The organism is Acinetobacter sp. YH12098, assembly GCF_013419235.1.
Lineage (GTDB): Bacteria > Pseudomonadota > Gammaproteobacteria > Pseudomonadales > Moraxellaceae > Acinetobacter > Acinetobacter amyesii.
Map to the genome: position 1 here is coordinate 1 of NZ_VPAO01000037.1, position 43,264 is coordinate 43,264.

Annotated in this window: 39 protein-coding genes and 4 pseudogenes; 19 read left to right on the plus strand and 24 right to left on the minus strand. The window is 41.0% G+C overall.

The genetic code is table 11. From position 1 onward, the window contains the following. Nucleotides 1-124: 124 nt before the first annotated feature. A pseudogene (locus FTU38_RS17040) lies at nt 125-298 on the plus strand (IS3 family transposase); the annotation flags it as partial. Between the two features lie 141 nt (nt 299-439). On the opposite strand, the gene FTU38_RS12435 reads toward FTU38_RS17040, so the two are convergent. Genes FTU38_RS12435 through FTU38_RS12445 form a run of 3 tightly spaced genes read right to left on the minus strand, consistent with a single transcriptional unit; the run spans nt 440 to nt 2,209 of the window. Beyond that, a complete protein-coding gene (locus FTU38_RS12435; protein WP_180111369.1) occupies nt 440-1,081 on the minus strand; it encodes a hypothetical protein in 642 nt (213 codons plus the stop codon). 18 nt (nt 1,082-1,099) lie between these two features. Continuing rightward, nucleotides 1,100-1,528 carry a ClpXP protease specificity-enhancing factor gene (locus tag FTU38_RS12440; protein ID WP_078194278.1) on the minus strand — a complete coding sequence of 143 codons (429 nt, stop codon included), beginning with the start codon at nt 1,526-1,528 and terminating at the stop codon, nt 1,100-1,102. Nucleotides 1,529-1,555: 27 nt separating this feature from the next. After that, complete coding sequence (locus FTU38_RS12445; RefSeq protein WP_180111371.1) at nt 1,556-2,209, minus strand: glutathione S-transferase N-terminal domain-containing protein; 654 nt, start codon at nt 2,207-2,209, stop codon at nt 1,556-1,558. Between the two features lie 159 nt (nt 2,210-2,368). Here FTU38_RS12445 and FTU38_RS12450 point away from each other — a divergent pair, with 159 nt between their 5' ends. After that, entirely contained in the window at nt 2,369-2,614 is a 246-nt protein-coding gene (locus FTU38_RS12450; protein ID WP_180108978.1) for a hypothetical protein, read from the plus strand. 62 nt (nt 2,615-2,676) lie between these two features. Here FTU38_RS12450 and rpsI read toward each other — a convergent pair whose 3' ends face one another. Beyond that, entirely contained in the window at nt 2,677-3,063 is a 387-nt protein-coding gene (gene rpsI / locus FTU38_RS12455) for a 30S ribosomal protein S9 (RefSeq protein ID WP_078190115.1), read from the minus strand. 12 nt (nt 3,064-3,075) lie between these two features. Then, entirely contained in the window at nt 3,076-3,504 is a 429-nt protein-coding gene (gene rplM, locus FTU38_RS12460; protein ID WP_004722943.1) for a 50S ribosomal protein L13, read from the minus strand. A 662-nt stretch (nt 3,505-4,166) separates the two neighbouring features. Here rplM and pdxA point away from each other — a divergent pair. The 4 genes from pdxA (at nt 4,167) to FTU38_RS12480 (ending at nt 7,724) form a co-directional block, all read left to right on the plus strand. Further along, a complete protein-coding gene (gene pdxA / locus FTU38_RS12465) occupies nt 4,167-5,150 on the plus strand; it encodes a 4-hydroxythreonine-4-phosphate dehydrogenase PdxA (RefSeq protein ID WP_180111373.1) in 984 nt (327 codons plus the stop codon). A gap of 69 nt (nt 5,151-5,219) precedes the next feature. Next, a complete protein-coding gene (locus tag FTU38_RS12470; RefSeq protein WP_180111375.1) occupies nt 5,220-6,029 on the plus strand; it encodes a pilus assembly protein PilJ in 810 nt (269 codons plus the stop codon). A gap of 30 nt (nt 6,030-6,059) precedes the next feature. Beyond that, a complete protein-coding gene (gene rsmA / locus FTU38_RS12475; RefSeq protein ID WP_180055218.1) occupies nt 6,060-6,872 on the plus strand; it encodes a 16S rRNA (adenine(1518)-N(6)/adenine(1519)-N(6))-dimethyltransferase RsmA in 813 nt (270 codons plus the stop codon). 6 nt (nt 6,873-6,878) lie between these two features. Next, the gene (locus FTU38_RS12480; protein ID WP_180111377.1) at nt 6,879-7,724 is read left to right on the plus strand and encodes a symmetrical bis(5'-nucleosyl)-tetraphosphatase; all 846 of its coding nucleotides are present in this window, start codon (nt 6,879-6,881) and stop codon (nt 7,722-7,724) included. A 52-nt stretch (nt 7,725-7,776) separates the two neighbouring features. Here FTU38_RS12480 and FTU38_RS12485 read toward each other — a convergent pair whose 3' ends face one another. The 6 genes from FTU38_RS12485 to hflX all read right to left on the minus strand — a co-directional run bounded on the left by FTU38_RS12485 (nt 7,777) and on the right by hflX (nt 12,012). Beyond that, on the minus strand, nt 7,777-8,223 hold the full coding sequence (locus FTU38_RS12485; RefSeq protein WP_078194271.1) for a DUF2147 domain-containing protein: 447 nt from the start codon (nt 8,221-8,223) through the stop codon (nt 7,777-7,779). Between the two features lie 143 nt (nt 8,224-8,366). After that, nucleotides 8,367-8,816: a DUF2147 domain-containing protein gene (locus FTU38_RS12490; RefSeq protein WP_168379558.1), complete on the minus strand. Its 450-nt coding sequence runs from the start codon at nt 8,814-8,816 to the stop codon at nt 8,367-8,369. 60 nt (nt 8,817-8,876) lie between these two features. Beyond that, nucleotides 8,877-9,329, minus strand: coding sequence for a DUF2147 domain-containing protein (locus FTU38_RS12495; RefSeq protein WP_168379557.1), 453 nt, complete (start codon nt 9,327-9,329; stop codon nt 8,877-8,879). 248 nt (nt 9,330-9,577) lie between these two features. Beyond that, nucleotides 9,578-10,252: an LrgB family protein gene (locus FTU38_RS12500; RefSeq protein ID WP_180111379.1), complete on the minus strand. Its 675-nt coding sequence runs from the start codon at nt 10,250-10,252 to the stop codon at nt 9,578-9,580. 10 nt (nt 10,253-10,262) lie between these two features. Continuing rightward, nucleotides 10,263-10,634, minus strand: a complete 372-nt coding sequence (locus tag FTU38_RS12505) for a hypothetical protein (RefSeq protein ID WP_180111381.1) — start codon at nt 10,632-10,634, stop codon at nt 10,263-10,265. Nucleotides 10,635-10,677: 43 nt separating this feature from the next. After that, nucleotides 10,678-12,012, minus strand: a complete 1,335-nt coding sequence (hflX, locus tag FTU38_RS12510) for a ribosome rescue GTPase HflX (RefSeq protein ID WP_168379555.1) — start codon at nt 12,010-12,012, stop codon at nt 10,678-10,680. A 412-nt stretch (nt 12,013-12,424) separates the two neighbouring features. Between hflX and FTU38_RS12515 the strand changes: the two genes are divergently transcribed. Continuing rightward, nucleotides 12,425-13,249: a 1-acyl-sn-glycerol-3-phosphate acyltransferase gene (locus FTU38_RS12515; protein WP_180111396.1), complete on the plus strand. Its 825-nt coding sequence runs from the start codon at nt 12,425-12,427 to the stop codon at nt 13,247-13,249. Between the two features lie 43 nt (nt 13,250-13,292). Here FTU38_RS12515 and FTU38_RS12520 read toward each other — a convergent pair whose 3' ends face one another. Next, nucleotides 13,293-14,912 (minus strand): phospholipase D family protein, encoded by a 1,620-nt coding sequence (locus tag FTU38_RS12520; RefSeq protein ID WP_257224302.1) that lies wholly within the window; start codon nt 14,910-14,912, stop codon nt 13,293-13,295. A gap of 104 nt (nt 14,913-15,016) precedes the next feature. Between FTU38_RS12520 and FTU38_RS12525 the strand changes: the two genes are divergently transcribed. Continuing rightward, the gene (locus FTU38_RS12525; RefSeq protein ID WP_180005126.1) at nt 15,017-16,027 is read left to right on the plus strand and encodes a metallophosphoesterase; all 1,011 of its coding nucleotides are present in this window, start codon (nt 15,017-15,019) and stop codon (nt 16,025-16,027) included. Between the two features lie 299 nt (nt 16,028-16,326). Here the strand turns inward: FTU38_RS12525 and FTU38_RS12530 are convergent, their stop codons facing one another. Both FTU38_RS12530 and FTU38_RS12535 read right to left on the minus strand, forming a co-directional pair. Next, nucleotides 16,327-17,640 carry an MFS transporter gene (locus tag FTU38_RS12530; protein WP_078194265.1) on the minus strand — a complete coding sequence of 438 codons (1,314 nt, stop codon included), beginning with the start codon at nt 17,638-17,640 and terminating at the stop codon, nt 16,327-16,329. A gap of 145 nt (nt 17,641-17,785) precedes the next feature. Continuing rightward, nucleotides 17,786-18,427: a hemolysin III family protein gene (locus FTU38_RS12535; RefSeq protein WP_180009191.1), complete on the minus strand. Its 642-nt coding sequence runs from the start codon at nt 18,425-18,427 to the stop codon at nt 17,786-17,788. 107 nt (nt 18,428-18,534) lie between these two features. On the opposite strand from FTU38_RS12535, the pseudogene FTU38_RS12540 reads away from it, so the two are divergent. Beyond that, nucleotides 18,535-18,849: pseudogene (locus FTU38_RS12540) on the plus strand (methyltransferase); the annotation flags it as partial. 9 nt (nt 18,850-18,858) lie between these two features. Here the strand turns inward: FTU38_RS12540 and FTU38_RS12545 are convergent. Further along, nucleotides 18,859-19,821 carry an IS30 family transposase gene (locus tag FTU38_RS12545; protein WP_180111383.1) on the minus strand — a complete coding sequence of 321 codons (963 nt, stop codon included), beginning with the start codon at nt 19,819-19,821 and terminating at the stop codon, nt 18,859-18,861. A 102-nt stretch (nt 19,822-19,923) separates the two neighbouring features. On the opposite strand from FTU38_RS12545, the pseudogene FTU38_RS12550 reads away from it, so the two are divergent. Beyond that, nucleotides 19,924-20,835: pseudogene (locus FTU38_RS12550) on the plus strand (SAM-dependent methyltransferase); the annotation flags it as partial. Nucleotides 20,836-20,846: 11 nt separating this feature from the next. Then, nucleotides 20,847-21,272 (plus strand): GNAT family N-acetyltransferase, encoded by a 426-nt coding sequence (locus FTU38_RS12555; RefSeq protein WP_257225716.1) that lies wholly within the window; start codon nt 20,847-20,849, stop codon nt 21,270-21,272. 79 nt (nt 21,273-21,351) lie between these two features. Here the strand turns inward: FTU38_RS12555 and FTU38_RS12560 are convergent, their stop codons facing one another. From FTU38_RS12560 to FTU38_RS12570, 3 genes are all read right to left on the minus strand, one after another. Continuing rightward, nucleotides 21,352-21,690: a hypothetical protein gene (locus FTU38_RS12560; RefSeq protein WP_078190097.1), complete on the minus strand. Its 339-nt coding sequence runs from the start codon at nt 21,688-21,690 to the stop codon at nt 21,352-21,354. 184 nt (nt 21,691-21,874) lie between these two features. After that, entirely contained in the window at nt 21,875-24,007 is a 2,133-nt protein-coding gene (locus tag FTU38_RS12565; RefSeq protein WP_180111387.1) for a 3-hydroxyacyl-CoA dehydrogenase NAD-binding domain-containing protein, read from the minus strand. Between the two features lie 10 nt (nt 24,008-24,017). Next, the gene (locus FTU38_RS12570) at nt 24,018-25,223 is read right to left on the minus strand and encodes an acetyl-CoA C-acetyltransferase (protein WP_180111389.1); all 1,206 of its coding nucleotides are present in this window, start codon (nt 25,221-25,223) and stop codon (nt 24,018-24,020) included. Nucleotides 25,224-25,261: 38 nt separating this feature from the next. Between FTU38_RS12570 and FTU38_RS16870 the strand changes: the two genes are divergently transcribed. Then, nucleotides 25,262-25,699 (plus strand): hypothetical protein, encoded by a 438-nt coding sequence (locus tag FTU38_RS16870; RefSeq protein ID WP_257225717.1) that lies wholly within the window; start codon nt 25,262-25,264, stop codon nt 25,697-25,699. 50 nt (nt 25,700-25,749) lie between these two features. Here FTU38_RS16870 and FTU38_RS12580 read toward each other — a convergent pair whose 3' ends face one another. Beyond that, nucleotides 25,750-26,760, minus strand: coding sequence for an AraC family transcriptional regulator (locus FTU38_RS12580; RefSeq protein WP_078190094.1), 1,011 nt, complete (start codon nt 26,758-26,760; stop codon nt 25,750-25,752). 210 nt (nt 26,761-26,970) lie between these two features. Here FTU38_RS12580 and FTU38_RS12585 point away from each other — a divergent pair, with 210 nt between their 5' ends. The 5 genes from FTU38_RS12585 to FTU38_RS12605 all read left to right on the plus strand — a co-directional run bounded on the left by FTU38_RS12585 (nt 26,971) and on the right by FTU38_RS12605 (nt 34,510). Continuing rightward, nucleotides 26,971-28,092: a CaiB/BaiF CoA-transferase family protein gene (locus tag FTU38_RS12585; protein ID WP_180111390.1), complete on the plus strand. Its 1,122-nt coding sequence runs from the start codon at nt 26,971-26,973 to the stop codon at nt 28,090-28,092. Between the two features lie 216 nt (nt 28,093-28,308). Next, nucleotides 28,309-29,547, plus strand: coding sequence for a carbohydrate porin (locus FTU38_RS12590; protein ID WP_257225718.1), 1,239 nt, complete (start codon nt 28,309-28,311; stop codon nt 29,545-29,547). Nucleotides 29,548-29,717: 170 nt separating this feature from the next. Next, entirely contained in the window at nt 29,718-32,123 is a 2,406-nt protein-coding gene (locus FTU38_RS12595; RefSeq protein ID WP_180111392.1) for a glucose/quinate/shikimate family membrane-bound PQQ-dependent dehydrogenase, read from the plus strand. 265 nt (nt 32,124-32,388) lie between these two features. Next, the gene (locus FTU38_RS12600; protein ID WP_111885012.1) at nt 32,389-34,032 is read left to right on the plus strand and encodes a nitrite/sulfite reductase; all 1,644 of its coding nucleotides are present in this window, start codon (nt 32,389-32,391) and stop codon (nt 34,030-34,032) included. Next, nucleotides 34,025-34,510: a DUF934 domain-containing protein gene (locus FTU38_RS12605; RefSeq protein WP_168379542.1), complete on the plus strand. Its 486-nt coding sequence runs from the start codon at nt 34,025-34,027 to the stop codon at nt 34,508-34,510. Before FTU38_RS12600 ends, FTU38_RS12605 begins: the two co-directional genes overlap by 8 nt. Before the next feature lie 79 nt (nt 34,511-34,589). On the opposite strand, the gene FTU38_RS12610 is transcribed toward FTU38_RS12605, so the two are convergent. From FTU38_RS12610 to FTU38_RS12620, 3 genes are all read right to left on the minus strand, one after another. Further along, a complete protein-coding gene (locus FTU38_RS12610; protein ID WP_180111393.1) occupies nt 34,590-35,027 on the minus strand; it encodes a VOC family protein in 438 nt (145 codons plus the stop codon). A 199-nt stretch (nt 35,028-35,226) separates the two neighbouring features. Further along, nucleotides 35,227-36,402, minus strand: coding sequence for a thiolase family protein (locus tag FTU38_RS12615; RefSeq protein WP_180111394.1), 1,176 nt, complete (start codon nt 36,400-36,402; stop codon nt 35,227-35,229). 113 nt (nt 36,403-36,515) lie between these two features. Further along, a complete protein-coding gene (locus tag FTU38_RS12620) occupies nt 36,516-37,037 on the minus strand; it encodes a GspH/FimT family pseudopilin (protein ID WP_180111395.1) in 522 nt (173 codons plus the stop codon). A 377-nt stretch (nt 37,038-37,414) separates the two neighbouring features. Here FTU38_RS12620 and omp38 point away from each other — a divergent pair, with 377 nt between their 5' ends. Then, nucleotides 37,415-38,473: an outer membrane protein Omp38 gene (omp38, locus tag FTU38_RS12625; protein WP_180041632.1), complete on the plus strand. Its 1,059-nt coding sequence runs from the start codon at nt 37,415-37,417 to the stop codon at nt 38,471-38,473. A 434-nt stretch (nt 38,474-38,907) separates the two neighbouring features. After that, the gene (locus tag FTU38_RS12630) at nt 38,908-41,085 is read left to right on the plus strand and encodes a TonB-dependent siderophore receptor (protein WP_180111397.1); all 2,178 of its coding nucleotides are present in this window, start codon (nt 38,908-38,910) and stop codon (nt 41,083-41,085) included. Nucleotides 41,086-41,178: 93 nt separating this feature from the next. On the opposite strand, the gene FTU38_RS12635 is transcribed toward FTU38_RS12630, so the two are convergent. Together FTU38_RS12635 and FTU38_RS12640 are read right to left on the minus strand one after the other, a co-directional pair. Next, complete coding sequence (locus tag FTU38_RS12635) at nt 41,179-42,240, minus strand: SDR family oxidoreductase (protein ID WP_373686435.1); 1,062 nt, start codon at nt 42,238-42,240, stop codon at nt 41,179-41,181. Nucleotides 42,241-42,599: 359 nt separating this feature from the next. Further along, a pseudogene (locus tag FTU38_RS12640) lies at nt 42,600-43,136 on the minus strand (ISNCY family transposase); the annotation flags it as partial. Nucleotides 43,137-43,264 lie beyond the last annotated feature (128 nt).

The window sequence follows — 43,264 nt, forward strand, 5'->3', positions numbered from 1 at the left end:
AAGTATTTGGATTGTCACTGCTTGCTCCAAAGTTAACATGTTGAGCAGTCCAAAATGACCGCTATATTAACCAAGGGGGTCAGTTTTTAAATGCCATTAGGGGGTCATTTTTACACTGCCGCTAACATTTAAAGGTCATGTGGTACATGGCAGTGTATTTTTGACCCGAAAAGAAGCCAATGTTGTCTTGTTTGACTATATTGAGATTTACTACAATCGAGTGAGAAGGCACTCTGCAAATGGTTGGTTAAGCCCAGAAGCCTTTGAGCAGAAATATTTTAAGAATTTAGAGGGATAGGTTGTCCACGATACTGCCTGGGATCATTATTTGGCTACCTTTATCGGGTAAATTTTATATTTAAAATATCAATATCCTAAATATTCGATTAAAAAAAACCTGCTTAAAAAGCAGGTCATAGATTTAGAGAAATGAAGTCAATTAAGCAAAAATATTACATGCTGCAGATGCCAAAATCCATAGAATCACCACTGCAACTACTGGCTCTACAATTTTTGACCAAGTCGGTACTTGTACTTCAGTTGTTACGTCTTCTTGTGTATGTTGTTGATTAACCATTTGATTGAACTCCTTCATTGATGCCTCTAATGATATCTCTTCTTGAAGATTTGGTTTAGAACCAAGGAGCTCTGTTAGGTTGTTTGTTGACCAAACCCAATCATCCGCTTGACCAGAAAGATGTTCAATTTGTCCGTTGAGTAATTCTCGAATACTTTGCGGTGAATGTGAGCCTGTATCATGAAGTTGTTTTAATTCATTTAATTGTAAATGAAAAACTTCTGTAGTTAGGTTTTCAAGTTCAGAGCGCTCTAATATTGATGCATTCGATGGATTGGTGGTCAGATGGCGTGAAACTTCTTGAATATAGAGTTCATCAGGATGAGTAATTTCTTGATAAACCTTTTGAGCATTATTGCGGAGCTGATGAATCAATTCACCAAAAGTTAATGCATTAATTTCACGTATATGTTGACGTTGTTCTTCACGATTTAAATGACTTAAAAGCGTAGGCTTTTGAGATTCTATTTGTTCGACAAAATATTGTACTAAATCAAAAGCCATTATTCGCTTCCTTATTCTTTAATCGAGCAACCTTAAACCTGGTTTTTTCTTCGGCTGCTCTTGTTGTTCTTGGTCGTTTGATTTTAAAGCATTTTGATCATTCTGAATACCTTCATATTCTTGAGGATCGAAGAACATGCCTTGACCATTTTCACGTGCATAGATACCTAGAACAGCAGAAAAGGGGATATAGAGGTTTTGCGAAACGCCACCAAAGCGTGCAGAGAAAGTAATCGTCTCATTGCTCATATGCAGCGCATGAGTTGCATGGGGTGCAATATTCAGGACAATTTGGCCATCTTGGATATATTGAACTGGTACCATCGTACCATTCTGTGTCGCATCGACAAGTAGGTACGGTGTAAGTTGATTGTCACAAATCCATTCATAAAGTGCCCGTGTTAAGTATGGACGCGTTGGAGTGAGTTGTAGTTCCTGTTCAGACATAATGCTTACTCGAATATTTATGGGAAATTAATTTTTTGCTAAAAGCTCGCTATAGCGATTTTTTTCCTGCAATGTCATCGATTTGATAAATGCAGGACGGCTAAAGATGCGTTGGCAATAGAGAAATATAGGGCGGCATTGCTGTTTGGGAAGCTCAATACCCATGGCTTTTAGGCGCAGAAATACAGGTGCGAGCATACAGTCTAACATGCTAAATTGTTCAGACATAAAATAAGGATAATGCTGAAACAAGGGGGTTAGTGAAATGAGTGTATCACGTAATTGTTTTTGTGCGTTTTGCTTGGCTTTTTCATCGAGGGTATCGGGATGGCGAAGCATAATATCGGCAAGTCTTAACCAATCTTGTTCGAAGCGCCATACATATTGACGTTGCTCTGCACGAGGCATAGGTGCATCTGCATACAGTTTATTTTGACGATAACGGTCATCCAGATATTCGGCAATAATACTGCTGTTATAGAGTTTTAGGCCATTTTCAATCATCATCGGAAGTTGATTGTAGGGATTTAAACTTGCAAGATCTTCGTCTTCATCATCAGCAATAATTAAATTATGTTTGATTTGCTTCTCTGCAAGTACATAGCGTATCCAGTGTGAGCGAAAGTCATCCGCATGACTGTAAAGCGTAATCCCTTGGAGAGGTGCATTTTCGACTGACATAATCCGAGACGATGAGAAATGAATAAGATAGGATACTAAAATTAGACAGTAAAATCACGGAGACTTTAGCAATATCAATGCAGCTACAACGAAAATTCCAGTTTTGGTTTATTTTATCTGATAGATTGTCATGTCATTCATTTACCTGATCGTCACCGCATGATGACCATTGCACTTGTACAAAAATTATTATTTTTCGCTGCGGTTATTTTTATGGGCATTGGCTTTTATACGGCACTCGCTGGAGGTTATGCCTCTGATTATGGAGCAGAGGATGATAGCCCTGAACAAAAAAATAAAATCACCATCTGTACAATTACACTAACACTGTCGGTTATATGCTTAATTGCGAGTTTGAGTCTCTTGGTTTATCGGTTCGTTGTTATATTTGCATCATCTTCATAAAAATCAAGATATAAAAAAACCTTGGCATAAGCCAAGGTTTTTTGTCCGATTCGGTAAACGAATTAACGTTTAGAGAATTGAGGACGTTTACGAGCTTTACGTAAACCAAGTTTCTTACGTTCAACTTCACGAGCATCACGAGTAACGAAACCAGCTTGACGAAGAGCAGGTTTAAGAGTTTCGTCAGAAGCAATCAATGCACGAGTAATACCGTGACGGATAGCGCCTGCTTGACCGCCGATACCACCACCAGCAACAGTGATGTAAAGGTCATATTTCTCAGTAGCTTCTAAAAGCTCAAGTGGTTGATTAACAACCATACGAGCAGTTTCACGACCGAAATATTGTTCTAAAGAACGGTTGTTGATTACGAGTTTACCAGTACCAGCTGATAGGAAAACACGTGCAGTTGCGGTCTTACGGCGACCTGTACCATAGTTAGTAGCCATGTGCTGTATCCCTTAGATGTCCAAAACTTGTGGCTGTTGAGCAGTATGTGGATGCTCAGTACCAGCGTACACTTTCATTTTCTTGATCATTGCATAACCAAGAGGACCTTTTGGCAACATGCCTTTTACAGCACGTTCGAAGATTTCTTCTGGTTTGTGAGCAACTAATTTTTCGAAATTAGTTTCACGAATACCACCAGGGAAACCAGTGTGGCGATAATATTTCTTATCAAGTGATTTTTTACCAGTCACTTGAACTTGCTCAGCATTGATAACAACGATGTAGTCACCAGTGTCAACGTGAGGAGTATAAGAAGTTTTGTGCTTACCGCGTAAACGACGAGCGATTTCAGTCGCAAGGCGACCTAAAGTTTTGCCAGAAGCATCAACAACGTACCAGTCGTGTTGAACTTCAGCTGGCTTAGCGCTGAGAGTTTTCATTAAACCACTACCTATTATAGTTGGTTTGGACTATGGAAGCTGTCCAAACAAAAGGAGACGCGATTCTATACGAATACGTGAAGAATCACAAATGAAAATATAAAATTTCAAGCGCTCTATTGTAGTATATTTCTTCAGCAATAAACAGCAGATAATCCAGAAATTATAAAAAAAGCGGATGAAAGTAAATCATGTCGAATTCTAATCTGTTAAAAAACACATCTGAACCCTCATTTTGGCGACATTGGTGGTATTTAATGGGCTTATGTAGCGCCTTGGTTTTAAGCCCAACTTTTTTGTATTTGGTGTATTTGCATGGGGCGGATGGCGCAATCATCGTTTTGTTGATGATGCTCACGTTATTTTTCCTTAGTTATTTATTTGTTTATCTGCTGATTGGATTATTGCTTCTGGGTGGTATGTCTTTTTGGCTGATAACGAAGAATCCACAACATGTGTCAGCAGTTCAGCGCGGCATTATGATTCTTATTTGCATTGATTTGGATCATTGGCATTTCAGGTTTTGCTTTCGGTTTCATTCCATACAATGTCGCACAACGCGCTTATTTTTGAGTTTTGTCAGGTATTTTTAGTCAATAAAATTAGGTCTGTCATGTGCATCACACAGTATAATAATGTTATTGCACACACAGGATAAACCCATGCTGCCTTTATATATCACGAGCGGTGAACCCGCAGGTATCGGACCTGATATTTGTTTGAGCTTAGCCAATCGAATAGATGAAAGGCCAATTGTGGTTCTTATTGATAAAGATTTGCTGCTCAAGCGCGCTCAACAATTAAAGCTCGAAGTTGAACTGATCGACTATGTTGGGCAGGATGAGTCGGCAGCTCTAGGTCAGCTTTATGTGGAACATGTACCTGTGACTAAACCAGTTATTGCAGGTCAGTTAGATGTGAATAATGCAGCTTATGTGTTGGAGCAATTACGACGTTCTGCAGATTATGCGATGTCAGGCAAAAGTGTTGGTGTTGCCACAGCACCTGTGCAAAAGTCGATTATCAATGATGCTGGTATCCATTTCAGCGGACATACGGAGTTTTATCAAGAATTTGCAGGCGTTGAGCGTGTCGTGATGATGCTTGCTACAAAAACGCTCCGTGTCGCATTAGCAACAACACATTTACCGCTTCGTGATGTTGCAGATGCCATTACTCAAGAACGTTTGCATCAAGTCATTGATATTTTAATTCATGATTTAAAAACCAAATTTAAAAAAGATCATCCGCATATTTTGGTGTGCGGTCTAAACCCACATGCGGGTGAAGATGGCTATTTGGGCATGGAGGAGATTGAAGTGATTAATCCGGTGCTTGAGCGTTATCGCGCTCAAGGGGTGAATATGAGCCTGAGCTTACCTGCCGATACCTTATTTACCCCTGAAAATTTAAAAGATGCCGATGCGGTTTTGGCGATGTATCACGATCAGGGCTTGCCTGTGTTAAAGTCGCAGGGCTTTGGCGAAGCCATCAATATCACTTTGGGCTTGCCGTTTATTCGGACTTCAGTGGATCACGGCACAGCACTGTCACTGGCTGGAACTGGTCTTGCTAAAAGTTCGAGTTTACAGGTGGCGGTTGATTTGGCTTTAGAATTAGCACGTGCGAAAAATAACGAAACTTAATAATAAAGGTTTGAATTTTATATGAATAATAGTAAAAAATTATCAAAAATATAACAGGAAAATAACAAGATGCTTAGGGCGAAATCGAACATTCGCCCATTTTTTGGGATTGTGTTAGCGTTGATGCTGTCAGCATGTTCAACGCTTGCTACAGATCATCATTTTTGTGAATTAAAAGTATTATCGCTGCAAATTCCAAAACAGACGGAAGGATTTATACGTTTTGCATTACCGGGTGCTGTGGATGGCTTTAAACATAATCAGCAAAAATTTAATCAAGCGCTGACCGCGGTGCATAAAAAATATGCGAATCGTGATGGTGCTGATAAAATGCTTCAAGATGGACAGGCAATCAATGCTAATATTGATCTGCTTGTACAGCATCAAAATAGCCTGAGTGCGCTATATGAATATCAACTTCTTGTAAGTGAAACCATTCCGGGTATTCAAGCTGAATATAACATTCTGGCTGATATGATGGCTAGAGCAAACAATTCAGCTATTCAAGCAATGATTGCCAAAAATCAAGTCTATATTGCGGGACGAATGTTGAGTTCTTTGCTGAAGTTAACTGATGTGAATTCTATTCATCCAGACGATTTAGATGACTTTTTAGCAGATTTTGAAACTTTCAATATTTATTTGAAGGCTCAACTGAATGGTAATCCCGAACTCGGTGTAGAGCGCGTACACAATGCTGAAATGCGTGAAAGTTTGCTCTCCATTCAGGCTGAAACTGAAGAAATGATGAAATCTGAAACAATGGCTTTGTTACAACAAAGAGAGCCATTGCTCAGTGTAATTAAAGCGGCTCGGGATAATGTGACCAAGTCCGAAGAAATTTTTGCTCGCTTGAGTGAATTTGAATCAAGTCAGTAATCGTTGTAATAAACCTATGCGGAGAATTTTATGTATCAAATTAATGCCCTAAACCCAAAAGATGAAGGGCATCACACGCGTAAGCGGTTTGGACAGAATTTCTTACATGATCAACGTGTTATTGCCAAAATTGTACGTTCGGTAAATCCGCGTACTGGTGACAATATTGTCGAAATTGGTCCCGGTCTTGCCGCGCTTACATCGCCTTTAATTGGTGAATGTGATGCTCTAACTGTGATTGAGCTGGACCGTGACTTAGCTGCAGGTTTGCCGGGCCGTGTGCCGCATCCTGAGCGCTTGACCATTGTTGAAACCGACGCGCTGAAATATGACTTTACCGAGCTGTTTGCCGAAGGCCGTCCTCTGCGCGTGGTTGGCAACTTGCCGTATAACATCTCGACTCCGCTGCTGTTTCATCTCTTGGAGTTTGGCGACAAAGTCAAAGACATGCACTTCATGCTGCAAAAAGAAGTCGTGGACCGTATTACCGCTTCACCGAATACTAAAGAATATGGTCGTTTATCGGTGATGATTCAATATTTCTGCAAACCGACGTTTTTATTTGAAGTGCCACCGGGCTCATTTAATCCGCCGCCAAAAGTCACCTCTGCGGTATTCCGTTTAGAGCCTTATGCCGTTAAACCGATTATGGCGAAAGATGAAAAAGCGCTTGCGCGTTTAGTTTCACATGTCTTTACTCAGCGCCGCAAGACCTTGCGTAACAGCTTAAAAGGCATGTTGGTTGAAGATGGTTTTGAAAATGCAGGGGTTGATCCAATGGCGCGTCCAGAAACCCTAACACTTGCAGAATTTGTCGCATTAGCAGATCAAATGGTGGCTTAAATAATTATGACTCGCAATATTCGCTATAACTATGTCATTGGTGATGTTCAAGGCTGTTTTGAAGCATTAAAAGCTTTACTGAAAGAGATTAAGTTTGATGCAGACCAAGATTTTATATGGTTTGCCGGTGATCTCGTCGCACGGGGTGAAAACTCGGTAGGCGCTTTGCGGTTCATCAAAAAATTAGTGGATAGTGAAGTTGCGGCGACGGTACTGGGCAATCATGATCTGACTTTGCTGGCATGCGCTCGCGGTATTAAGGATATCAATCCTAAAGACAATATCGATGATGTGATTCACGCTTTAGAAAGTGATGATTTGATTGATTGGTTACGCAAGCAGCCGCTGTGTCTATTTCCGAATGAGCAAACCATTTTGACTCATGCGGGTATTCCTTTGAATTGGACTGCGCAGCAAACCACAGACTTGGCAAAGGAAGTGGAAGCGGTGATTGGTCATGACGACTTTGATGTGGCCGATGCGTTTCTTCAAGTGATGTACGGTAAAGAGCCGAACCTATGGTCGGATGATTTGTCTGGTCATGCGCGCTTACGCTGTATTACCAACTATTTGACCCGCATGCGCTTAACCGATGCAGAAGGTCGATTAGAGTTCAGTTTTAAAGATTCACTCGATGACCCTATGCCGAAGGGTTTTAAGCCATGGTTTGAGTTTGAGTCACAAGCAGCTCAGACCCATCAAATTCTTTTTGGTCATTGGGCTGCTTTACAAGGAAAAAGCATTTCAGCAAAAATCCAAAATGTGGATGGCGGATGTGTCTGGGGCAATCAGTTGATGGCCTATCGTTTAGAAGATCAGCACATGTTTGCGGTCGATAATCCTGTAATGTAAGTATTTAAAAATAAAAAAGCCGCATTGATGCGGCTTTTTATTGGTGTGAGGATTAGTCTAAACGAATCCAAGTTTGGTTACGACCCAAGACTGAAACGCCAATACTTGCACGGATCGAAATACGTTTTCCTGTGCTGTTTAAGCGCACTTTAGCATCATAAACCTTGCCAGAAAGAGGGTCGATAATACGACCTTTTTCATAATTATTTGTATTATTAATTTGCTTTAAACCTTTAACAATTTCCATGCCGAGAATCGGTTGGTTGGTATAAGGCGCAGGGCACTTATTACAGTTTTTTTGCGGTGTATAGCCCGGACGTGGTGTAATTTTAATAATTTTACCGGTATAGGTATTATTTGATTCTTTGTGAATCGAAATAATTGCTTTAGCCGCTCCTGTTTTATCGTCAATTTGTTGCCACGTGCCAGCAATGTCATTTGCAAATGCACCATTCATCAATCCGAATGTGCAAAGGCTGAATAATATTTTTTTAAACATAATCGCTTGTCCCCGAGAAGCATGATTTATGAGCACGTATGTTAGAAAGTTTACGAGAATAGTCAACTTTAATTTAAAAATAATTTGAAGATATTCGGAATAAGAAAAACCGCCATGTCGGCGGTTTTTTTACTTGTTTGAGGTTACTCTTGGCGAATCCAAGTTTGGCTACGACCAAGTGCAGAAACACCCATATAGCCACGTAGCGTGAGACGTTTGCCACTGGCATTTAAACGGATTTTTGTGTCGTAAACTTTGCCTGAAAGAGGGTCAATAATACGGCCTTTGTCGTAGTTATTGGTCCCTTCAATATGTTTTAAACCTGTTAAGATATCAAGGCCTAAGATTGGCTTGTTTTTGTAGGGTGCAGGGCAGTTTACGCAGGTGTCGCGTGGTGTATAGCCCGGACGCGGCGTCACTTTGATGATTTTACCCACGAATGTGCCATTACTTTCTTTACGGATTTCAATAATGGCTTTTTGTGAACCTGTTTTATCATCAATTTGTTGCCAAGTCCCTGAAAGGTCTTGAGCAAAAGCTGAACCACTCATTACAGCAGCTAAGAATAAGAGGCTCACTTTTAATTTTTTCATCAGATATTCCCTGTAGGTGGTTCACCTATGTCAAATCAATTTACTGAATAAATTTAAAATTTATTCAGCGCGAATCCATGTCTGTGTACGACCAATCGCGGAAATCCCCAGATATCCACGTAAATGTAAGCGCTTACCATTGGCAGAAATTTTGCCTTTTAAGCTGTAAATTTTGCCTGCCAAAGGATCAATAATTTTCCCTTGAGAGTAGGTATTTTCCCTTTCAAGTTTCAGCCCCTTAAATACATCCATCCCTAAAATAGGCTGGTTGGTATAAGGTGCAGGGCAATTCACACATTTTTCCTTTGGTGTATAACCCGGACGTGGCGTCACTTTGACAATTTTGCCGGTATAGGTATCTTTGGCATCTTTTCGAATTTCGATCAGTGCTTTAGGCGAACCGGTTTTATCGTCAATTTGTTGCCAAGTCCCTGTAAGATCTTGAGCATAAAGTGCAGAGCTTGTGACTACAGCACCAAATAATGCAGCCCATTTCAAACTTTTTTCGATCATATTAATAATCCTTTATCAATACACTTTGTGAGGGTTTATTGATCATACTAGGTAATATTTGAACTTAGAGCAACTACTCTAAGCCTAAATATTTACATTTTATTCGGGAAAGTTGACATGTTGCACAAAAGTGCCTTTACCAAAAATGTAACATCCACAGCACATCGTTCAATGTGTTGTGGTGTACCCTAGAATTTATATTAAGTTTATTTTTTATACAAAACAATCATTTAAAAGTGATTGCTCAGTCACATATTTTGTAGATAGAGTATGAAAGTTGGCAACCAGATTGCTGTGAATACTGCATTTACCGCCATGCCAAATGCCGCATAGCGCCCAGCAATGCTGCCGCGCTGCCAAGCTTGAGCTGTGCCAATTGCATGTGCAGCAAGTCCTAAGGCGAGTCCTGATGCACGTTCATCATGAATATTTTTGAGTATGATGGGTGAAAATGCTGCACCAATCACCCCTGATAAAATCACAATCAAAATCACCAAAGGAATCGGGGAATGCAGCAGCGTCGCAATGTTGATGGCAATAGGGGTCGTCACAGCTCGTGTAGCGAAAGCCATAATGGTTGGATCAGACAGATGCAGTAAATAAGCCAGCCCCATAGGGAGGGCAACGGCACTGATACTGGCAAAGACTAAAATCCCGCCTACGGCTTTTAATGGCAAGTCATCGTAGCGCATTGCTGCTAAAGGAATGGCTAGAGCCACCGTGACATAGCCGAGTAAGTTATTGAATAGTGGATTCACCTGTGTCATATAACTTTCATAGGAAATGCCAAACAGATAGAGCATACCAATGACGAAAAACATCCCAATCACAATCACGGGGATTTGCGGTAATTTTTTATTAATAGGTTTTGCGACAAGATAGGCGATCAAGGTAATGATGAATCCAGAGATGATTGAAAGCATGTTGATTCTCCTATAGCCATTTCTTAGACATTTTTGCGTAGACCCACAGCGGTATGAGGGTGCTGACAAAGAGAACAATCAAAAACATCGGAATTTCATCGCCTAAATGCATCATCATTAGCAATGAGCCCGCACTAATAGGTAGGAAGGCAAAGGCACTTTCTTTCATAATTTTATTATTGGTATCGACCAAACTGGCTGGAATTTTGTTGAATTTTCTCCAAAATGAAAGCACGATCAAGAGGCCAATCAAACCGACCAGATTGCCTAATTCTGGGTGATTGAATTGCTTCATGACCCAGACCGCGCCTTCACGGAAAATAATAATTAATGCAAGAGTGCCTATCCAGGCTTTCCAGTCGATGCGCTTGATCCAGTCCATTTTTGTCTTTCGTTAAAATTATACAAATCAAGTTTTAACCGATTTAATCTTTAATTTCAAATTCTTCAAGAGGATGTTGGAATTGTTGCGCACGTGTTCCCAAAATTTCATCAATGGGTAAATGCGCCTGTTTAATCAGTTGTTCTAACTTATGTGGGGCAATGATGACATGCAAAATTAAGTTGCCTTGTTCATCATAACTTTCATTTTGGATCACATTGAGCGCATACAGTTGTGTTCTTAATTTACCATAAGCCGGTTTTAGATGGACTTCAAAGCTTTGAATTTGACCCATTAAGCATTCTTGAACCGCTTGGCGTAATAAGGGTAGACCTTTACCACTATGCGCTGAGACATAAACACGTTCCGGCTGATGAGGCTTGCCATAGATGATTTTAGGATCTTCACCACTGACATCAATTTTGTTATAAACGCGCAGAATCGGAACATCGACACCAATTTCTTTCAGTACTTTTTCGACAGCCTCGATTTGTTCCATCATGTCTGGACTGCTGGAGTCAATGACATGTAACAATAAGGTCGCCTCCAAGGTTTCTTCTAAGGTGGCTTTAAAGGACTCGACCAATGAGTGCGACAAATTACGCACAAAACCTACGGTATCAGCGAGCACTAAGTTGCCGATGCCATCCCAATGTAGACGGCGTAAGGTTGGATCAAGCGTCGCAAACAGTTGGTCTGCTGCATAGACATCGCTTTTTGCTAAATTATTAAATAAGGTAGATTTACCCGCATTGGTATAACCGACCAATGACACGGTCGGAACTGCGGCTTTTTGACGTGCCACACGACCTTGCATACGTGTTTGGCGGACTTTCTCAAGTTTTGCTTTGAGTTGTCCCATGCGGAGCTTGAGTAGACGACGGTCGGTTTCAAGCAGGGTTTCACCCGGTCCACGTAAGCCAATCCCGCCTTTTTGGCTATCGAGATCGCCGCGACTACGAATCAGTCGTGAAGCCATATGTTGTAATTGGGCCAACTCAACTTGCAATTTACCTTCATAGGTGCGTGCGCGTTGAGCAAAAATATCTAAGATTAATTCCGTGCGATCGACCACACGACATCGCATGATGCGTTCAAGATTACGTGCTTGGGCAGGGGTGAGGGCATGGTCAAAGATGACCAATTCTACTTCATGCTCTGCAACCACTTCTGCAATTTCTTCCGCCTTCCCTGAGCCAATAAATAATTTGGCATCAGGCTTAATACGCTGAGCATGCACATGCTGCAGAATATTGGCACCTGCAGATTGAGCTAGTAAGTGAAATTCTTCGGCATCAAGGTCTGCGAGCATTTGTACTGCTACGCTGACTAAAATTACGCGTTCACCGCTCGCTTGATGTTGATTTAAATTTTCCACTCAGCACACACTCCTGTTTAAAGATTCATTTTAGGCGAAAATGGAGTGCGAGGGTTAATCTAAGTGAGGGATTAATGGCTAAGTTGCTGTATGTTGTACTATTCAATTAGAGAAAGCTGTGAAAGCTCAGTGCCAGTAAAAAAAGCACACTCATATATATCAGTGAAAAACCAGCAATGGCTTTTAAAGCTTGCCATGAAGAAATAGGAGGGGTATCTGAATGTGAGTGATTCATAATGCATAACCTTTAAAATCGATATAAAAATGATATTTGATTTTTAAAAACGATTAAAATGGAAAAATATTATCTTCGACTTCGGTTTTTATGATCAATGCAAAAAAACTGTCTTCGGTATATGATGATGAAAATTTACGCCAAATTGTGGCACCGTGTCATTTTAGTGAACCGTTTATGAATCAACCTCAAATCGTCAATACACCGCAAATTAATGTGTTTTCAAAATTTTATTTGTATTGTAAAAAAGTCGGTGCAGCAGCCGTTGCTGTGACGCAGGGTTTTTATTTGGTTTATCGTCATCAATTGTATAAAGACCCGAATAACCCGCAAAATACCCGCTATGTGCAGTATTTTTGTCGCAAGTTATGCAAAGTATTTAATCTTGAAGTCAAAGTACATGGTGAAATTCTACGTCAACCCGCCCTTTGGGTAAGTAATCATATTTCATGGTTAGACGTTGCAGTTTTGGGTTCAGGTGCACGTGTTTTCTTTTTGGCTAAAGCTGAAATTGAAAAATGGCCAGTATTCGGTAATTTGGCGAAAGGCGGTGGCACGTTATTTATTAAGCGTGGCTCTGGCGACTCGATTAAAATTAAAGAACAAATTACGGGCTTCTTAAAACAAGATACGCCGGTACTCTTTTTCCCAGAAGCCACGACTTCGGATGGCAGCAAAATTAAAAAAATTCATGGTCGTATTTTAGGTGCAGCGATTGAAGCTGAGCGTCCAGTCCAAATTTGCTTAATTTGCTATGTGAATCAGGACGGTGAACTCGATAATATTGCGCCCTATGTCGGAGACATTAGCTTTGATCGACATGTCAAAAATGTCTTAGAAATGCCGAATGTCACCGCGCATCTGATGACATTGCCCGCAATTGATTCGGCAGGTCATACTGTTGAAAGCTTGACGCAAGAAGTGCAGCAAAAAATGAATCAGGGATTAGCAGAGCTTCAAGCCAAAGTTCTTAAAGCGCCAGTTCCAGTTGAAGCTAAATAATTTAATGATACAGGCTGCAGGGGATGCCTTTGCAGCACAATCCTTACATAAAGCCTTCGAGCGGCAACCAAGAGATAAATTTCACCCCCGCTTTTTGCCACCACTTGATTTTCGGTTCACGTGGATAAATACGCGTTTGACCATTTGACAGCTTAATTTTCCAATTGATTTGTTGGTCTGCATTGAGCACCAACTTATAGGCATATTTACTTAAATTTTCATCCATGGTGTAGTGGACGGCTTTGGCTAAGCGTGGGCTATTCAGTAATACCCCAATTTCAGTATTTAAATATGCTGAACGTGGATCAAAGTTAAATGAGCCGATAAAGACTTGTTTTTCATCAATTGCCATCAGTTTGGCATGCAGGCTTGAACGGCTTAAACCTTTTAGACTAACTTTAGATTTTTCCGCCAACTCTTTGGTATTGGTGTTGAGGTTTTCTGCATCAGGTCTAGAGAGAAATTCATAGAGTTGAACGTCGTGTTCCAAGAGATCTTGACGATATTTGCTATAAAAAGCATGAACCAATGGTACGTCATTGGCCTGGAATGAGTTGGTCAAGACTCTGACTTTTACGCCATCTGCACGAAGGTTTTTTAGGCGTTCAGCCCCTTTTTTTTCTGGGACAAAGTAGGCTGAAACGATATCGACACTTTGTTCCGGTTTATCTAAACGGTTGAGGAGCTGAAAGTTAAGGTGCTCTTCTTTTTTGGCTTTAGATTTGATTTTGCTCGGGGAGTCTTTGACGACTTCGGCTTTGACCCAGTCAAATTGGATTTTATTATTGAGCCAGTCATCAAAGGCATGTGAACGATTGGCTAAGTCCAAATAATTGACCACAGTGGCTTCTTGGTTATAGTCATCGAGTTGTTGTTTGAGACTGTCAAAGCGCAAGCTATAGTGGCGTGGATTAACCAATTGGCGTACTGGAAAGGCATAGTCATCATTCCAATATTCGTCAAAAGAATGAATGATTTCATCGGATGCCGCACCGACCAGCATGACGTCAACATCGGAAAATTGATAGTTATCACTGACGTTATAGTATTGGTTACTCATATTGCGACCACCAATCAGTGCGATCTGATTGTCTGCAATAAAGCTTTTATTGTGCATACGGCGGTTGATGCGTTTTAGATCCAGCACCATATCGACAGGGCGGAAATGTCGGAAGCGGTAGGGGTTATACAGTTTGACATCAATATTGGCATGTTGGTCGAGTGCCATATAAATGCCTTCCATTTTTTTGGCATTGTTGTCATCGACCAATAAACGAATTTTGACCCCACGATCTGCAGCTTTGATCATGGCATGTAGGGCCAAAGCACCAATTTTGTCGTTATCCCAAATATAGTATTGTAGGTCTAAACTTTTTTCGGCTTTATTAATCAGCTCAATCCGAGCCGCTAAGGCCTCTAATGGGTCATAAAGAACGTGGTAACCGGTTAAGTCTGGATTTTGTTCACGTAGCGGCAGCACAATTTTGGCGAGGCTAGTATCGTCTGTAGGGGTATTAAAGGCATATTCCACAGGTTGTGGTTGCTGTTTAGGCAAGGTACTACATGCAGATAAAGTCAAAACAAGGCTACAACTCAGCAAAACCGCCTTAGCGTGGTTGTGTATGAAGGGCAAATTTTGCTGTTTCAGTGTAGCTAAGTTCATACTGTTAGACATACTAAAAAATTTGATTTGAGTATAAGTGTCAGCTGTGAAAAGATAAATACAATGACCGAGTTTTCTTGTTAAACAAATTGTAGAGCAAATGTATGTGGGAATTAGATTCCGTAGTGATGTATTTTTATATCGGATTGGCTGTGTTAGGCGTTTGGGCAATTTCCCAAGCTTGGCTAAGTCAGTCGCGCACGGAAACGATTCATCCATTTAAAGCTTTCGTACATTTGTTGGCATTTTATCTTTCTTATTTACTTATCCCTTTATTCTTCTTTAGCTTTTATGCAGGCTGGAGTGGCTATTATTCACTGCATGAAGCGATTTTTGTCGGTGCTGTTACTGGGCTTTTGTGCTATGCCCGCTTTATCGAGCCGCACATGATTCAGGTGAAAAAATGCCAATATCAATTAAACGAAACACGACAATTATTAAAGCCAGTTCGCATTGCTTTAATTGGTGATTTACACATTGGTTTATTTTCAGGTCATGAACGTCAGTTAAAAATGATCGTCGATAAAATCAATGCGCAAAATCCTGATTTGGTCGTGGTTGCAGGGGATTGGACTTACGAGCCAGAAAATAAGTTAGCTGAAGAATTGGCTGTACTGAAAAAAATTATTGCTCCAATTTATTCGGTGAATGGTAATCATGATGAGCAATATCCCGGTCCGCCTATTCAAGCGCTGTTAAAACATGCATTAGAAAGTAATCATGTGGTGGATATCGAAGGGCAAGTGGTGGAATTTAATGAGTTTCGCTTATTAGGCGTTGGGGATTTGTGGGCAGGTAAAGCCGATATGCGCTATTTGCCAGAATTGCCACAAGATAAGCCTTGGATCATTTTGTCGCATAATCCAGATACCGTCGATATGGTACCTAAACTTCCGGGACGACCATTGATGTTGTCGGGTCATACACATGGTGGACAAGTGGAATTGCCATGGTTGACCGATTATGTAATGAAAAAAGTGTCGATTTTAGGTCATAAAAAAGGGCTATATCAGCATGATAATGCAGATGTCTTTGTCACTGTTGGTACGGGCATGGTTGGGGTGCCTTTTCGTTTTCTTGTGCCACCGACCATTGATATTATCGAGTTGGTTTAATCAAAAACTACCGTTCATTATCACTAACCGTTTGGTGACTGTACCTCTTGATGTAGAGCTACAAACCTTGTTTTGTTAATAAAATTGAACCGTGCCATTAAACATTTGTAGTTTGAAGTTGAGTGAATGACCGTGTCTTGCAACATAAGATGTGTATTGCTACTCAGTGGGATCTAAGCTGCATGCATGAATTTAATTATTTAAAATGCTGTCAACTATAGAGTATTCATCAGTTCATTGACTCAATTTGAGACATAAAAAAGCCAGCAATATGTGCTGGCTTTTTTATTATGTGCAGATTAAACCTGATTATTCACATCATCATTTTTAGTTTCGCGAATCATTAAGAACGCGATCAATGAAAGGATTGATGCCGCAGTTAGGTAGTAACCTACTGCATATAAACCATAGCCAGTTGCAAGTTTAGTTGCGATCAATGGCGCGAAAGATGCACCAAAAATACCAGCCATGTTAAAGGTTAAAGCTGAACCTGTGTAACGTACAGACGTTGGGAAGATTTCAGACAATACCGTACCAATTGGACCATAGGTTAAACCCATGATCGCAAGACCGATACATAGGAATAAGAACACCATCGCAGTACTGCCAGACTCAAGCATGCTTGAGAAGACTAAGCCAAACAATGCAGATACAACACATACCGCAATCGAAGTCGTTTTACGACCAAATTTTTCAGCAAATACAGCAGAAAGTGGAATGAAGGCAGCGAAACAAAGTGTGGCAACCAGTTGAAGTTTTAAAAATTCTTCACGTGTGTAACCAAGCTGGGTTGTACCCCATTGTAAAGCGAATACTGTGGTTAAGTAGAACACAACGAATGTACAAATCGCGGCAATCGTACCGAGAATTAACATCCCCCAGTGCTTAGTGATCACTTCTTTGAACGGAATATTTACTTCTTTTTGCTTATCCAAAACTTTTTGGAACGCTGGTGTTTCATGTAATTTTAAACGAATCCACAGACCGACAATAACCAATAGCGCACTTGCAATGAATGGAATACGCCAACCCCATTGCATAAACTCAGCTTCAGACATGAAGTGACCTAAGGTCAAGAATGAGCCTGTTGCAAGAATAAAGCCGATTGGCGCGCCCAATTGAGGGAACATACCATACCAAGCACGTTTGCCTTCTGGCGCATTTTCAGTTGCAAGCAGCACGGCACCTGACCATTCACCACCTAAACCAAGACCTTGACCTAAGCGACAAAGTGCAAGCATGAGCGGAGCAGCGATACCAATTTGAGCATAGGTTGGAAGCAAGCCGATACATACTGTAGAAATCCCCATGGTGAGGAGAGCGGCAACTAATGTGGCTTTACGACCGATACGGTCACCTAAATGGCCAAAGAATGTTGCACCAATCGGGCGAGCAATAAAGGCAATCGCAAACGTTGCTAAAGATTGAATTGTTGCGGTTGTTGGATCTGTACTTGCAGGGAAGAACAGATGCGGGAAGATAATTACAGCCGCAGTTGCATAGATGTAGAAATCGAAGAATTCGATTGTGGTACCTACAAGACTTGCTGTAAGTACGCGGAATTTTGAATTTGTTGGTTGCTGTTCAGTGGCAGCAGCACTTGAAGACGCCATGGTGGACCTTACACTTACTAAAAATAATTGAACTTAGTTTTAAAAGCGTAATCTTTTTAAAAAAGGCGTAATTTCTTAAAAAAATACGAAATACCAACTTACGAACTGCGGAATTAGGGTCACTAAAGAATGCAGTGTCAGTGGGTTATATCACGTAGAGATAAATCGACAGGAAATGTGATCCTGCACCTATCAATACAAAAATATGCCAGATAGCGTGTGTATATCTTACCTTTTTTAAGGCATAAAACAATGCACCGATTGTATAAGATAGCCCGCCAATGATCAGGTAGGTTAAAGCTTGATCAGATAAAAAGCGTTGCATATCATCCATTACCAGTACTGCAAGCCATCCCATCACCAAATAAGCAATCAACGAAATCTTTTGAAAACGATGAATGAAAATTAATTTGAATAGTGTTCCAATTGCAGCAATGACCCACAGTGCAATGAGTAAATAATGCGCTTTTGCGGTAGGCAATGCGATTGCCAGAAACGGGGTGTAAGTACCTGCAATTAAATAATAGATTGCGGTATGGTCGAGTTTTTTGTACCAACCACGGCGCTCAGGAGATTCTGCGAAGTGATATAGACTCGAGGCTGAAAACAATAACAGCATACTGAATGCATACACCCAAAGTGCAAGCCATTTTCCAGTTGGAAGATATGATCCTTTTAAAATCAGTAGGATACCTGCGATGGCCGACAACGCTGCACCGAAAGCATGGGTATAGAAATTCAGTCTTTCTTCAGCTTGGTCATAAGCTAAAAGATGGGGAGGATTCATAACGTATCTTTTATAATAATTTAAATATACACATGTATAGTAATTCAATTTTGCTTTTGGTGTAAGAAGATTTAAAATTGTTTTGCAAATTTATCTAGGTTTATATTATGTCATCATTGGCTTCTCCCTCTACGCAAGAGCAGCAATTTTTAGCAGCCTTTCAGCAAGCCATTGAAACACAGCGTTTTGATCGCATGATTTTGAGTCAGTATAAAGGTGAATTAGACCAATTAGAAAAAATGACCTTGCGAGTCATTTCGCTGCAAGGTGAGTCATTTCTCAGCTGTTTATATCGTTACAAAACTCAAGATATCACCAAAAATTATCCAATCGCATCTGCATATCAACAAGTCGAAAGTTTATTGAGTTGTTGTAAGCAAGCCAACCTGATGACCTTAGATGAAGAAATTCAGCTTAAGAAAAAGGCGGATTCAAGCGGCAAGTGCAACAGTATAAAAACCAGCCATAACTTCACTCGGTGTATACCAACCTAGTGTTTTTCTAGGACGATGGTTGAGTGCAAATTCTATCTGCTCTATTTGTTCGTTTGACACGCCATCAAACGATGATGATTTTGGCAGATATTGACGGATTAAACCATTCGTATTTTCATTTCTAGCTCGCTGAATAGACTTGTAAGGATCAGCAAAATACGTCTTTATGCCAGCATCAGTAATTCTTTTGTGTTCGGAAAATTCTTTGCCATTATCAAATGTCACACTATAAGCATGGCTCATTTGTAAACGATCTAATGCACAAGTAATCGTTTGAGAGGATGCTCTTGTTGGCCCTAAATGAACAATATGTACATACAGGCTCTTTCGATCAACGAGAGTCAATAAAGCACCTTTATGATGTTTACCAATCACCGTGTCACCTTCGAAATCTCCTAAACGTTGTCGTTGATCAATGACCTGGTGTCGGCAGTGAATACTTGTTTTATCAATGATTTGACCCCTACGATCCGTGTTTTTGTAACCGCGTTTTCGATATTTCTTCTGATGCCTTAAATGTAGATGAAGTTTACCGCCTTTTGATTTATCTTGATAAATGTACTGGTAAATCCACTCATGTGAAGGTACATCCAGCCAACCGCGTTGTGTTAAAGCACCTGAAATTTGTTCGGGTGACCAGTCCAAACCAATCAAATAATCAATATAAGCGAAGGCAAATGCTGTCATTGATGATGAAGGACGGTACCGTCTTTGACTTGCAAATTTAGCTGCCTGTTGAGCTCTATATCCACGTTGCCCAGTATTTCTTTTTAATTCACGGTAGATGGTTGATCGTGAACGTCCTAATTCCCGAGCAAGGGTAGCGATTGAACTTTTACTTTTCAAAGTAGCATAAATTTCGTATCTTTCATCTTGAGAAAGTTGGGTGTATTTCTTCATTGTGTGCTTTCCAATTGCGAGTTGAAAAAGTCTAATGATTCTATGAATACACCTAACTTTTTCAACTAACTACAAATGTGTTGCACTTGGGATTTGAATCTGCGAAATAAAAAGAAAGCCATGCTAAGCATTAGCAAAAAGCAGCCTGCTTTAGGGAAAAATCCTACGGAGCAGCAAGGGCATGATCGAGCAAAACATCGCTATGTCGATCAAGACAGTTTCTTTCTACAGCCATTGGGCATTACGGATGCCAAAGCACAAATTATTCCGAGCATGGCGCGTAAATGGAAACAAATTAATAAATTTGTAGAAATTTTTTCAGGTGCTTTAAGTCAGATCAAAGAGACCGATCAATCTCTACATGTCGTGGATTTTGGTTCAGGTAAAGGCTATCTGACTTTTGCACTATATGATTATTTAGCAAAACACCAGCAAGTGCCTAAAGTGACAGGGGTTGAGCTGAATCCGAAAATGGTGGAATTTTGCCAAAGCGTTGCGCAGCAGTCGAATTTTAGCAAACTCGATTTTTTCCAAGGCGATGTGCGTACATATGCGCCTGAGCGCTTAGATGTCATGATTGCGCTGCACGCCTGTGATGTGGCAACGGACTTTGCGATTCATACCGGTATTCGATTAAATGCGCAAATGATCATGTGTGCGCCGTGTTGTCATAAAGAACTGCGTCCGCAATTGAAAGCGCCGCAAGTACTTGCACCGATGTTGCAATTTGGTATTCATGCAGGCCAGCAAGCAGAGATGCTTACTGACACGATTCGTGCACTTTTATTAAAAGCATATGGTTATGAAACCAAAGTCTTTGAATTTGTGGCACTTGAACATACCAGTAAAAATAAAATGATCTTGGCAACCAAACGTGCAGACTATGTCGAACCTGATCAAGCGGTATTGGCACAGATTCAAGCTTTAAAAGACATGTATGGCATTCAAAAGCATTCGTTAGAATTATTGTTGAATGATCAATGGGACCAGCAAGATATTGGCTGTAAATGCTAAAGGATGAAGGGATGCAGCAGTTAAATATTCAATTCGGACCGTGGGAGCAACTGGCATCTGCAGCTCGACCGATACGTGAACAGGTCTTTATTTTAGAACAGCAGATATCGCCCGCGGATGAGTGGGATGCAGAAGATGCGATTTCACTGCATTTTATTGTTCATGATGGGATGAAAGCTGTTGCAACTGCTCGTTTGTTGAAAAATAACAGTATCGGCCGTGTTGCTGTTTTAAAGGCTCATCGCGGTCAGGGGATTGGTAAAATCTTGATGCAAGCCATCATTCAACAAGCGACATTAGAGCAACGTGAATATTTAAAACTATCTTCACAAGTGCATGCTATCCCTTTTTATGCAGCGTTGGGTTTTGTTGTTGAAGGTGATGAATATTTAGATTGTGGTATTCCGCATCAAGATATGTATATGGCTTTGGCTTAAATACTTAAAATTGGACAGCTATAAATAAAAAACGCTTAATATTTTAAGCGTTTTTTATTTGCATAGATTGGGTCAAAGCTTAGTGACCATGATCATTCGATGCAGTAGGTTCAGGGCTCATGTCATCCATATGTGCATGTTGTTCTTCGGTCATATGCATGTCTGCTGCAGTCGGTGCAGATGCTTCACGAGCTGCTTGATCAGCTTGCGCCTTTTTCAACGCTTCTTCTGACATCACAGGGGCATTTTTAAATGCATGCTGTTGAGTATTGTCTTTTTTCTGTTGGCTCGGCATATAGTCTGGTTCATTGGTCACAGCAAGCCAGAAAATACCCATGAATAGCGCACCTAAAATACAGAAGATAATCAGTGCTTTCCAGCCCCATGGTGATTTTTCAGGAGAAGTATGATCTGTCATAACAAGCTACTCAATCGGATAAAAAGAAATCAAAAAACTTGTTACTTTATAACATAAAACTGATGAGAGTTCGCGTAAATTCTAGGCTTGTTTGCAAACACGCGACTGAGAAGGAAAATAAAAAGGAGCCGAAGCTCCTTTTGATGTGATTGAACAGCAAAATTTGCATGCTCAAAATGAATAATTAAATCTGCTCAGCTTTCGCCACTTTGTCTTTCAGCAATTGCGGTGCTTTGAAGCGTTCGCCATATTTTGCTTCTAGTGTATTGGCACGTAATAGCGCTTTTTCCAAACCATATTGGTTTAAAAATTGAAGTGCACCACCTGTCCAAGGGGCAAAACCAATCCCGAAGATTGATCCGACATTGCCATCAACAGTCGATTCTAAAACACCTTCTTCTAGGCAGCGTAAGGTATCGAGTGACTGTACAAATAGGAAGCGGTCAATCATTTCCTGTTCAGAAATAGCATTATCTTTCTGCCATTTGCTCAAGCCATCCCAAAGGTGCTTTTTACCGCCTTCAGGATATTCATAAAAACCTGCACCAGCTACTTTACCTTTACGTCCGAACTCATGAATCATCGTTTGAATAACGTCATCCGCACCTGAACGTGGTAGGTCTTTGCCTTCGGCTTGCAAGGCTTTACGTGTCTCGGCCGCAACATGCTCAGACAGCGTTAAAGACACTTCATCTTGAATCGCCAATGGGCCTACAGGCATGCCGGCTTTTAGTGCAGCCATTTCAATGCGGGCAGGGTGTACGCCTTCAGACAGCAGACGTAAACCTTCTTGCACAAAGGTGCCAAAGACACGGCTGGTAAAGAAGCCACGGTTGTCATTCACTACAATTGGCGTTTTGCCAATTTGCTGCACAAAGTCAAAGGCTTTAGCCAAAGTTTCAGCCGAAGTGTTTTTACCTTTAATAATTTCCACTAATTGCATTTTGTCGACAGGACTAAAGAAATGTAGACCGATAAATTTAGCTTGATCTTGAGATGCATTGGCCAAGCCTGAAATCGGCAAGGTTGAGGTGTTGGATGCAAAAATACCGCCATCTGCCAAATAGGCTTCTGCTTCTTGTGTCACTTTGGCTTTGAGTTCGACATTTTCAAATACCGCTTCAATGATCAAGTCGCAGCCTTGTAAGTCGGCAGCATCTGCAGTGGCATGAATCAGTCCTAAAACTTGATCACGTTTTTCTGCACTTAAACGGCCTTGAGATACTTTTTTATCTAGCAGTTTTTGGCTATAGGCTTTGCCTTTTTCAGCAGCCTCAAGAGAAACATCTTTGAGCACAACTGCAATGCCTTTTGATGCTGTGGCATAAGCAATGCCTGCACCCATCATGCCTGCACCCAAAATGCCGACTTTAGTGGCTTGCCATTTCGCGACGTCTTTTGGACGGCTTGCACCTGACTTAATGGCGTTAAGACCATGCCAAAAGGTGCCGATCATGTTTTTAGAAATTTGACCAGTTGCAAGGTAAGTAAAATAACGTGATTCAATCGTGAGCGCCGTATCGACATCGACTTGAGCGCCTTCAACCGCAGCCGACATAATGGCTTCGGGTGCAGGGTAACAGCCCTTGGTTTTGTCACGCAGCATAGCAGGGGCAATGGCGAGCATTTGCGCCACTGCAGGTGAAGATGGCGTACCGCCCGGAATTTTATAGCCTTTTACATCAAAGGGCTGCTGTGATTTTGGATTAGCTTTGACCCAAGAGATGGCTTTATCCATCAATTCTTCAAGGCTATCTGCCGTGTCTTGAATCAGTCCCAGTGATTTAGCTTTATCGACACCAATTTGTTTGCCTTCCATCAGGAGCGGAAATGCATTCTGCAGACCTAATAAACGTACCATACGTACAATACCGCCACCGCCCGGCAGTAAGCCTAAGGTCACTTCTGGTAAGCCAAATTTCGCCTTAGCATCATTCAGCGCAATACGATAATGACAGCCAAGAGCTAACTCCCAGCCACCGCCAAGCGCTGTGCCATTTAAGGCTGCGACAACTGGAATGCCACGGGTTTCGATATAACGAAGTTTGGCTTTCATCTCTTCAATCATATTGAAGAATTCAGTTGCATGCTCAGGTGTAGCTTGAATCAGCTCGTCTAAATCACCGCCTGCAAAGAAGGTTTTTTTGTTCGAGCGGAAAATGATCCCTGCGATGTTTTCGTCAGCTTGCAGTTTGTCTAGTGTTTCAGCCAGTGCCGTACGGAAGTCTGCATTCATGGTGTTGGCAGATTGGTTTGGAGAATCTAAAGTTAAAATGACGATATTGTCGGCATTTTTTTCAAATTGAATTGCGCTCATTTTAGTCTCCTTATACCAACTCAATAATCGTTGCGATGCCCATACCGCCACCGACACACAAGGTCGCTAAACCGCGCTTTTTACCTTGGCGTTCTAGTTCATCCATCAGGGTGCCTAAAATCATGGCACCTGTTGCACCTAGCGGATGTCCTAATGCAATCGCACCGCCATTCACATTGACTTTGGCAGGGTCAACTTTGAGTTCGGTCATAAAACGCATCACGACTGCTGCAAAGGCTTCGTTCACTTCAAACAGATCAATTTCATCAATTGTTAGGCCAGCTTTGGCTAAGGCTTTACGTGCAGCAGGTGCAGGACCTGTCAGCATAATGGTCGGGTCTGCGCCTACCAATGCAGTTGCGAGCACTTTGGCACGCGGTTTCAGGCCTTGTTCTTTGATCGCTTTTTCCGAGGCAAGCAATACTACGGCAGCACCATCGACGATGCCCGATGAGTTACCTGCATGGTGTACATGGTTGACCGCACCCACTTCAGGATATTTTTGCAATGCGATGGCATCAAAGCCCATTTGCCCCATCATGGCAAAACTAGGGTTGAGTTTGCCTAAGCCTTCAGCTGTGGTCGTTGGTTTAATAAATTCATCTTTGGCTAAAACAGTGACGCCTGCTTTGTCTTTGACAGGAACGACAGACTTATCAAAATAACCCTTGGCTTGGGCTGCTGCGGCTTTTTGCTGAGAGTTTGCTGCAAAGGCATCCACATCTGCTCGGCTGTAGCCGTCAATGGTGGCAATTAAATCGGCCCCAATGCCTTGCGGAATAAAATCACAGGCCATGTTGGTTTCAGGGTCGAGCGCCCAAGGGCCGCCGTCACTGCCCATCGGCACACGTGACATCGACTCTACACCGCCAGCCACCACAAGGTCTTCCCAGCCAGAACGCACCTTTTGCGCAGCCATATTCACCGCTTCTAAACCTGATGCACAAAAACGGTTGATTTGAACGCCTGCTACATCATTGTCCCAACCTGCTGCAATGGCTGCGGTTTTGGCAATGTCTGCGCCTTGGTCACCAATTGGAGTTACACAGCCCAGTACAATGTCGTCTACTGCAGCTGTGTTAAATTGATGGCGGTTTTGTAATTCGTTCAATAAACCGGTCAGTAGGCTAATCGGTTTAACGGCATGTAGTGAACCGTCTTTTTTTCCTTTGCCGCGCGGTGTGCGAATGGCATCAATGATGTAAGCCTCGCTCATAATCCTGTCCCTATGATCTATAAATTTTTATTGGTTTTTTGAGTGTACGGATTAATCAACCTAGTGCAATGATGAGAACGGGCGAGTCGTTTGATATTTTTGGTCAACGCTTGCTGCTGAATAAGATAAAAATCAACCTGCATATTGAAAGCGAGGATCGGTTAAGATCAGTTGCTATCGATTCAGTACATATTGAAGATCTGCTTATGCATAAAAATGTGAAGCGAGTGTTGAAAGGTCTGGCTTGGCTTGTTTTTGCAGGCTGCTTAGGTTTTGTATGCTTGATCGGTTTTTATATTTATATGATCTATGGCATTCATCCCTCAGATGAGGGGACGGGCGGTTTAGCCTGTGAGTATGATCGCAATGATCATGTGACCAAGGCAGAAATGTATCGGATACAGGATGGTAAACGCGTGATCACGCCCGTCGATCCATTGCTTTGTCAAAAACAACGTGCAGATTTTCCGAAATAAAAAAACCTGATCGAGATCAGGTTTTAGAGAATGCTATTTTTGAATATTGCTTAGTGATAACCATGTAATTGGCGATATAGGCCTGGTGTTACACCGGTCCACTTTTTAAATGCACGGTGGAAAGTACTGGTTTCACTAAAACCGACTTGCTGTGCAACATCTTCAAGCGTTAAGTCTGGATTAAGCAATAAGTGAATTGCAGCATCACGACGTAAGGCATCTTTCACACCTTGGTAGCTCTTACCTTCAGCGGCTAAACGACGACGTAGTGTTTGCGGCGATAGATACAGCATTGAAGCAACATCGTTCAAGGTTGGCATTTCTTCGCCAATTTGACTCTTCAGCACATCACGGATACGAGATGTTAATGAATTGGTATTTTTAAATTTAACCAACAATTGTGCAGGAGCCGCTTTTAAGAATTCTTCAAGCGTTTCTTCGTTTTGACGAATGGGTAAATCTAAATAATCCGCTGCAAATGTAATTTCAGTTCGTGGTGTATCAAACTGCATGACAGGTGCAAAAAACAAGGCATCATATTCGTCAGCATGTTCAGGACGTTCATAACCGAAGTGAACACGCTCTAAAGGCAGACGACGTTCAATCAACCAAGAAGCGAGACCATGCCAAATCATCAGCATACTTTCTGTAATGAAATGGTCTGGGTCCATAGATTTTGGAATTTGAGGAACTAAACGTGCTTCGTGCTTATCACGTTCTAGTGTCACCGACCATTCATCACCAAACAGTTTGTAGAACTGCGAAGACAATTCGAGTGCATCACCGAGGGTTTTTGCATGAATAATCAATTGGCACATAATGGCAAAAGTACCCAAGCGGCGCGGTTGAATATCAAAACCGACATGTTCGTCTTGAGTCACCATCCACAACATTTTAATAAAACGTGTGTATTGTTCAGGTGAAATACGCGCTTTGGGTTGGCGTAGAAGTTCAGCCTCAATGCCAACATGAGACAATAAAGTTTCGACATCCATGCCGAGACGTTTCACACCAGTTAAGGCTGCGTTGACGAAATGGATACTGATCGTATCACGACTCATGTTTAATCCTTCAGTCTCTTTAATGTTCACAAATGTTTGACCTAAATGACGCTAAAAAAAGAAATCATGGCAATTTACAACAGCGGTTTTGCCATTTTTACATGGTAAATTGCCGAAACTATCAAGGTAAATGGCTGAACATGACATTGTTTTAATCATTTTATATTTCTACCATGGATAAAAAATCTACACAATTAGAGAAAAATATCCATGGAAGCTGCTTTAAAAGGATTGAAAATACTCGACTTTTCGACATTACTCCCAGGGCCATTTGCGACCTTGTATTTGGCTGACATGGGTGCGGAAGTTGTGCATATTGAGTCACCGACGCGTCCCGATCTAGTTCGTTTGATGCCACCTTATGCCAATGGGCAAGCCACAGCGCATAGTTATTTAAATCGCAATAAACAATCCATCGCATTAGATTTAAAAGATCCGAAAAGTATTGAATTGATCAAAGCCAAAATTTCAGATTTTGATATTGTGGTAGAACAATTTCGTCCAGGTGTCATGCAACGCTTGGGTTTGGATTATGTAGTTTTGGCCGAAATTAATCCGCGACTTATTTATTGCTCGATTACGGGTTATGGTCAAACCGGACATTACAAAGACCGTGCAGGGCATGACATCAATTACTTGGCTTTATCGGGCATTTCAAGTCATAGCGGACGCCAAGACAGTGGCCCGCCACCGATGGGGATTCAAATCGCCGATGTAGCAGGTGGATCAATGCATGCAATTACTGGCATCTTAGCTGCGGTGATTGAGCGTTACCGTAGCGGTTTAGGACAATATATTGATATTTCCATGACCGATTGTGCCGTCGCATTGAACAATATGGCTGCAGCTGGCGTATTGGCTGCCAATGCTGTAACAGCCGCAGAAACTGCACATCTGAATGGCGGAAGTTTCTATGACTATTATCGAACCCAAGATGGTCGCTATCTGTCTATAGGTGGTTTGGAGCCACAGTTTTTACATGGATTGGCGCAAATTCTAGATTTACCCGCTTTAGCAACGCAAGGCATGTCATTTGATCCGCAAGACCAAACTGAAATTAAGCATGCAATTGCCCGAAAAATACTAACCAAAACATGGGCTGAGTGGAAAAAGATTTTTGCCTCTCAAGATGTCTGTGTGGAACCAGTTTTAAGTTTGGACGAAGCTCTAAATTCACAATTGGCCCAAGAGCGGCATTGGTGTGTTGAAGTTCCGCTACAAGAAGGCGACACAATGACACAAACTCAACTGGCATGTCCGATTAAATTTTCTAGATCAGCATTGATTTATACCCATGTGGGTAAAACTTTAGGTGCGGATAATTGGTTATGAATGGTATAAAAAAAGGTGATAAGTTAAACAATAAAACCTTTAAAATCTCTTAATTAGATAAACATCTATGTAAATATTGAGAGTTGTTAACAAAAAAATAAATAAATTATACAAATGTGAGAGTATTATATGAACTATTAACACAATTGGTATATAGGTCTCCAAATGAAAATAGCTGTGAGTAAACTTGGATCTTTATATCTTAGCCTCGGAATAATGTTTGCGGGTTCAGCAACCCAAGCGGCAACTACTGCAGATGCTTTCAGTTCTGAAAGCCCATGGATGTTCGGTGATTGGAACGGTCAACGAACAGCGCTTCAACAGAAAGGTTACGATTTTAGTTTTAGTTATGGTGGCGAATTAGCCACTTTGTTAGATGCAAAGCATGCTTCAAGTCATGGCACTGAATATGCGGACCAATTCGCGATCGGGGCACATCTCGATTTAGAAAAAATTGCAGGTTGGAAAGATACCGAAGCGCAAATCAATATCACTGAACGTAATGGTCGTTCATTGTCTCAAACTTCAGATGCATTAAATGGTCATTTAAGTGCAACACAAGAAGTGTGGGGTCGTGGTCAAACTTGGCGTTTGACTGATTTTTGGATCAAGAAAAAATTCTTAGACCAAAAATTAGATATTAAAGTCGGTCGTTTTGGTGAAGGTGAAGATTTCAACAGCTTTGACTGTGACTTTCAAAACTTAGCACTTTGTGGTTCACAAGTGGGTAACTGGGTCGGTGACCAATGGTACAACTGGCCAGTCAGCCAATGGGCTGCTCGCGTGAAATATAACATTCAGCCTGAACTCTATGCACAAGTCGGGGTTTATGAATACAACCCTGAAAATCTAAAACGTGGTAAAGGTTGGAACTTGAGTACCGATGGTTCTAAAGGTGCGATTATTCCTGCTGAAGTGGTGTGGACTCCAAAAGTGGGGACACAAAAGCTTCCGGGTGAATACCGTGCAGGTTACTACTACAGTACCGCTGATGCCGATGTCATTGATAGCCCAATAAATGAAAAAGATCACCATCAAGGTGGTTGGATTGTGGCTAAACAACAACTGACAGCACACAAAGACGATGCCTCACGTGGTTTGAGTGGTTTTGTAAATGTCACAGTGCATGACTCAGACACCAACAATGTGAGTGATATGCAAAACATTGGCTTGGTATACAAAGGCGCATTCGATGCACGTCCTCAGGATGAAATCGCGATTGGCTTGGGTCGTATCAGTATCAATGATGATGTGAATGATGCCAATATTGCCAATAACAGCGTTGATGCACGCGGTCTACAAAGTGAAGAGTATGACGCAGAAATTTACTACGGTATTCATGCAGCAAACTGGCTGACTATTCGTCCTAATATTCAATATATCCGTCACGTCGGTGCTTACAAAAATGGTGAGAATGCGTGGGTCGGCGGTATCAAATTTCAAACAGCATTTTAATTGATGTCAAATTAGAGTTCTTATAAAAGCAATTCGGTAATTCTGAGAAAAATTACGATATTTCCCCTTGAATTGTTTTTGTAACAACTTCTCTTTGCGACATAAAAACGGTGGTGTGTTGAATGTGTTTCACGCACCAAATACAACATTCGACAATAGAGGTGGTCAACATGAGCAACCCATCTACCGGAACTGGGATGCGAACATTTACCGTCGTTGTGATGGCAATTTTCGCCTTGGTTCTATTGATTGGTGGTATCTGGCTGGCAGTCCTTGGCGGTTCTTGGTACTACATTATCGCCGGCCTGTTAATGCTGGCTTCAGCAATATACTTAAGAAAAATTCAAAACAGTTCTTTATACATTTATGCAGCGTTGATGCTGGGTACAGTGATTTGGGGACTTTGGGAGGCAGGTTCTGACTTTTGGGCACTTGCACCGCGTTTTGATATTTTAGGCTTATTGGGCCTTTGGTTACTGATTCCTGCCGTGACACGCGGTATGGAAAATGGCAAAACTGCGAAAATTACATTATCAGGCACACTGGTGATTGCGATTATCGTGATGATCTATTCAATTTTTAATGATCCGCAAGAAATTCACGGTGAAATTAAAAATGCACAACCTCAAACAGCCAAAGCGATTGAGGGTATTGCTCCTGAAGATTGGCCTGCCTATGGTCGTACACAAGGTGGTGTACGTTATTCTCCACTCACCCAAATCAATAGCGACAACGTTAAAGATTTAGAAGTAGCATGGACTTTCCGTACAGGTGAGTTACCAACAGAAAACGACTCAGGTGAAACCACAAACCAAGTCACTCCGATTAAAGTCGGCAATGACATGTTTATGTGTACAACTCACCAACGTTTAATTGCACTTGATCCTGCGACAGGTAAACAAAAATGGGCATTCGATCCTAAACTTAAAGCGGACAATACCTATCAACATTTAACATGTCGTGGTGTGTCTTATTTTGACGCAGCAAATACCACTCAGTTTGCAAAAAGCTTAGAGAACAAACGCTCGACTTCTACTGAATGTCCGCGCAAAGTGATCTTGCCTGTAAATGATGGTCGTTTGGTTGCAGTCAATGCTGACACAGGTAAAGCATGTAGTGATTTTGGTCATAACGGCGAAGTCGATCTACAAAAAGATATGCCTTATCCGTATCCGGGCGGTTATATCCCAACTTCACCTCCAGTGGTTACTGGCACAACCATTGTGATTGGCGGTTCAACAACTGATAACTTCTCGACTAAAGAGCCATCTGGTGTCATCCGTGGTTATGATGTTAATACTGGTGAATTATTGTGGATCTTTGATACAGGGGCGCAAGATCCAAATGCCATGCCAGGTGAAGGTCAAAAATACTCTGTAGCCTCACCGAATGCATGGGCACCTTTAGCATATGACGAAAAACTTGACATCGTTTATGTGCCAACAGGTGTAGGCACACCAGACATTTTTGGTGGTCACCGTACGCCATTAGATGAACGCTATGCAAACTCAATGTTGGCATTAAATGCATCAACAGGTAAATTAATTTGGAATTTCCAAACCACACATCATGATTTGTGGGATATGGATGTACCATCACAACCTTCATTGGCAGATATCAAAGATAAATCAGGTAATATTGTTCCAGCGATCTATGTCTTAACCAAAACAGGTAATGCATTCGTCCTTGACCGTCGTACCGGTAAAGCGATTGTGCCAATCACCGAAAAAGCAGTTCCACAAACTGTAAAACGTGGTCCACAAACTAAAGGTGAGCATTATTCTGCAACTCAACCGTTCTCTGATTTTGATTTAGCACCAAAAGATAAATTAACTGATAAACAAATGTGGGGTGCCACTATGTTTGACCAGTTGATGTGTCGTGTGTATTTCAAATCATTAAACTACGACGGTATTTATACACCACCTTCTGAAAATGGCACATTGGTATTCCCAGGTAACCTTGGGGTATTTGAATGGGGTGGTATGTCGGTGAACCAAGACCGTCAAGTTGCTGTGATGAACCCAATTGGCTTGCCATTTGTGACTAAGTTGATTCCTACAGATCCAAACCGTGAGCAAACTGCGAAAGGTGCGGGTACTGAACAAGGCGTGCAACCGATGTATGGCGTACCTTATGGTGTGGAAATCAAAGCCTTCTTGTCACCACTTGGCTTACCTTGTAAACAACCTTCATGGGGCTTTACTGCAGGTGTAGATTTAAATACACATGAAGTGGTCTGGAAAAAACGTATTGGTACAATTCGTGATAGTTTACCGAAATTGTTCCAATTACCTGCTGTGAAAATTGGTGTACCGGGTCTTGGTGGATCAATCTCGACTGCTGGTAATGTCATGTTTGTAGGCGCAACACAAGATAACTATATCCGTGCAATCAATGTAACGAATGGTGATACTTTGTGGGAAGGTCGTCTACCAGCAGGTGGTCAAGCGACTCCAATGACTTATGAAGCAAATGGTAAACAATATGTTGTGATCATGGCTGGTGGTCATGGTTCATTTGGTACAAAACTTGGTGATTACCTTGTTGCGTATGCTTTACCAGATAAAAAATAAGTGATTTTACATCGCTAAATAAAAAGCCCGATTTATCGGGCTTTTTATTAGCTGAAATTCTTTATGTAAATTTATGCTAAGTAATAGAAAAATAATTCAATATATTAATAAATAAAAAGTAAAGGACCGAAATCCGCTATATCAGTGAAATTGCGACAGTCTTATCAATAAAATCGCTATTAAATATGTAAAAAACGCATTTTCTTGATAGATAAAATCTCGTTATGCTGTGCATTGTTATAATAGAAATTACTAGCTGTACGCCATGTATTTATATACTGATTTTGACCAGCAACTGGTTAATGAACGTGTTGCACAGTTCCGTGATCAAACGGAACGTTATTTAGCAGGTAAATTGACGGAAGATGAATACCGTCCACTGCGTCTTCAAAACGGCCTTTATGTACAACGTTATGCACCGATGCTACGTATTGCAGTACCTTATGGCCTGATGAATTCTAAACAATTACGTAAAATTGCGTCATTGGCTCAGGACTATGACCGTGGTTATGCGCACGTATCTACTCGTCAAAACATTCAGTTTAACTGGCCTGCACTAGAAAATGTGCCTGATATGTTACAAGAGCTCGCATCTGTTCAAATGCATGCGATTCAAACTTCGGGTAACTGTATTCGTAACACAACCACTGACCAATATGCAGGTGTGGTTGCGGGTGAAATTGCTGACCCACGCCCAACGTGTGAATTGATTCGTCAATGGTCAACTTTCCACCCAGAATTCGCTTTCTTGCCACGTAAGTTCAAGATTGCAGTTTCAGCACTGGAAGAAACTGATCGTGCGGCAACGTCTTTCCATGATATCGGTGTGTATATCGTGAAAAATGAAGCAGGCGAGATTGGCTATAAAATCAAAGTTGGTGGTGGTTTAGGCCGTACCCCAGTGATTGGTAGCTTTATTCGTGACTTCTTGCCACGTGAAGATTTGATTGCTTATTTAGAAGCGGTACTTCGTGTATACAACTTACACGGTCGTCGTGATAACAAATATAAAGCGCGTATCAAAATTTTGGTGAAAGCATTAACACCAGAAGTATTTGCAGAGAAAGTGGAAGCTGAATTTGCACATACCATCAAAACGTTAAAAATTGATGCTGATACCTTGGCGAAAATGGATGAGAACTTCACACCATTTGATTACCAAGATTATGCAGATGAAGATTTCACAGAGCAATTTGCCGCAGAGCCGAAATTTAAACAATGGTTCAACATCAACACCAATGCACATAAAGTCAAAGGTTACCGCATCGTTACGATTTCTTTGAAACGTGCGGGTATTGCACCGGGCGATATGACTGTTGAAGAAATGAACCTGATTGCTGACTTGGCTGACAAATATACCTTTGGTGAGTTCCGTACCACACATGAGCAAAACATTGCGCTTGTTGATGTACCGCAAAAAGATTTGTTTGATCTATGGAAAATCCTTGATCAACATAATCTTGCACGTGCGCATATTGGGTTCTTAACCGACATCATTTGCTGCCCAGGTGGTGATTTCTGTTCATTGGCAAATGCGAAATCGATTCCAATTTCTGAAGCCATTACACGTCGTTTTGATGACTTAGATACCATTTACAATTTAGGTAAATTGGATCTGAACATCTCTGGTTGTATGAATGCGTGTGGTCACCACCATGTCGGTAATATCGGTATTTTAGGTGTAGATAAAAAGGGTGCTGAGTTTTATCAAATCACTTTGGGTGGTAATGCCGACCATGATGCATCAATTGGTGACATCTTAGGCCCATCATTTGCAGCCGAAGTTGTACCAGACATCATTGAAGAAATCTTAAATACTTATCTAGACCTTCGTGCTGAAGGCGAAGAGTTTATTGATACTTACCGCCGTGTTGGCATCCAACCATTTAAGGAGCGTGCATATGCTTAATACAGCACTACAAGTCCTCTCTAAAGATGGCTCGATTGCAGACAATACTTACCAAGTCATTGGTGAAGATGGTGTGTTGCCACAAGGCGACGTGGTTTTAACAGTTGAGCAGTTAGATCAACTTGCGAATGTGTCTGGTAAAAAAGCACTTTTCGTAACGGTTGATGCTTCACCTGAAACCAATGAATTCCCGCTTGATCAGTTAGATGCAATCTTTATCGAGTTTGCTGGTTTTAACGATGGTCGTGGCTATTCATTTGCTGCGTTGTTACGTCGCCAAGGTTTTCAAGGCGAGCTACGTGCAACAGGTGATGTATTCAAAGATGTGTTGAACTACATGAAGCGTTCAGGTTTCGATACTTTTGTAGTGAAAGAAGGTAAAGATATTGCTGAAGCTGCTGCTGGCTTAGGTGATTTTACCAATCCATATCAAGCTTCAACTGCAGTGCCGCAAGCGCATTATCAAACTGGTGCTTAAGTGCCTTGATCAATAAAAAAGCCTCCATTCGGAGGCTTTTTTATTGATCAAAATACTTTTAATGAGTGATTATTCATTTTTAAGCTGGCAAGACCATCCATTTAATAACGAACTGATCGGTAAATGCGCCATACAGCGCACCCCAAAAGGTCTTTTCGAGAGGCATTTCTATAGAGCCGCCTTTGGATAAGCCATCAAACAGTCGTTTAGCTTCAGCTTGTTCACTACTGTCTAAATTAATCGAAATATAGTGATTGCTGCCTAAGGTAAAGGATTGATTGGATTGCGCACAAAATTGTTCGTTGACATCTGAGGCCATCAGCACGGTAAACTTATTGATAGGCAAGGAAATATGCATAATCTTTTGCAGTTCTGCATCGGATAGTGAAATGCCATCCTCAGTAGGCATATCACCATAACGCATCACATTGAGGAATTCTCCACCAAGTACAGAGCGATAAAAATTAAAGGCTGCTTCGGTATTGCCTTGAAAATTCAAGTAGTGATTGAGCTGCATAATGGTCATCCATTTTTTATTATGTCGACATTTATTTTAAGAGCCTTTGCTGAGCTGTATGTGAACAATTTATGTCTAAAATGTAAGCATAAAAAAATCCTCAGCTAAGGGAGGATTTTAGTACGCAATTTTTTGAAGAGTAGGAGGGATTGACGTTAATCCCTCTAAATTAGCCTGTGCGAAAGAAGTCTACAGAGCATTAAAGCAATTCAATCGCCACAGCAGTCGCTTCACCGCCACCAATACACAGTGCTGCAATACCGCGTTTACCACCTGTCCGTTTTAATGCATGGATCAGCGTTAATATAATGCGTGAACCTGTAGAACCAACTGGATGTCCAAGCGCACAAGCACCACCATTGATATTTACTTTTTCAGCATCTAATTTAAATTCATCAATAGGGCACATCGTGACCATAGCAAAGGCTTCATTGATTTCCCATAAATCGACATCAGCAACATTCCAACCCGATTTATCTAGAACTTTTTGAATTGCGCCCACAGGTGCAATGGTAAACTCGGATGGATGCTGAGAATTTGATGCATAAGCCACAATTTTTGCGAGCGGATTTAAACCTTTTGCTGAAGCTTGATCTGCTGATGTTAAAACTAAAGCAGACGCACCATCAGAAATAGAACTTGCATTGGCAGCGGTAATCGTTCCATCTTTAGCAAAAGCAGGGCGCAGCGTTGGAATTTTTTCGATATTGGCGTTAAAAGGCTGTTCGTCTTTATCGACAATCACATCGCCTTTACGACTCGAAACAGTGACAGGCACGATTTCGTCAGCAAAATAACCCTCAGTAATTGCAGTTTGAGCACGTTTAAGCGAGCGAATGGCGAAGTCATCCATTTGTTCGCGTGTATAGCCTTTGGTATTTGCCATATCTTGCGCAAAAGAACCCATGAGTCGGCCCGTTTCTGCATCTTCTAGGCCATCTAAGAACATATGATCTTTAACGTCACCGTGGCCCATACGGTAGCCAGCTCGTGCTTTGGTCAATACATAAGGGGCATTGGTCATTGACTCCATACCACCTGCAACTACGACTTGAGCTGATCCTGCCTTGATCATATCCGCCGCTTGCATCACGGCCTTCATACCTGAACCACACAGCTTATTGATGGTTACGGCACCAGCTGAATCTGGAAGACCGGCTTTACGCATCGCTTGACGGGCAGGACCTTGTTTCAGGCCAGCCGGAAGCACACAACCCATAATGACTTCTTCAACATCTGTCGGTTGTAAACCCGCGCGTTCGATGGCTGCTTTAATCGTAACTGCGCCTAATTCTGGTGCAGTGACAGCGGCTAAACTCCCTTGAAAACCACCCATTGCTGTACGGGCACCATTCACGATGACGATATCAGTCATTACATATCTCCATTTTCTTATACATTAATTTTTGAATACGTCAGCAGTATAAGTAAAATTGAACAGGAATAAAGCAAATTTAAAAGGCTGCTTTGGACTCACCGGTTCTCAAATTAGCAACTGATTGGGTTTTCAAATCGTAAATGTCCCATTCGACTTAAGACTGCTCGGATCGGTTGAAGCGTTGATTTCGAACAGTAGTAGAAACTACCATTTGAACCATTGGGTAAACCGGAGCTAGCCTGAAAGGTTAGGCTCGGAATGTGTAAAGTCCCACGCCAAGACAGATCGCCATATTTTAAATTGAGTTTATCTTGCAGCAATATTTTTTCATTTGCGTCGACTTGGCGGTTTTTATTACTGTCAATAAATATGATCAGTCCATTGTTCCAGTTGTTAGGTTGGCAAAGTTTAAAGTTAAGACTAGGACAAATCACAATATTGGAATGATAAATAGTGGCCTGAGCCCGTGCGAATGCATTGTGATTCTGAATAGTCAATTTGATGTTATTCGCTTCGCGCTGCGCCATTAAATTGTTGAAATGTGGTAAAGCTATCGTCACGATAATGACCATAATCGCGATTGAGACTAAAAGTTCAAATAAAGTAAAGCCGGTTTCTTTGTTGTAAAGCATTGATTTAATCCAAAATTTAATATTATTTTTATATGTCTAATGTTATATGTGTTTTTAATGGCGATATTAATTTTGAGTATAGAATTTTATTACTCAATTTTAGATAAAGCTGTTAAAATGAAAATAGCAAGTGACAATAGGCGATTCACTGCTCAAAATTGAGTAAAAATTTACCGAATTACAACGGAAATTGTAAGTAATTTTGTCAATAATTTACTTGATTAGATTAATCAAGCACTTGGAAAAAGAATAAAGTGTTTGTATGATTCAGCGTAAATAGCTTAAAAAAAAACTGGGGTATAAGAAAGCCTATCTCAGGATAGCCAATTTTTCGGCTTGAGCTTGAACAACAATTGTTATCTCTGGAGGATAAATCCATGAAAATGAGTCGTATTGCATTAGCAATGCTCGTAGCTGCTCCTTTAGCAGCTGCAAACGCAGGCGTAACTGTTACTCCATTAATGCTTGGTTACACTTTCCAAGATTCTCAACACAACAACAGCCGTGGCAACTTAACTGAAAGTCCTGAGCTACAAGACGACTTGTTTGTTGGTGCAGCACTTGGTGTTGAATTAACTCCATGGTTAGGTTTCGAAGCTGAATATAACCAAGTTAAAGGTGATGTTGATCCGCTTGACAGCGAATACAAACAAACTCAAATCAACGGTAACTTTTATGCTACTTCTGATTTGATTACTAAAAACTATGACAGCAAAGTTAAGCCATATGTATTGTTAGGTGCTGGTCACTATAAATACAAATTTGACGAAGCTGCTGCTCGTGGTGTATCTCCATCTGCACAAGCTCGTGGTACTACTGAAGAAGGTACTTTGGGTAATGCTGGTCTAGGTGCTTTCTGGCGCTTAAACGATGCTTTATCTCTACGTACAGAAGCTCGTGCTACTTACAACATCGATGAAGATTTCTGGAACTACACAGCTTTAGCTGGTCTTAACGTAGTTCTTGGCGGTCACTTGAAACCTGCTGCTCCTGTAGTTGAAGTTGCTCCTGTAACTCCTGTTGCTCCAGTTGCTCCAGCTCCTCAAGAGTTGACTGAAGATCTTAACATGGAACTTCGTGTGTTCTTTGATACAAACAAATCAAACATCAAAGATCAATACAAACCTGAAATTGCTAAAGTAGCTGAAAAATTAGGCGAATACCCTAATGCTACAGCGAACATCGAAGGTCACACAGATAACACTGGTCCACGTGCTCTAAACGAACGTTTATCACTAGCTCGTGCTAACTCTGTTAAATCTTCGCTTGTTAACGAATACAACGTTGACCCAGCTCGTTTATCTACTCAAGGTTTCGCGTGGGATCAACCAATCGCTGACAACAACACTAAAGAAGGCCGTGCTATGAACCGTCGCGTATTCGCTACGATTTCTGGTAGCCGTACTGTAGTGGCTCAACCTGGTCAAGCTCAATAATTTGAGTTTAACTTCGGTTAGAAAAAAGCGGCTCTTTTGAGTCGCTTTTTTTTTGTTAAAAATTTAAAAAAGGAGATTTAAATTTGGCTAAAAGGCACTAACGCAAAAGCGTTGTTTACTTTTAAATAATCGTTGGATGTAAAAGGATTTATCTATTCATGTGGCAATTAAGCATGTAAAAATTCAAACTATTGTATATTAATTAATCATCTGTTTGCCTAAGAGCTTTAATTGAACATAACCAGGTTGTATTTTTATTTTTTTATAAAAGCAATAAAAAAACAATTATTTACATTTGTCTTATCTACAATTTATAAAAAATGAATATTTATATTTTTCATTAAAAAAATATAATCATCGGGATTTATGATGCAGTTAAGAATTATTCTAAATATAATAATGATTCTTATTCAAGTAAAACTAATCTTGAAATGATGAATAATTTTGCAAAAACACACTTAGTACGTTCTATAACTATGGTGCTGCTCGGTGTTGGAGGGGCTACATCTGTGTTTGCAGCGGATACAACGGTACTTGAGACGATTGAGGTTGAGGTACCTGCAGAAAAGCAACTTGCAAATGGTAAGTTGAAAGCCAATACAGAGCTAGGTGCTTTGGGAAATAAAAAAATTGTTGATACGCCATTTAGCGTAACAGCATATAGTGAAAAACTGATTGAAGAACAGCAAGCGTCAACTGTAGCACAAGTTTTAAAAAATGATGCGAGTATCCGTATTACCACCAACCAAGGTCATATAAACGAAAACTTTAATATTCGTGGCTTTGACATCAATCACGATGACATTGCACTCAATGGTATGTACGGTATGGCGCCTTATGGACGCGTACCGACTGAAATTTTAGATTCGGTAACGGTTTTAAAAGGCCCGAATGCCTTGGTTGCAGGTATGTCGCCTGCTGGTGGGGTCGGTGGTGTGGTCATCGCTAAAACTAAGCGTGCAGATAAAGAAAAAACTCAAGTTTCAGCTTCAATGGAAGAAGGTGGTTTTTACCAATCAGGTTTTGACGTTTCGCGACGTTTTGGTGCTGAAAAAGAATTTGGTCTACGTGTGAATGGTGCTTATGGTCAAGGTGAGCACATTATTGAAGGCATGGAAGATAAACATGCATCAGGTGCAATTGCTGCAGACTATACAACCGATAAATTGAAACTGAATTTTGATGCCTATGCGGTACGTGATGATCGTAATGGTGGATCACCTGCGATGGTGGCATTTGGTGTCAAAGATGCTCATGGCCATACCTATAATGGTGTGCTGGATGCACCTAAAGGCGATACCAATTACTTTAGGAATTTAGAAGGTCATACTGACAGTGAGTTTGTAGGATTAAGTGGTGAATATGCATTTACACCTGACTTAAATGTTTATGCAGGTGTAGGACATATTGAAAAGGCCTATAGTGGCCATATTTTTGGTACGCGTCTTGTCGTTGGCCAAGCAGATGGTCATGCCACATCTCAGTACTATCGTACGGGGTCATCAGAGTCGATTACATCGGCAAATACAGGTATTCAATATAAGTTTAATACGGGTGCTATAAAACATGCTATAAATGTCCGAGCTGATTATTTGACCAAAGAAACAGATCAGCATGTTGCGGCAACACAAGAGAAAATTAATTCAACTAATTTGTATGATCCTGATACGACTGTAGGGATGCCTTCTGCGTACCCAGTGGTTAAACCGAATTTAGATAATAAATATACCAGCTATACGGTATCTGATCAGATTTCAATGTTAGATGATAAGTTGCAATTTATTGTTGGTGCACGTTATCAAGATATCGACACCAAGAATTTACAGAAAAAAACAGGCTATCAAGACGATAAAATATCCCCAAGCTTAGGTATTGTGGTTAAACCATTTGGTGAGAATATTTCTATTTATGCAAACTATGTTGAAGGTCTTTCTGAAGGTGTAACGGTGAATAACGTTGCAGATGCCAACAATAATGTCACCTTTGCGCCATTCCAAACCAAACAATATGAATTGGGTGCTAAATATCAAACAGGTAGTTGGTTAAATACATTTGCACTGTATCAAATTGAAAAACCATCGACGATGTCTTCTGATTATTCTGATGGAAATACAGGTAGTAGTGTCAACCAAATCACAACAGGTGATGCAGAAACACGTTCACGTGGCGTCGAGTGGGCATTTTCTGGGGAGATTTATACAGGTCTAAATCTGATGGGTAGTTTGGCTTATATCGATGCTGAATATACCAAAGCAGCGGTGAAAAATGGTGTAACTAATCAAGGTAATTCGGTATATGGTATTCCTGACTTTACCGCAACGCTTGGCTTAGATTATGCAGTACCTTATGTAGATGGATTAAATGTGAATGCGCGTGCAAACTACGTGAGTGAACAGTACTTAAATGAAACCAATGCACTTAAACTACCAGACTATACAATTTTAGATTTAGGTGCGCGTTATAAAACCAATTTGGGTGGTGTAAATACTACATTCTTAGCCAATATTGATAACGTGACTGATGAGAAATATTGGGAAGGTACATTCAACTCAGGTTATGCCTTAGTGGGTGGTCCACGTACCTATAAAGTTGGCTTAACATTCGACTTTTAAATAACCAATACACGTCAATTCAAAAAGCCACCTATTTAAGGTGGCTTTTTTTCAAACTAATTGAGCAAGTTATTAGCTTAATGAATGTCTAATTTAGGGAATATATTGCTTCACCACACCATCATCCAGCAGCTGCTGAAAATGCTCAACAAGACTGGTTTCAATATTGCGGTAGCTGATGCCTAGCTCGGACTTACTTTTGTCGGCATTGAAGTAGATTGGAAAACCCATATTCAGCTCAACAAAAGACTTGGAAAAACCTGCCAGCGGGCCAAACAATTTAAATGCGGCTTTAGGCAACTGGTTGCGCGGGAAGGGGAATTTTGGACCAAAGTGCTGGCGCAGAATTTTGCCCATTTCCAGCAGGCTGAGCGTGCCGCCGCTGATAATATAACGGCCTTTTGCATTTGGGTTAAAGGCTGCTTGCAAGTGTGCATCCGCAACATCACGGACATCTACAATGCCATTCCACATCGGCGGTACACCTGCGAGGGTCATACCGTTAGCAAACTGCTCAAGCACTTCAACGCTGCCAGACTTGGTCATCGCAGTTAGTGAAGGGCCAAGAACCAGCGCTGGGTTGACACAAACCAGTTCCCAGCGGTTTTGTGCTTTTTGCATATCCCAAGCTTTGCGCTCCGCCATGACTTTTGAATATGGATAGGGCTGATGGGTTTCAGAGCTGGTGGTGTTCCAGTGAGACTCATCAAATTGGTTATTTGCTGTTTGCTTAATGTCGATCGCATCGCCATAAGTTGAAGCAATACTGGATGTCACCACCACGCGTTTTACAGATTCTGTTTGGTTGACGCTGTTTAATACATTTTCTGTGCCTATTACCGCAGGCTCAATAATATCTTTTACTGCATCTTTATAGTTGGTCACTACAAAAGGGGATGCCATATGGATCACAATTTCACAGCCTTGCATGGCTTCATCAAAGGCATGCGGTGTAAGTAAATTGGCTTCAAACAGTTTGAATGTGCCAGTACTTTGGTTTGCGATATTCTCTAAGTGAGCAAAGCTTTTTTTCTTATTCAGATCGCGTACGGTGGCGTGAACTGTATGTCCTTGTTCAAGCAGATTTTTAATGACCCAGCTGGCAATATAGCCTGTGGCGCCTGTAACGAGTATCGGTGTTGTCTTGCTATTCATATTCTTCAACTTTAATTGACGCATTTTTTTATCATATTGAGAATATTTAGTTTTGTCTTTGATTGATTTGAAAAAATATATGTTGATGATTGGGTTTAATGCGCACTAAATTCAGCAGAGAATGCATGTGAATGCTGAAAAAGTACTTTTTTATTGATCTTAAAATATGCGAATATGGGATGAATGTTGGATAGATGTATATTCTTATGAGTATGGACGCAAAATCTCACAGAAAAATGGACAAAGAATCATATCTAACTTGTGCGCTTTAATTTAAAGCCTAGATAAGACTTATAGGCTTCTTCTGTTATTCCCAAGTAGAAATGTCTATGCGATAAACCATTTAAAATGTCCTGTTTTTAACTACAAGAGTCAAGCACAGGATTTAAATTTCTTTGTTCAATAACAACTTTCTGAGCTTTACGACTCGGCATACTTTTCTTGAGACGGGAACGTTTATTCTGTTTCTCCAATTCCTCATGTTGCTGCTGGATATGGGCCAGGACCGAACCTAATCTTTTATTCTCAACCACTTCATTCTGCTGTAGTCCAGCCAGTTTATTGAAGACGCTATAGTTGATCTTCCGTCCTTCATGCATAATTGCCACAGTACCATCCGGGTACTCCAGAAATGAAATGTATTGCCCAACAAGCTTATGATTCAGCTCTGTCGGTTCAAGCATATAAATACACTTGTCATAGGTCAGGGTCAGATTCTTGGTGACCTTACGCGGTTCCTGCCAGGTAAAAATATCATCCAGTTCAAGATCAGATTCGCTTAATGGCCGATGCAGGTTCTTTGAGTTTCGCGCACATTTGGTGAACTTCTGATTGAACTGCTCAATAAAGCAGGGTAACCATATATTGGCCTCTGCAATCGAACCGATGCCTTCCAGGGGCTTTGTTGCATAAAGGCTTTAAAGATAGAGTTTCCCTAAGTAACTCAAATTTAAGTGACAACTTGGGTATGAGGGCGACCTAATTCTGTGAATTTGTTCAAAACTGCTACACGTGCATGAATCTC

Bases quoted from the DNA above. Each gene is read 5' to 3' on its own strand.
- FTU38_RS12560 (WP_078190097.1), bottom strand. From the start codon at position 21,690: ATGACAGATCATACTTCTCCTGAAAAATCACCATGGGGCTGGAAAGCA.
- FTU38_RS12600 (WP_111885012.1), top strand. From the start codon at position 32,389: ATGTATTTATATACTGATTTTGACCAGCAACTGGTTAATGAACGTGTT.
- FTU38_RS12480 (WP_180111377.1), top strand. From the start codon at position 6,879: ATGACTCGCAATATTCGCTATAACTATGTCATTGGTGATGTTCAAGGC.
- rsmA (WP_180055218.1), top strand. From the start codon at position 6,060: ATGTATCAAATTAATGCCCTAAACCCAAAAGATGAAGGGCATCACACG.
- rpsI (WP_078190115.1), bottom strand. From the start codon at position 3,063: ATGGCTACTAACTATGGTACAGGTCGCCGTAAGACCGCAACTGCACGT.
- FTU38_RS12440 (WP_078194278.1), bottom strand. From the start codon at position 1,528: ATGTCTGAACAGGAACTACAACTCACTCCAACGCGTCCATACTTAACA.
- FTU38_RS12635 (WP_373686435.1), bottom strand. From the start codon at position 42,240: ATGAATAGCAAGACAACACCGATACTCGTTACAGGCGCCACAGGCTAT.
- FTU38_RS12565 (WP_180111387.1), bottom strand. From the start codon at position 24,007: ATGAGCGCAATTCAATTTGAAAAAAATGCCGACAATATCGTCATTTTA.
- FTU38_RS12620 (WP_180111395.1), bottom strand. From the start codon at position 37,037: ATGCTTTACAACAAAGAAACCGGCTTTACTTTATTTGAACTTTTAGTC.
- FTU38_RS12580 (WP_078190094.1), bottom strand. From the start codon at position 26,760: ATGAGTCGTGATACGATCAGTATCCATTTCGTCAACGCAGCCTTAACT.
- FTU38_RS12525 (WP_180005126.1), top strand. From the start codon at position 15,017: ATGTGGGAATTAGATTCCGTAGTGATGTATTTTTATATCGGATTGGCT.
- FTU38_RS12505 (WP_180111381.1), bottom strand. From the start codon at position 10,634: ATGGACTGGATCAAGCGCATCGACTGGAAAGCCTGGATAGGCACTCTT.
- FTU38_RS12610 (WP_180111393.1), bottom strand. From the start codon at position 35,027: ATGCAGCTCAATCACTACTTGAATTTTCAAGGCAATACCGAAGCAGCC.
- FTU38_RS12500 (WP_180111379.1), bottom strand. From the start codon at position 10,252: ATGCTTTCAATCATCTCTGGATTCATCATTACCTTGATCGCCTATCTT.
- FTU38_RS12530 (WP_078194265.1), bottom strand. From the start codon at position 17,640: ATGGCGTCTTCAAGTGCTGCTGCCACTGAACAGCAACCAACAAATTCA.
- FTU38_RS12545 (WP_180111383.1), bottom strand. From the start codon at position 19,821: ATGAAGAAATACACCCAACTTTCTCAAGATGAAAGATACGAAATTTAT.
- FTU38_RS12555 (WP_257225716.1), top strand. From the start codon at position 20,847: ATGCAGCAGTTAAATATTCAATTCGGACCGTGGGAGCAACTGGCATCT.
- FTU38_RS12485 (WP_078194271.1), bottom strand. From the start codon at position 8,223: ATGTTTAAAAAAATATTATTCAGCCTTTGCACATTCGGATTGATGAAT.
- FTU38_RS12490 (WP_168379558.1), bottom strand. From the start codon at position 8,816: ATGAAAAAATTAAAAGTGAGCCTCTTATTCTTAGCTGCTGTAATGAGT.
- FTU38_RS12470 (WP_180111375.1), top strand. From the start codon at position 5,220: ATGCTTAGGGCGAAATCGAACATTCGCCCATTTTTTGGGATTGTGTTA.
- FTU38_RS12435 (WP_180111369.1), bottom strand. From the start codon at position 1,081: ATGGCTTTTGATTTAGTACAATATTTTGTCGAACAAATAGAATCTCAA.
- FTU38_RS12495 (WP_168379557.1), bottom strand. From the start codon at position 9,329: ATGATCGAAAAAAGTTTGAAATGGGCTGCATTATTTGGTGCTGTAGTC.
- FTU38_RS12585 (WP_180111390.1), top strand. From the start codon at position 26,971: ATGGAAGCTGCTTTAAAAGGATTGAAAATACTCGACTTTTCGACATTA.
- FTU38_RS12520 (WP_257224302.1), bottom strand. From the start codon at position 14,912: ATGAACTTAGCTACACTGAAACAGCAAAATTTGCCCTTCATACACAAC.
- FTU38_RS12535 (WP_180009191.1), bottom strand. From the start codon at position 18,427: ATGAATCCTCCCCATCTTTTAGCTTATGACCAAGCTGAAGAAAGACTG.
- FTU38_RS12450 (WP_180108978.1), top strand. From the start codon at position 2,369: ATGATGACCATTGCACTTGTACAAAAATTATTATTTTTCGCTGCGGTT.
- FTU38_RS12570 (WP_180111389.1), bottom strand. From the start codon at position 25,223: ATGAGCGAGGCTTACATCATTGATGCCATTCGCACACCGCGCGGCAAA.
- FTU38_RS12605 (WP_168379542.1), top strand. From the start codon at position 34,025: ATGCTTAATACAGCACTACAAGTCCTCTCTAAAGATGGCTCGATTGCA.
- rplM (WP_004722943.1), bottom strand. From the start codon at position 3,504: ATGAAAACTCTCAGCGCTAAGCCAGCTGAAGTTCAACACGACTGGTAC.
- FTU38_RS12515 (WP_180111396.1), top strand. From the start codon at position 12,425: ATGAATCAACCTCAAATCGTCAATACACCGCAAATTAATGTGTTTTCA.
- FTU38_RS12615 (WP_180111394.1), bottom strand. From the start codon at position 36,402: ATGACTGATATCGTCATCGTGAATGGTGCCCGTACAGCAATGGGTGGT.
- FTU38_RS12590 (WP_257225718.1), top strand. From the start codon at position 28,309: ATGTTTGCGGGTTCAGCAACCCAAGCGGCAACTACTGCAGATGCTTTC.
- pdxA (WP_180111373.1), top strand. From the start codon at position 4,167: ATGCTGCCTTTATATATCACGAGCGGTGAACCCGCAGGTATCGGACCT.
- FTU38_RS12630 (WP_180111397.1), top strand. From the start codon at position 38,908: ATGAATAATTTTGCAAAAACACACTTAGTACGTTCTATAACTATGGTG.
- FTU38_RS12595 (WP_180111392.1), top strand. From the start codon at position 29,718: ATGAGCAACCCATCTACCGGAACTGGGATGCGAACATTTACCGTCGTT.
- omp38 (WP_180041632.1), top strand. From the start codon at position 37,415: ATGAAAATGAGTCGTATTGCATTAGCAATGCTCGTAGCTGCTCCTTTA.
- FTU38_RS12445 (WP_180111371.1), bottom strand. From the start codon at position 2,209: ATGTCAGTCGAAAATGCACCTCTCCAAGGGATTACGCTTTACAGTCAT.